This is a genomic window from Enterococcus sp. DIV1368d (assembly GCF_050542975.1).
Lineage (GTDB): Bacteria > Bacillota > Bacilli > Lactobacillales > Enterococcaceae > Enterococcus_D > Enterococcus_D casseliflavus.
Genome location: NZ_CP172939.1, coordinates 2,590,344 through 2,648,014 on the forward strand (window position 1 = coordinate 2,590,344; position 57,671 = coordinate 2,648,014).

Annotated in this window: 58 protein-coding genes, 2 tRNA genes and 2 pseudogenes (1 of these 62 only partly in view); 3 read left to right on the forward strand and 59 right to left on the reverse strand. The window is 42.9% G+C overall.

What is annotated here, in order from left to right:
• From ileS to IGJ44_RS12230, 17 genes are all read right to left on the reverse strand, one after another.
• Positions 1-1,326 carry the 5' end (the start) of an isoleucine--tRNA ligase gene (gene ileS / locus IGJ44_RS12150; protein WP_167826966.1) on the reverse strand. It extends 1,470 nt beyond the left edge of the window, so the window shows 1,326 of its 2,796 coding nt (coding positions 1-1,326); the start codon lies at positions 1,324-1,326; its stop codon lies beyond the left edge, outside the window.
• A gap of 583 nt (positions 1,327-1,909) precedes the next feature.
• The gene (locus tag IGJ44_RS12155; protein WP_005228824.1) at positions 1,910-2,665 is read right to left on the reverse strand and encodes a DivIVA domain-containing protein; all 756 of its coding nucleotides are present in this window, start codon (positions 2,663-2,665) and stop codon (positions 1,910-1,912) included.
• 20 nt (positions 2,666-2,685) lie between these two features.
• A complete protein-coding gene (locus IGJ44_RS12160; RefSeq protein ID WP_010749763.1) occupies positions 2,686-3,468 on the reverse strand; it encodes an RNA-binding protein in 783 nt (260 codons plus the stop codon).
• An 18-nt stretch (positions 3,469-3,486) separates the two neighbouring features.
• Positions 3,487-3,750 carry a YggT family protein gene (locus IGJ44_RS12165; RefSeq protein ID WP_005228822.1) on the reverse strand — a complete coding sequence of 88 codons (264 nt, stop codon included), beginning with the start codon at positions 3,748-3,750 and terminating at the stop codon, positions 3,487-3,489.
• 26 nt (positions 3,751-3,776) lie between these two features.
• Positions 3,777-4,430: a cell division protein SepF gene (locus tag IGJ44_RS12170; protein WP_430605733.1), complete on the reverse strand. Its 654-nt coding sequence runs from the start codon at positions 4,428-4,430 to the stop codon at positions 3,777-3,779.
• Positions 4,431-4,446: 16 nt separating this feature from the next.
• Entirely contained in the window at positions 4,447-5,118 is a 672-nt protein-coding gene (locus IGJ44_RS12175) for a YggS family pyridoxal phosphate-dependent enzyme (protein WP_074536072.1), read from the reverse strand.
• 12 nt (positions 5,119-5,130) lie between these two features.
• Positions 5,131-6,375 (reverse strand): cell division protein FtsZ, encoded by a 1,245-nt coding sequence (ftsZ, locus tag IGJ44_RS12180; protein ID WP_005228816.1) that lies wholly within the window; start codon positions 6,373-6,375, stop codon positions 5,131-5,133.
• 31 nt (positions 6,376-6,406) lie between these two features.
• Complete coding sequence (ftsA, locus tag IGJ44_RS12185; protein ID WP_167826965.1) at positions 6,407-7,729, reverse strand: cell division protein FtsA; 1,323 nt, start codon at positions 7,727-7,729, stop codon at positions 6,407-6,409.
• 153 nt (positions 7,730-7,882) lie between these two features.
• Positions 7,883-8,866 carry a cell division protein FtsQ/DivIB gene (locus IGJ44_RS12190; protein WP_167826964.1) on the reverse strand — a complete coding sequence of 328 codons (984 nt, stop codon included), beginning with the start codon at positions 8,864-8,866 and terminating at the stop codon, positions 7,883-7,885.
• Positions 8,867-8,952: 86 nt separating this feature from the next.
• The gene (gene murG, locus IGJ44_RS12195) at positions 8,953-10,047 is read right to left on the reverse strand and encodes an undecaprenyldiphospho-muramoylpentapeptide beta-N-acetylglucosaminyltransferase (protein ID WP_010749767.1); all 1,095 of its coding nucleotides are present in this window, start codon (positions 10,045-10,047) and stop codon (positions 8,953-8,955) included.
• Positions 10,048-10,062: 15 nt separating this feature from the next.
• Positions 10,063-11,421, reverse strand: coding sequence for a UDP-N-acetylmuramoyl-L-alanine--D-glutamate ligase (gene murD, locus IGJ44_RS12200; RefSeq protein WP_087627817.1), 1,359 nt, complete (start codon positions 11,419-11,421; stop codon positions 10,063-10,065).
• Between the two features lie 12 nt (positions 11,422-11,433).
• Positions 11,434-12,396, reverse strand: a complete 963-nt coding sequence (gene mraY / locus IGJ44_RS12205) for a phospho-N-acetylmuramoyl-pentapeptide-transferase (RefSeq protein ID WP_167826963.1) — start codon at positions 12,394-12,396, stop codon at positions 11,434-11,436.
• A gap of 19 nt (positions 12,397-12,415) precedes the next feature.
• Positions 12,416-14,611 (reverse strand): penicillin-binding transpeptidase domain-containing protein, encoded by a 2,196-nt coding sequence (locus IGJ44_RS12210; RefSeq protein ID WP_167826962.1) that lies wholly within the window; start codon positions 14,609-14,611, stop codon positions 12,416-12,418.
• Positions 14,612-15,031, reverse strand: a complete 420-nt coding sequence (gene ftsL / locus IGJ44_RS12215) for a cell division protein FtsL (protein ID WP_005228796.1) — start codon at positions 15,029-15,031, stop codon at positions 14,612-14,614.
• A 5-nt stretch (positions 15,032-15,036) separates the two neighbouring features.
• Complete coding sequence (gene rsmH, locus IGJ44_RS12220) at positions 15,037-15,996, reverse strand: 16S rRNA (cytosine(1402)-N(4))-methyltransferase RsmH (RefSeq protein WP_074536081.1); 960 nt, start codon at positions 15,994-15,996, stop codon at positions 15,037-15,039.
• Positions 15,997-16,021: 25 nt separating this feature from the next.
• Entirely contained in the window at positions 16,022-16,453 is a 432-nt protein-coding gene (mraZ, locus tag IGJ44_RS12225; protein WP_005228792.1) for a division/cell wall cluster transcriptional repressor MraZ, read from the reverse strand.
• Between the two features lie 198 nt (positions 16,454-16,651).
• Positions 16,652-17,020, reverse strand: a complete 369-nt coding sequence (locus IGJ44_RS12230) for a DUF3397 domain-containing protein (RefSeq protein ID WP_005228786.1) — start codon at positions 17,018-17,020, stop codon at positions 16,652-16,654.
• 332 nt (positions 17,021-17,352) lie between these two features.
• Between IGJ44_RS12230 and IGJ44_RS12235 the strand changes: the two genes are divergently transcribed.
• A complete protein-coding gene (locus tag IGJ44_RS12235; RefSeq protein WP_005237290.1) occupies positions 17,353-17,472 on the forward strand; it encodes a DUF4044 domain-containing protein in 120 nt (39 codons plus the stop codon).
• A 64-nt stretch (positions 17,473-17,536) separates the two neighbouring features.
• Here IGJ44_RS12235 and cls read toward each other — a convergent pair whose 3' ends face one another.
• From cls to IGJ44_RS12315, 16 genes and pseudogenes are all read right to left on the reverse strand, one after another.
• Complete coding sequence (cls, locus tag IGJ44_RS12240) at positions 17,537-18,982, reverse strand: cardiolipin synthase (RefSeq protein WP_005228785.1); 1,446 nt, start codon at positions 18,980-18,982, stop codon at positions 17,537-17,539.
• Positions 18,983-19,106: 124 nt separating this feature from the next.
• Entirely contained in the window at positions 19,107-19,991 is an 885-nt protein-coding gene (gene ftsX, locus IGJ44_RS12245) for a permease-like cell division protein FtsX (protein ID WP_010749773.1), read from the reverse strand.
• Positions 19,984-20,670: a cell division ATP-binding protein FtsE gene (gene ftsE / locus IGJ44_RS12250; RefSeq protein WP_005228783.1), complete on the reverse strand. Its 687-nt coding sequence runs from the start codon at positions 20,668-20,670 to the stop codon at positions 19,984-19,986. The genes ftsX and ftsE overlap by 8 nt, the downstream gene beginning before the upstream one ends.
• 112 nt (positions 20,671-20,782) lie before the next feature.
• Positions 20,783-21,890, reverse strand: a protein-coding gene (gene prfB, locus IGJ44_RS12255) for a peptide chain release factor 2 (RefSeq protein WP_167826960.1) whose coding sequence is annotated in 2 segments (ribosomal slippage) — positions 20,783-21,817 and positions 21,819-21,890 — 1,107 coding nt in all. Because the reading frame shifts where the segments join, the coding sequence is not laid out codon by codon here.
• Between the two features lie 88 nt (positions 21,891-21,978).
• Positions 21,979-22,053, reverse strand: a pseudogene (locus IGJ44_RS12260) (SEC-C metal-binding domain-containing protein); the annotation flags it as partial.
• A gap of 45 nt (positions 22,054-22,098) precedes the next feature.
• Positions 22,099-24,483, reverse strand: a pseudogene (secA, locus tag IGJ44_RS12265) (preprotein translocase subunit SecA); the annotation flags it as partial.
• Positions 24,484-24,731: 248 nt separating this feature from the next.
• The gene (locus IGJ44_RS12270) at positions 24,732-25,547 is read right to left on the reverse strand and encodes a DUF1189 family protein (protein WP_074536084.1); all 816 of its coding nucleotides are present in this window, start codon (positions 25,545-25,547) and stop codon (positions 24,732-24,734) included.
• A gap of 10 nt (positions 25,548-25,557) precedes the next feature.
• The gene (locus tag IGJ44_RS12275; RefSeq protein WP_016608756.1) at positions 25,558-26,391 is read right to left on the reverse strand and encodes a sugar ABC transporter permease; all 834 of its coding nucleotides are present in this window, start codon (positions 26,389-26,391) and stop codon (positions 25,558-25,560) included.
• A 2-nt stretch (positions 26,392-26,393) separates the two neighbouring features.
• Positions 26,394-27,683 carry a carbohydrate ABC transporter permease gene (locus IGJ44_RS12280; RefSeq protein WP_010749778.1) on the reverse strand — a complete coding sequence of 430 codons (1,290 nt, stop codon included), beginning with the start codon at positions 27,681-27,683 and terminating at the stop codon, positions 26,394-26,396.
• 160 nt (positions 27,684-27,843) lie between these two features.
• Positions 27,844-29,109 (reverse strand): extracellular solute-binding protein, encoded by a 1,266-nt coding sequence (locus IGJ44_RS12285; protein WP_015510171.1) that lies wholly within the window; start codon positions 29,107-29,109, stop codon positions 27,844-27,846.
• Between the two features lie 156 nt (positions 29,110-29,265).
• The gene (locus IGJ44_RS12290; protein WP_074536086.1) at positions 29,266-30,213 is read right to left on the reverse strand and encodes a LacI family DNA-binding transcriptional regulator; all 948 of its coding nucleotides are present in this window, start codon (positions 30,211-30,213) and stop codon (positions 29,266-29,268) included.
• A 184-nt stretch (positions 30,214-30,397) separates the two neighbouring features.
• On the reverse strand, positions 30,398-30,955 hold the full coding sequence (gene hpf, locus IGJ44_RS12295; protein WP_005231866.1) for a ribosome hibernation-promoting factor, HPF/YfiA family: 558 nt from the start codon (positions 30,953-30,955) through the stop codon (positions 30,398-30,400).
• 137 nt (positions 30,956-31,092) lie between these two features.
• Positions 31,093-31,569, reverse strand: coding sequence for a ComF family protein (locus IGJ44_RS12300; RefSeq protein ID WP_016608760.1), 477 nt, complete (start codon positions 31,567-31,569; stop codon positions 31,093-31,095).
• 196 nt (positions 31,570-31,765) lie between these two features.
• Positions 31,766-33,076 carry a DEAD/DEAH box helicase gene (locus IGJ44_RS12305; RefSeq protein WP_074536088.1) on the reverse strand — a complete coding sequence of 437 codons (1,311 nt, stop codon included), beginning with the start codon at positions 33,074-33,076 and terminating at the stop codon, positions 31,766-31,768.
• A 106-nt stretch (positions 33,077-33,182) separates the two neighbouring features.
• Positions 33,183-33,503, reverse strand: a complete 321-nt coding sequence (locus IGJ44_RS12310; protein ID WP_005228768.1) for a PTS sugar transporter subunit IIB — start codon at positions 33,501-33,503, stop codon at positions 33,183-33,185.
• A 72-nt stretch (positions 33,504-33,575) separates the two neighbouring features.
• On the reverse strand, positions 33,576-33,869 hold the full coding sequence (locus tag IGJ44_RS12315) for a DUF7662 domain-containing protein (RefSeq protein WP_005228767.1): 294 nt from the start codon (positions 33,867-33,869) through the stop codon (positions 33,576-33,578).
• Positions 33,870-33,979: 110 nt separating this feature from the next.
• Between IGJ44_RS12315 and IGJ44_RS12320 the strand changes: the two genes are divergently transcribed.
• On the forward strand, positions 33,980-34,621 hold the full coding sequence (locus IGJ44_RS12320) for a YigZ family protein (protein ID WP_074536090.1): 642 nt from the start codon (positions 33,980-33,982) through the stop codon (positions 34,619-34,621).
• 193 nt (positions 34,622-34,814) lie between these two features.
• On the opposite strand, the gene IGJ44_RS12325 is transcribed toward IGJ44_RS12320, so the two are convergent.
• Both IGJ44_RS12325 and IGJ44_RS12330 read right to left on the reverse strand, forming a co-directional pair.
• Positions 34,815-35,522 carry a GntR family transcriptional regulator gene (locus IGJ44_RS12325; RefSeq protein WP_005228765.1) on the reverse strand — a complete coding sequence of 236 codons (708 nt, stop codon included), beginning with the start codon at positions 35,520-35,522 and terminating at the stop codon, positions 34,815-34,817.
• Between the two features lie 198 nt (positions 35,523-35,720).
• Positions 35,721-39,947: a 2-hydroxyacyl-CoA dehydratase gene (locus tag IGJ44_RS12330; RefSeq protein WP_074536092.1), complete on the reverse strand. Its 4,227-nt coding sequence runs from the start codon at positions 39,945-39,947 to the stop codon at positions 35,721-35,723.
• A gap of 174 nt (positions 39,948-40,121) precedes the next feature.
• On the opposite strand from IGJ44_RS12330, the gene IGJ44_RS12335 reads away from it, so the two are divergent.
• On the forward strand, positions 40,122-40,727 hold the full coding sequence (locus tag IGJ44_RS12335; RefSeq protein WP_005228762.1) for a TetR/AcrR family transcriptional regulator: 606 nt from the start codon (positions 40,122-40,124) through the stop codon (positions 40,725-40,727).
• 49 nt (positions 40,728-40,776) lie between these two features.
• Here the strand turns inward: IGJ44_RS12335 and IGJ44_RS12340 are convergent, their stop codons facing one another.
• The 24 genes from IGJ44_RS12340 to atpB all read right to left on the reverse strand — a co-directional run bounded on the left by IGJ44_RS12340 (position 40,777) and on the right by atpB (position 57,595).
• Complete coding sequence (locus tag IGJ44_RS12340) at positions 40,777-40,944, reverse strand: hypothetical protein (protein WP_005228760.1); 168 nt, start codon at positions 40,942-40,944, stop codon at positions 40,777-40,779.
• A 153-nt stretch (positions 40,945-41,097) separates the two neighbouring features.
• Positions 41,098-41,169: transfer RNA gene (locus IGJ44_RS12345), tRNA-Gln, on the reverse strand.
• A 4-nt stretch (positions 41,170-41,173) separates the two neighbouring features.
• Positions 41,174-41,257: transfer RNA gene (locus IGJ44_RS12350), tRNA-Tyr, on the reverse strand.
• A gap of 85 nt (positions 41,258-41,342) precedes the next feature.
• On the reverse strand, positions 41,343-41,576 hold the full coding sequence (locus IGJ44_RS12355; RefSeq protein ID WP_005228752.1) for a DUF2969 domain-containing protein: 234 nt from the start codon (positions 41,574-41,576) through the stop codon (positions 41,343-41,345).
• A gap of 126 nt (positions 41,577-41,702) precedes the next feature.
• The gene (locus IGJ44_RS12360; RefSeq protein ID WP_010749788.1) at positions 41,703-42,350 is read right to left on the reverse strand and encodes a CBS and ACT domain-containing protein; all 648 of its coding nucleotides are present in this window, start codon (positions 42,348-42,350) and stop codon (positions 41,703-41,705) included.
• A 3-nt stretch (positions 42,351-42,353) separates the two neighbouring features.
• Positions 42,354-43,055 carry an ABC transporter ATP-binding protein gene (locus tag IGJ44_RS12365; protein ID WP_015510178.1) on the reverse strand — a complete coding sequence of 234 codons (702 nt, stop codon included), beginning with the start codon at positions 43,053-43,055 and terminating at the stop codon, positions 42,354-42,356.
• The gene (locus tag IGJ44_RS12370) at positions 43,055-43,831 is read right to left on the reverse strand and encodes an ABC transporter ATP-binding protein (protein WP_430605744.1); all 777 of its coding nucleotides are present in this window, start codon (positions 43,829-43,831) and stop codon (positions 43,055-43,057) included. The genes IGJ44_RS12365 and IGJ44_RS12370 overlap by 1 nt, the downstream gene beginning before the upstream one ends.
• A complete protein-coding gene (locus IGJ44_RS12375) occupies positions 43,812-44,789 on the reverse strand; it encodes a branched-chain amino acid ABC transporter permease (protein ID WP_005228744.1) in 978 nt (325 codons plus the stop codon). Before IGJ44_RS12375 ends, IGJ44_RS12370 begins: the two co-directional genes overlap by 20 nt.
• Positions 44,790-44,798: 9 nt before the next feature.
• The gene (locus IGJ44_RS12380) at positions 44,799-45,677 is read right to left on the reverse strand and encodes a branched-chain amino acid ABC transporter permease (RefSeq protein ID WP_005228742.1); all 879 of its coding nucleotides are present in this window, start codon (positions 45,675-45,677) and stop codon (positions 44,799-44,801) included.
• A 108-nt stretch (positions 45,678-45,785) separates the two neighbouring features.
• Positions 45,786-46,973 carry an ABC transporter substrate-binding protein gene (locus IGJ44_RS12385; protein WP_010749790.1) on the reverse strand — a complete coding sequence of 396 codons (1,188 nt, stop codon included), beginning with the start codon at positions 46,971-46,973 and terminating at the stop codon, positions 45,786-45,788.
• A gap of 284 nt (positions 46,974-47,257) precedes the next feature.
• On the reverse strand, positions 47,258-48,139 hold the full coding sequence (locus IGJ44_RS12390) for an ROK family protein (protein ID WP_074536095.1): 882 nt from the start codon (positions 48,137-48,139) through the stop codon (positions 47,258-47,260).
• A gap of 124 nt (positions 48,140-48,263) precedes the next feature.
• Positions 48,264-48,722, reverse strand: a complete 459-nt coding sequence (locus IGJ44_RS12395) for a GNAT family N-acetyltransferase (protein ID WP_061053131.1) — start codon at positions 48,720-48,722, stop codon at positions 48,264-48,266.
• A 39-nt stretch (positions 48,723-48,761) separates the two neighbouring features.
• A complete protein-coding gene (gene yidD / locus IGJ44_RS12400; RefSeq protein ID WP_008380886.1) occupies positions 48,762-49,037 on the reverse strand; it encodes a membrane protein insertion efficiency factor YidD in 276 nt (91 codons plus the stop codon).
• 91 nt (positions 49,038-49,128) lie between these two features.
• Positions 49,129-49,305, reverse strand: a complete 177-nt coding sequence (locus IGJ44_RS12405) for a DNA-directed RNA polymerase subunit beta (protein ID WP_005228723.1) — start codon at positions 49,303-49,305, stop codon at positions 49,129-49,131.
• Between the two features lie 21 nt (positions 49,306-49,326).
• The gene (murA, locus tag IGJ44_RS12410; protein ID WP_016608772.1) at positions 49,327-50,619 is read right to left on the reverse strand and encodes a UDP-N-acetylglucosamine 1-carboxyvinyltransferase; all 1,293 of its coding nucleotides are present in this window, start codon (positions 50,617-50,619) and stop codon (positions 49,327-49,329) included.
• 90 nt (positions 50,620-50,709) lie between these two features.
• Positions 50,710-50,943 (reverse strand): DUF1146 family protein, encoded by a 234-nt coding sequence (locus tag IGJ44_RS12415; protein WP_061054458.1) that lies wholly within the window; start codon positions 50,941-50,943, stop codon positions 50,710-50,712.
• A gap of 159 nt (positions 50,944-51,102) precedes the next feature.
• Positions 51,103-51,525 carry a F0F1 ATP synthase subunit epsilon gene (locus tag IGJ44_RS12420; RefSeq protein WP_005228716.1) on the reverse strand — a complete coding sequence of 141 codons (423 nt, stop codon included), beginning with the start codon at positions 51,523-51,525 and terminating at the stop codon, positions 51,103-51,105.
• A gap of 31 nt (positions 51,526-51,556) precedes the next feature.
• A complete protein-coding gene (gene atpD / locus IGJ44_RS12425) occupies positions 51,557-52,963 on the reverse strand; it encodes a F0F1 ATP synthase subunit beta (protein WP_005231864.1) in 1,407 nt (468 codons plus the stop codon).
• 26 nt (positions 52,964-52,989) lie between these two features.
• The gene (locus IGJ44_RS12430) at positions 52,990-53,892 is read right to left on the reverse strand and encodes a F0F1 ATP synthase subunit gamma (RefSeq protein WP_005228710.1); all 903 of its coding nucleotides are present in this window, start codon (positions 53,890-53,892) and stop codon (positions 52,990-52,992) included.
• 16 nt (positions 53,893-53,908) lie between these two features.
• Positions 53,909-55,465, reverse strand: coding sequence for a F0F1 ATP synthase subunit alpha (atpA, locus tag IGJ44_RS12435; RefSeq protein ID WP_008380876.1), 1,557 nt, complete (start codon positions 55,463-55,465; stop codon positions 53,909-53,911).
• 23 nt (positions 55,466-55,488) lie between these two features.
• Positions 55,489-56,031, reverse strand: coding sequence for a F0F1 ATP synthase subunit delta (locus IGJ44_RS12440; protein WP_061053133.1), 543 nt, complete (start codon positions 56,029-56,031; stop codon positions 55,489-55,491).
• Positions 56,018-56,542, reverse strand: coding sequence for a F0F1 ATP synthase subunit B (gene atpF / locus IGJ44_RS12445; RefSeq protein ID WP_005228706.1), 525 nt, complete (start codon positions 56,540-56,542; stop codon positions 56,018-56,020). The genes IGJ44_RS12440 and atpF overlap by 14 nt, the downstream gene beginning before the upstream one ends.
• A gap of 88 nt (positions 56,543-56,630) precedes the next feature.
• Complete coding sequence (atpE, locus tag IGJ44_RS12450; protein ID WP_005228705.1) at positions 56,631-56,843, reverse strand: ATP synthase F0 subunit C; 213 nt, start codon at positions 56,841-56,843, stop codon at positions 56,631-56,633.
• 32 nt (positions 56,844-56,875) lie between these two features.
• On the reverse strand, positions 56,876-57,595 hold the full coding sequence (gene atpB / locus IGJ44_RS12455) for a F0F1 ATP synthase subunit A (protein WP_008380872.1): 720 nt from the start codon (positions 57,593-57,595) through the stop codon (positions 56,876-56,878).
• Positions 57,596-57,671 lie beyond the last annotated feature (76 nt).

A 57,671-nucleotide genomic window follows, 5' to 3' on the forward strand; every position in this document is an offset into this window, starting at 1 on the left:
CATATTGTATAAACGGGTTTTGCCCCATGGAATGATCCAATCTACTTTTTCGATCTCATCCAAAATGTTTTGACGGAACTTATCAATTGAAGCAAACCATTGTGGCGTTGCCCGATAGATGACTGGTTTTTTCGTCCGCCAATCATGTGGATAGCTGTGAGTAAAGAAGTTTAGTTTTAATAGCGCCCCTTTTTCTTCTAAAAGCTCAGTGATCATTGGATTGGCTTTGTCATAAAAAACCCCTTCAAATCCTGGTGCTTCTTCTGTGAAGACCCCACGGCTATCGACTGGTGATAAGACATCCAGCCCATATTTTTTGCTGACGATGTAGTCATCTTCCCCGTGTCCTGGTGCAGTGTGGACCAAACCAGTACCGGCATCCAATGTCACATGATCCCCTAACATCAACAGAGACGTACGGTCATAGAAAGGATGTTGCGCCGTCATTTTTTCTAATTGATCGCCTGCAAATTCTTGCAATACTTCGACAGATTCCCAACCAATCTCATTCGTCACGGTTTCTAATAAATCTTTTGCCACGACAAATTTACGACCATCAGCCAAGATTTGAACATAGGCAAAGGTTGGATTCACAGAGATTCCTAGATTCGCTGGCAAGGTCCATGGCGTCGTCGTCCAGATAACAAAAGATGTATCTGAATCAAGCAAATCTTTGCCATCTGCGACTGGGAAAGCAACATAGATCGATGGTGAATTCACATCTTTGTATTCGATCTCGGCTTCTGCTAGTGATGATTCACTAGATGGTGACCAGTAGATTGGTTTTAATCCTTTGTAGATATAGCCTTTTTCTGCCATTTTTCCGAAAACGCGAATTTCCGCAGCTTCATAATCGGGCGTCAGTGTGATGTATGGGTGCTCCCAGTCACCAGAAACCCCTAAACGTTTGAAGTCAGCTCTTTGTGTATCCACTTGTGTCAAAGCATATTCTTCACATTTTTTGCGGTATTCTGCCAAGCTCATTTCTTTGCGCTTGATTCCTTTATTTGTCAACACTTGCTCGATCGGCAAACCATGGGTATCCCAACCAGGTACATAAGGGGAACGGAAACCTGACATTGATTTGGAACGTACGATAATGTCTTTACTGATTTTGTTCAATGAGTGTCCGATATGGATGTTCCCATTTGCATAAGGAGGACCATCGTGTAAGACAAAGGTTGGCTTGCCTTCATTTAATTCTTGACGGCGTTGATACAATCGATTTTCTTCCCATTCTTTTTGCCAATCCACTTCGCGGTTCGGCAAGTTGCCTCTCATTGGAAAAGCGGTTTTTCCAAGATGCAGTGTTTCTTTCATTTTCATTCTTGTTTCGCTCCTTTTCGTCTCACTACGTTTCCGTATAATTTCTAAATCCATTGACTCGACCAATCAATTGCTTCAATTGAACGTATCAAAATGGATTGGTTGCCATGACTTCCTTGTGTTTAGGTCTCACTGATTTAAAAAATCAATCCTAGTGATTCCTCGTTTGGTTACTACGCTCCTTATGGTCGCCTAGTACTGTTCATCATCTATTCTGTCTTGCTTCGCAAGCCAATCATAGTGATTCCTAGTAGGGTTACTACGCTCCCTATGGTCGCCTAGTACTGTTCATCATCTATTCTGTCTTGCTTCGCAAGCCAATCATAGTGATTCACAGCAAAAAACACGTCCGTCCCTGGCAAGGGACGAACGTGTTCGTGGTACCACCCAAATTTTTATTGTCGTTAGACAATTCTTTGATGATCGGTAACGGGATCAGGCGTCGTTCTCTACTTGAGTCTTTGGATAATCGGCTCTTTAAAGAACGCAACTCACAGATGATCTGATTTCTTACAGGGTTTTATTTGGCTTCCACTCTCCCAAACTCGCTTGAAAAATATAAGAAATTTTTCTGTTCTGTGTCTTAGTTGTTATCTGTTTTGTTCAATTCGTCTAATAAGTTTCTCGCATCATCTAATGTTTTCACTTCAGGGCTTTCGCTTACATCAACGATTTTTTCATCTGATTCAACAACGTCCACATCAAATGTGTCCACTGCTTCTGAGTTTACTCCAGAACCATTTTCACTGTCAAGTTCTTTTGATAAAACTTCTCTGATTACTTGATGGGAATCTTGCACGTAGCTTGAAAATGGCGCCAAAATCTCTTCCCACTCTGGGCTCTTCACTTGTTCTAATTGGGTTTGTAACATAACCAATAAGTTGTTGTGGAAGACTCTGGTTTTCTTCTTCAAGTCATTTGTTTCTGTTGCCAATTGACGGGCATTGTCTGTTGCATCCGTCAAAATCTCTTTGGCTTTTTCTTCCGCTGAGGTCATCAAGGCATGGGCATGTTTTTCTGCAGTAGCAACCATTTCATCCGCACGGTTTTGGGCAGACGTAACGATCACTTCTGATTCTTTGCTTGCGCTTGTTTTTACTTTATCCGCGGTATCTTGAGCCACGATGATGGATTGGTTCAAGGCGTCTTTCAGTTCATTGAAATACTCTAGTTTTTCTTCGGCGTGTTTCAATGATTTCTCTAACTCGCGATTGCGTTGAACCGCTTCTTCATAATCGCGGACGATCATATCCAAAAAGTCATCGACTTCGTCTTGGTTGTATCCTCTCATTTTTACTGAAAAGTTTTTATTTTGAATGTCTAATGGAGTTAATGCCATATTCTATACACCTCTTTGATTTATTTACGTAATACACCTAATAACAATCTAACTTTTTCTTTTTTCGTGGTTCCTTCTAACCCCTGTATTTGAATCCGACCAAATCCTCTTACTGAAACGATATCCAGTAAATCCAGAACAAAATCTGGTCGTAGTGCTTCTGTCCAGTTTACTTTTACTTTTCCTGATTCGATCAACTGTTTCGAACGCTGACGTGAGATGTTGTATACGGCAGAGATCACTGTATCAAGACGCAATGAACTAACCGTTTCTCTTTCCTCGGTCCAGCCATCTTTAGGAACGATCAACTCGGTGTATTTTGTTTCTTCCAAGCGCACCGATACGTTTCCGATTTTATCCACTTGGAGTTGGATAAAATGACTGACTTCAGCGGCAACGAATACTTGCCATATTTCACCATCGGAAAGAATGTCTCCAAAGTATTCCCTCTTGACTCCAGTCCCCATTAACGTGCCTAAAACTTTTCCATGACTCAACACCGTAAATTTTTTCGGGTATTGAATCGTAAACAAAGTCATGTCAAACTCATCGGTGGTGGGCTCATAATAATCGGGATAAATCAAACAACGTCGTCTTTCAGCAGCTTCGTAACCACCAAAAAAGCGGAAGCTTAAATCCGTTGATTGACGAATCAAGCTTTCTAAAATATACGCTTGTCTCGGATCTAAAAAATCAGTTAAGTAAGGCGCATACTGCATTTGCACTTGTTCGATCCATCCTTGAGCGGAATCAATAAAAGGGCGTTCATCGTTTCGAAAATGTTGATAGACATTTGCGTTCACCGATAACCACCCCTTACGTTAAAATAAAATTGATTGTAAGATCAATATCAATGCTTGTGATGCTAGCTGTAAGACGATAATTGCAAACGCAATCGTAAAATCAATACCAGCAAAACTTAATTTCAATCGATCAAATAAACTCAAATACGGTTCACACACTTTTGCTAAGAAACGGCCAAAAGCGGATTGATACCCTCCTGGAAACCAAGACAAAAGTGCATAGATCACTAATAAAATGGTATACAGATAAACAGCATCACTTAGTAATTTAACGAATCTCAAAAATAAAATTGGCGTTCCTCCTCACTTTAGATATCAAAAAAATTGGTATCTGCTAATGTTTGGGCAGTGCCTTCAATTTCCATACCCTTAGGCGTGCAAAGAAAAATTTCATCGCCAACACGCTTGATATCACCATCTTCAGCGTACACTGTTCCTGTTAAAAAATCAACTATTCGACGAGCTTGGTACTCTTCAATTAAATGAAAATTAACAAGTACAGCATCCCCATTGATGACCTGCTTGGCAATCCCCATCGCTTCGGAATAGACGTGTGGCTCTACGATCGTTATTTTACCAGCTGCTTGTGCGGGTGTTTCTTTTGCTTTTGTTTCTTTGACTCTCGTATTGCTTCTTTGTTGTGCCATCGGAACGACTTTTTCTTCCGTCTTCGTCACCGGTCTTACCCGTTCAGCCGCAGCTGAGGCTTGTTGATAGACAGCTGCTTGTGGTTGCTGTCTGTATTGATAGGCTTGATTTTGTGGTTGACTTGTTGTACGTGTTGCCGCTTGGCCAGATGCATACGTATTCGTGGTTGCTCTGGGGGCTGTAAAAGCTCCTCCTTGGTTCACAGCTTGTTTAGACGCTGTGCGTGCCGGTTCTTCCGTGGCAAATGTTTCTTCGTAGTAATCTTCTTCGTCAGTCAATCCAAAAAAATTGGTCAGTTTCTCTTTGAGCGACATCGGTCAACCTCCTTTTTTATTGAAATAATGCTGTTCCTACACGAATAAATGTTGCACCTTCTTGAATCGCAATGGGAAAATCATTACTCATTCCCATACTCGTTTCTAAGCAAGGGGCATGTGTAAGATGCAGGTCAGCGATCTGTTGTTGAATCCTTTTTAATTCTTTAAAAATCTGATGCTGCTCGTCTTTGGAAGCAGTGAGCGGGGCCATCGTCATCAATCCAACAACACGAATTTTGTCGAACGAAGCAAGTGCTTCAATAAAAGCCATTACCTCTTCAACAAAAATCCCTTGTTTCGTTGCTTCCTGCGAAACATTCACTTCCACAAAGCAGTTGATCGGATGCTCTGCTCGTTTTTGAATTTCTTGTGCCAGTTTGATTGAATCTAACGCATGGAAAAAATCAATCTCATTTATAATTGATTTTACCTTTCTGCGTTGCAAATTGCCAATAAAATGCCAACGGACATCTGGATAATCCTTTAGTGCTGCCTTCTTTTCAAGTAGTTTTTCTACTCGATTTTCTGCACAATCCCGCACACCATTTTCTAAAAGGACTCTTGTTGTTTCTGTATCGACGGATTTTGTCACAGCTGTCAAACAGACATCATTGGCATTTCTAGAAACAAGAGCACAGGAATCCTGTATCTCTTGCTGAATCTTGTGCAAGTTCTCAGAAATCATGTGCTCTGCCCCCTAGCGTTTACGACGGAAAAATGGTGGTGTGCTTAATTCGTCGTCATCATTCGAACGTACTTCATCACGGCTGAAGGTATCGAATTCTTTCTTTTCTACATTTTCAAATGTGTTTTCTTCTACTTTAGGTCGTACATTTTGTTCTTTGCGGATATCCCAATCACCAAAGCCATTGCTTTCTTCTGCTTGCGCTGGGCGTGCTTGATCCATATCTAATGTTGGTTTTTGAGGGATAGAATGAATTTGACCTTGGCTTTGTCTGCTAGAGCGAGAACCCCGTTCTTTTTTTGAAGGGTCAATGCCGGTTGCAATGACTGTCACACGGATCTCATCGCCTAAGTCTTCATTGATTGATGTACCTAAGATAATGTTTACGTCGCCTGTTGCCGCATGAGCGACGATATCAGAAGCATCTTGTGCTTCAAATAAAGTCATATCCAATCCGCCAGTGATGTTCAATAGCACTTGTTCTGCGCCATCGATCGACGTTTCTAGTAATGGTGAAGAGATTGCTTTTTTCGTTGCTTCGATTACACGTTCTTCCCCGCTAGCAACACCGATTCCCATCAAGGCTGTGCCTTGATTTTCCATTACTGTTTTCACATCAGCGAAGTCTAAGTTGACATAGCCAGGTGCAGTGATCAAGTCTGAGATCCCTTGAACCCCTTGACGCAAGACATTGTCTGCTTCACGGAATGCTTCAAGCATTGGCGTTTTCTTGTCAACAACTTCTAACAAACGGTTGTTTGAGATGATCAATAAGGTATCGACATTCTCTTTTAATTTAGCGATGCCTTCAGCCGCAAAACGGCCACGTTTTGGTCCTTCAAAAGTAAACGGACGAGTAACGACACCGACTGTCAATGCGCCGATTTCTTTAGCGATTTTCGCTACGATCGGTGCAGCACCTGTTCCGGTTCCGCCACCCATACCAGCGGTAATGAAAATCATATCCGCGCCTTCTAATGATTCGCGAATAGAATCTTCACTTTCTTCCGCTGCTTTTTGACCAACTTCTGGTTGAGAGCCAGCACCAAGTCCGCGGGTATATTTAGGGCCTAATTGAATGACTGTTTCTGCTTTTGAGTTTTTTAATGCTTGAACGTCAGTGTTGGCTGCAATAAATTCTACGCCTTTGACATTTTCTTCGATCATACGATTGACTGCGTTGCCGCCACCGCCACCGACTCCGATGACTTTGATCACAGCGCCGTCATTGATGTTATTATCAATTGAAAATTCCATAATTTATCTTCCTCCTGAGAATCGTTTTAGATTATTCAAAGATATTTGAGAAGAAATCTTTTACTCGGTTTGTGATCGACTCACCTTTTTTCTCTTCTTCTGCTTCTTCATAAGTTTCTTCTGGCGCTTCATATTGTTCGTAATGCACTTCTTGTTGTTGAATAGCAACGGGCTGTTGCGCCACTGTTTTTTCACCAGTGATCGCACTTTTGGCAAGCTGGTACACTTCGCTTAAGTTTGCCGAATAGTCAACGATACTGATTACATTCGTGAAAACAGGATTTCTAAGTCCCATATGATTAGGAACGTAAAGCTTGACGTTTGTTTCGAATACTTCTTGAGCAAGATCTACGACACCAGGAAGACTTGCAGCGCCACCAGTCAAGATCACGCCACCCGGTAAATCAAGCCCATCGATTTCGTCTAGGACTTCTTTTGATTTGGTGAAGATTTGTTCCATACGGGCTTCAATGATTTCGGATAAATAGCGTTCATCGATTTTCACTGGTTCTGATTTCCCGATCACATCAACCGGAAATTCTTCGCTGGCTGAAGTGCGTTCAGGATACGCATCCCCATAATTAATCTTCAATGCTTCTGCATTGTTGAAAGAGGTATTTAAAACCGTCGAAATGTCTTTTGTGACAAATTCGCCGCCCTCTTGGTTCACATGGGTGAATTTCAATTGCTTGTCGTGCATCGCCGATGTGGTTGTTTGGCCGCCACCAATGTCGATGACGATCGTGCCAAAATCTTTTTCACCGTCTGATAAAATCGATTCTGTTAGTGCTAATGGCGTAATGACTACTTCATTAACGATCAGACCAGATTTTTCAACACATTTGCGAATGTTGTGAATGATGGTTTTTGGTCCTGTATAAACAACACCAAACATTTCTAGGCGAACCCCGATCATGCCACGAGGATCTTTGATTCCTTCAAAACCATCAACGGTAAATTCCTGCGGTAAAATAGCAATGATCTGTCTTTCAGGAGGGGTAGAACGAACGAGTGCTGCGGAGGCAACATTACGCACGTCTTCGTCGGTGATCTCTTTTGATTCACTATTGACAGCGATCATTCCTTGACAATTTTCCACTTCAAGAAGATTGGCTGGTACACCAACACTTACACTGCGAATTTGAATTCCTGCTTTTTCTTCTGCTTGTCTTACTGCTCTTTGAATGGCTTGCACCGTTTTATCGATATCTACAATGATCCCACGGTTGATTCCTTCTGATTTTGCATTACCTACACCAATGATATTCATTTGGCTGTCAACGTATTCGGCTACTACAACTTTTACAGATGTCGTACCGATATCAAGGCCAACATACATTCCCGTTTTTGCCATGGATGGGGTTCCCTCCTACTTAAATTGGATATATAGCGAACCATCACAGTCCGTTTTTAGAGTTCATTCGAATAATTTGTTCACTGTTACCAATTCTACCATATAATGGCGCTTTTTAGAAACAAGTTAATGAAAAAAACTCTTGAATTTTTCCTAAGAATCACTATCAGCTGTTTGATTTTCGTCTGCATCGTCTTCTTGTGTATTTGAAATTGGGTAAGTAAAGATTCCAACTTCCATATCCACAATACTGTCCTCGGTCAAATCTTTGGCAATTTGCGGATAATACTGCATTTGACTCACCATATTCGAAATGTTGACGATCACTTGATTGCCATCATTCATAAAGAGAGTCAGCAGCTCATCATTGCTGTCACGGGGGGTATATTTGATTTGAGAAACGCCATCGCGAATTTCTGAACTTAATTCTTGATAGGCACTAAGTGTTGCTTTGATTTTATCTTCAGCCGAAAAATTTTCTAAAACCGGTAATCCTTCCACTGGCTGCTCACTGATTTCATCTAACACAACGCCATTTTCTAAAACCGGCGCATAGCCACCATCTTGGGCTAGTAAAGCAACTTCTTGAAATTCAGTGACAGTGATATCGAAGCGATTGATACCAGATAGAGAAATTGAGGCATTTTTTATACGTGGCAATTCTTTTTTGATGGCAGACACGCTTTGATTACGTTCGAAAAATTGCGGCCACATCTCTTCATTGACGGTTAGATCCGAATTTTCGAGAATTGCTTCTGCGGATACTTCATGATTGCCTTTGACGACCACATTCGCCAAACGACTAAGGGGCGAAACGAAATACAAAACAATCAATAAAGGAATCATCAACAATCCAATAATCAAGGCTAAACGGCGAATCAACACTTGGTTGCGATACGCCTTTAGGTTAGGTAGCCGATCAGCAAAGGAGCGGACCTTTTTTTCTGGCTCTGGCAATGCTTCCTTCTCATCAACGGACTCTTCCATCGCTTGATCTGCTTCAAAAAACGCTTCTTCTTGCTCGTCTTCATGGTCTTCTGACGTATCTTCTGTTTCTTCAGGAGCAGGAGAAGACCAAGCTGGCTGATTGCCTTTTTCTTGCAAATACTTTAGATTTTCTTTTTGCCAAGGGGTCAACTCTTCCGTTGACGAGGGGGTTTGATCATCATGAGGTGTTTTGTCTTTACTAATGATAATCGCTCCTTTCTATCCCACACATTGTACTATTTGATTACCTCTTGCACAAGTCGAAATAATCGTTCCGAGGCATCGCTGATCCCTTGTTCTTTTGAGGCTTTTGCCATCTTACTACGAAGGGCTTCATCTTGCATGATACTGTCTACTGCTTCCACGAGGTTTTGACTGTTTAGTTCATGATCGGCAATCATTTTGACTGCTCCTGCATTGGCTAAACTTTGGGCGTTCTTCGTTTGGTGGTCATTGGTCACATAAGGACTAGGAATCAAAATCGCTGGAATCCCTAATGCAGTGAATTCTGCGATCGATGTGGCTCCTGCTCGTCCAATCAACAAATCACTATTTGCCATCACTTCTGCCATCTGATCAATGTAAGGGCGAATACTGATATTAGGAAAGGCATCTTTTGACATGCCGATTTTTTCTTCGATCTCTTTGTAATACCGTTCACCTGACGCATAGAGAAGCTGATACTCTTTTTGAGCAAACAGCGGCAGCGCATCAATGATCGCTTGATTGATTTTCAGCGCTCCTTGACTCCCACCAAAAACCAAGACCGTCTTTTTCGCCGGATTTAAATCGTAGGAAGACAAGATCGCTGACTTTTGACTGTTGCGTACTTCTTGACCTCTGGGATTCCCCACCAGCACCGTTTTCTTCGCTGGAAAGTACTGGGACGCATCGTGAAAGGCAATGGCGATTTTGTCCACATATTTGGTTAGAAATTTATTCGTGATCCCGGGAACACTATTTTGTTCATGAATAATTGTAGGAATTTTCAACTTCGCTGCAGCAAAGACCACCGCGCCAGAAACGTAGCCACCGGTGCCGATCACCACATCCGGTTGAAACTCCTTGATGATTTTTTTGGCTGCGTAATAACTTTTCATGAAAAGTTGGATCGTTTTTACATTATCGAAGGACAACTTACGCTTAAAGCCTTGGATTTCTAATGTTTTAAAAGGAATACCTGTTGGAGGGACGATTTTATTTTCCAAGCCCCTTGTTGCACCAATGTATAAAAATTCGGCTGTCGGGTCAATCTCTTTTACATAATCGACAAAAGACAACGCTGGATAAATATGTCCGCCAGTACCGCCGCCAGTCACAAGTATTTTCATATCCGTCACTCATTTCTATTTAAGTTCTGCTACTGCCGCCATAAATTTGTCGCCGCGAACTTCAAAATTAGGGTATTGATCCCAACTTGCATTCGCAGGTGACAATAAAATCGTATCTCCAGCAGCACTTAAAGAAAAGGCTAATGGGACGGCTGTTTCAACATTGTCTGTCATTTCAATTGTTTTTACCCCTGCTGCTTGAGCAGCAGCGGCTAATTTTTCCTTTGTTTCACCAAACAACACGATGGCTTTTAGCCCTTTTAGTGCGGGAACTAAGTCATCAAAGCTGTTCCCCCGATCCAGACCACCTGCCAATAAAATCAGTTTCTCATTGTCAAAGCCGCCTAATGCCATTTCTGTGGCTAGAATGTTTGTTGCTTTGGAGTCATTGAAAAATTTCACCTGATTGATGGTGGTGACATACTGAGTCCGATGGGGCACGCCTGTAAAGGTTTGTAACGCTTGCTTAATGGCTTCGTTTGGCATATCGCAAAGTTTACCGACAGCAATCGCTGCTAATGCATTTTCAATATTATGATCTCCTGGCACGCCAAGTTCATCAGCTGCCATAATCACTTCTTCTTTATAATAGAGGATACCGTCAAGCATGTACGCGCCTGCTACTTTTTCCTTGGTGGAAAAAGGAATGATTTGCGCTTTTGATTTTGTCGACAGTGCTTCTAGTTCTGGCTGGTTCCAGTTGATCACCAAATAATCATCTGCAGTCATTCGCTGTTGCAACCGCCACTTTGCTAGGACATACTCTGGACGACTGCCATGGTAATCGATATGGGCTTCATAAATATTGGTGATCACGGCGATTTTTGGTCGCAAAGTATCGATCCCCATCAATTGGAAGCTAGACAATTCCATGACTAATCGGTCTTCCGCTTTGGCCGTTTGAGCAACGGAACTTGCAGGAAACCCAATGTTCCCAGAAAGCAGTGCCTGCCCTTTTTGCATCCCTGCGTTTAAGACATTGGCGATCATGGTCGTTGTGGTGGTTTTTCCGTTCGTACCAGTAATGCCGATAATCGGAGCCTCAGAGATTTGATACGCTAGCTCCACTTCCGTGATTACAGGAATTTTTTTCTCTAAAGCTTTTTGAACAAGGGGCTGTGAATAAGGGATTCCTGGATTTTTCACAACTAACGAAAAGCCTTCATCCAATAATTCGATTGGGTGGCTGCCAGTGATCACTTTGACCCCTAACGCCAAAAGATCTTGTGCTTCGGGATTTTCAGCAAATGGCTTGCCGTCATTAACGGTCACAAGTGCGCCCAAATCATGTAACAATTTGGCCGCACTGAATCCACTACGCGCTAATCCTAGCACAAGAACTTTTTTATTTTGATATGTTTTAATTTTTTTCATTTTCTTCATCTCCTACCATACAAGGGCTATTGTGAGCAACGAGCAACCTAACGCAATACACCAAAAAACAGTGTCGATCTTCCACTCAGACCATCCGCTCATTTCAAAATGATGGTGGATGGGTGACATCTTGAAGATTCGTTTGCCCGTTAATTTGAATGAGGCAACTTGCAGCATCACGCTTGCTGTTTCACAAACATAGACCAGTCCGACAAGCAAGAGGGTCCATTCTTGGTGTAAAAGAATCGAAATTGCTGCTAGCAGACCGCCTAAAGCCAGTGAGCCGACATCCCCCATAAAAATTTTAGCCGGTTTGCGATTGTACGGAAAGAAGCCGATCAATCCGCCAATGATTGCTAGACAAACGATCAATACATCGATTTGATCTTGCCGCCAAGCAATCAGTGCGTAAGTTGAAAAAGAAATCGTGCCCAGTCCTGCGACCAGACCATCGATACCGTCGGTCAAGTTGACTGCATTTGAAAAACCGACCAGCCAAAAGATGACGAACACTCCGTAAAAGATCGACAGTGGCACATCGATCCCAAAAAAATTTAACACGTCTGCATTGCCTTCCGCTCGAAAAACAAAGTAAAAGACGAGTCCGCCTAAAATTTGTCCAAACAATTTTTGCAGCGAGTTTAAGCCCATATTTCTTTTGCGGAAAATCTTGATGAAATCGTCAAGAAATCCTAATGCACCATAAACCAAGGTAATGAACAAAAGAATGAACAATGAAGCAGTCAGTTGATTTTGCCATGCCCCTACCCAAATTGCAGTGATCATTGCAGAAATCAAAAATACAAACCCACCCATCGTTGGTGTACCAGCCTTTACGTTATGCCATTTAGGGCCGTCACCACGTATTTCCTGTCCGTATTTCTTCATTTGAAAATAGCCGATAAACAAAGGCATTGCGGCTGTTACGATCGCAAAGCCACTTGCCAAAGGTAATATCATCTCTGTCCATTCCATATCGTTCTCTCCTATTATTCTATTCGTTTTCGCTTAGTGTAAACTTGATCGATTGTCCCGATAACTCAGTATAAGGCTCCACGCTCTGTTTGGTACAATAGCCGTCCCCTTCAAAACTGACGTCCACATTCAACAGACTGCCAAATTTGATCAAATCTGCTTTGGACCAGGAAGTCGTATCAGGCATGTAATACTTGTCGCTATCCGTAATCAGCAGTACTCGTCCGCCAGGCATGATCGAAGTGCCACTGTCAACGGACTGTGCGATGACCTTCTCGCCATCACCGATGACAACAGGGGTCAACCCAGCTTTTTGAACGTCAGTTGCCGCTGATTCTGTATCAAGATTACGATAATCCCCTACAGTCGTTTCACTACCTGAGGTTGTACTATCTTCTAATGCAGAGTTTTTCAGATCCATGACCCGTTTCATCAATGGATTGGCAATTTCACCCAACACGGTGCTTTCGTGCTTCTCTGGCAATTTGATCGTCAAATACAAAATATATTCAGGTTCTTCTGAAGGAAACATCAAAACAACAGAATACAGATAATTGGTACCCCCAGACAAATACTTACCGGTCGTTGGATCGGCTACTTGGGCTGTCCCCGTTTTCGCGGAAATATTGTAGCCCGGTAGTTCATAGACACCATAAGCACTTCCGTAATTTTCACTTTCGACAACATCACGCATATATTCCCGTACTTTTGTTGCCGCTTCTGCTGTGATGGGATGGCCAACTTCTTCTGGTTGTGTGACCGTTTCTTCTCCTGTATTGCCATCAACGATTTTACTAATAAATTGTGGTTTCAACATCGTTCCGTTATTTGCCACCGACGTAAAGGCCTGCATCATTTGGAAATTCGTCACACCAATCGCTTGACCAAATGACGTCATCGCTTGGCTGACAGGGTTATCCTCTGGTGTGATCCCAGTATTTTCGTTAGGCAATCCTGAATAGGTACTGCGACCAAAACCAAATTCTTTTAAGTATTGCTGCCAACGATCTGCCATTCGTTGTTCCAAGGTCACCATTCCAATATTACTCGACCATGAAAGTGCTTGGCGCATCGTCAGTGTTCCTTTTTGACCGAAGTCCCAGTCGTTGATGGTTGCATCATAAAGTTTCATTCCATCAGGGCTTGGGGTAAAAGTTTCGTTTTCATTAAAGATCCCTTGATCGATCGCTGCAGCCGTCGTCAAGATCTTCATGGTTGATCCTGGCTCGTAGTTGTCCTCAACTAATAGGTTTTGCCAATCATTGATGGAATCCAAATTTTCTGGATTATAGGTTGGTCGTTGCGCCATCGCCACGATTTCACCCGTTTTTGCATCCATTAAGTTCGCTGTTAAGTTTTCTGGTTTATTTTCTTTAAAGACACTGTCCATCAGCGTTTCCAAGTAGCTTTGGATCCGACTATCGATGGTTGTATAGACGTCTTTCCCGTCCACAGCTGCAACAGTTTCGGCTACGGTTCCTGGCAACGGATTTTGATTGTTGTCTTTTTGATAAACGATCTCGCCATCGGTCCCTGAAAGCACGTCATTGTACGCAGCTTCTAGTCCGGTTTTCCCAACTAGACCAGTATCGTCATCATTGGCAACAGCATACCCGATAAAGTGAGAAGAAAAGACACCATTCGGATAAAGTCGAGCTGGATGGCTGTCAAAATGAAAGCCAGCAATCTCTTCTTTTTCCATTGCATCTTCAATCGCATTCTTTTGTTCTAATGTAATATTGTTTCCTTTACTTCCAAAAGAAACACGCCATAATTGTTGCTCAAGCCCTTCTTCTAACGTGTTGACTGCTGTTTCTTGATCGATGGACAATACATCCGACAAGATTTTGCCCAATTTATTGAAGTTTGCTTTTTCTGCAAAAAGATTCTTTTTGCCATCTTTGTAATTTTGGTTTAAAACAGCGTAAATTGAATAGGAGGTCACATCTTCAGCAATTGGAATCCCATTGCGATCATAGATCGTTCCACGTTTCGCTTTGATGACTTCACTGCCTTCATAAAGATTTTTCGTTTTTTCAGCTAAGGAAGTCCCTGCGACATCTCCGACAATGACGATGTAGCTCAAACGCGTGACAAACAAAAAGAACAATCCAATACTCGTAGCAAAGAGAATAATACCTACTTTTTTGCGATTGTTCGTTGTAGTTTGATTGTTCTTTTTTAAGTATTGCTTGAATTTATCTGTTAACTTCATTTAGTCCACTTTCCTTAAATTGCCGTCATCGATCGACAATCCATTATCCTCAGCAATCTTTTGGATGCGCTCGGTTTTAGAAAGTTCATTTTTCTCTTGTTCCAACTGTTCTGCTTGTGTTGTTTTTTCATTAATATCCGATTGGATCAAAGAAATATCGTGTTCGACTTGACTGATATTGGTTCGAATATTGATGGTCAAGATCGCCAACGTCAATACAGAGATGATCACAAAGGCAGCGATCAGTTTTTCCAGAGTAGAAATGCTTTTTAACCGACGAGCCGGAGATGCTGGTACGCGGATGACCTCAGGACGCTGGGGATCAGTAGGCAGTTTTTCAGTTGTCGGTTCAGAGTGTTCCATAGGTTGTGATTCAAGTGGTTCTCTGAATTCATAGTCATGAACTTTTAGTTCTGCCATAGTTGTTACCCTTCGCTTTCCTTGATTTTTTCCGCGATTCGCAGTTTCGCACTACGAGAACGATTATTTTCAGCTACTTCTTCCTCAGTAGGAAGAAGTGGTTTTCTTGTTATAAGTTTAAGTGTTGGTTGGAATTCTTCTGGTATCATCGGCAAACCTGGCGGCATATCCTTCGGTGTGCTGTATTCCTTGAACATCGATTTCACGATGCGATCTTCTAAAGAGTGAAACGTGATGACACTCACACGTCCGTTGACTGCTAAAAGATGAATCGCTTGTTCAAGTGATTCTTCAATCACACCTAGCTCATCATTGACTGCAATGCGAATGGCTTGGAAAACCCGTTTTGCAGGGTGTCCGCCTTTTCTTCTTGCTGGCGCAGGAATGGCTATTTTGATGATATCGACCAACTCACCCGTTGTTTCGATTGGATGATCTTGTCGCACCCGCTCGATTTCACGAGCGATTTGTTTCGAGAATTTTTCTTCTCCATAACGGAAGAAGATTTTGACTAATTGGTGGTAGTCGAATTGATTGACTACTTCATAGGCAGTCAATGCTGCAGTTTGATCCATCCGCATATCCAGCGGTGCATCTTGGTGGTAGCTAAAGCCGCGTTCGGCTTCATCTAATTGGGGTGAGGAAACACCTAAATCGTACAAAATCCCATCGACTCGGCTCACACCGTGTTGATGCAATGCTTCCTTTAAATAGCGGAAATTACTTTTAATGAACGTAACCATTCCTTTAGCAACATATGGTGCTAAACGTTTTTTCGCATGATCGATAGCAGTTTGGTCTTGATCAAAAGCAAAGAGATGTCCCTCTTCAGACAGTTGCGACAATAAATATTCACTATGACCGGCTCCACCTAATGTACAATCGACATAGACGCCTTCTGGACGAATCTTTAACCCATCAACGGTCTCCTGTAGCATAACGGTGTAGTGTTGAAAATCTGCCATGTGTTTTTTCCTCTTCCTATCAAGCCTATAAGCCAAAATCAATCATTGTTTCAGCAATTTCATCAAAGTTTTCTTCTGCTTCTTCAGAGAATGCTTGCCAACGCGTTTCATCCCAAATCTCGATTCGGTTTGAAACGCCGATGATCACACAGCTTTTGGTAAGGTCTGCATGATTTCTCAATGTAACAGGGATATTGATTCGTCCTTGTTTATCGATTTCGCACTCTGTTGCAGCAGAATAAAAGAAGCGGACAAATGTCCGAGCGTCCTTTTTCGCTAAAGGCATTTCGTTTAGTTTTTCTTCAAGTTTTTCCCATTCAGATAAGGGGTAGCCAAATAAACAGCCATCTAATCCACGTGTCACAACAAATTTTTCTCCGAGTTTTTCTCGTAGTTTTGAAGGGACGATTAGTCGGCCTTTTGCATCTATCGAATGTTGAAATTCACCCATAAACATCGATAAATAACCCCCGATCTCCACCTGATATTCACAGTCTACCACAATCCCCCACTTTCTACCACAAATTATATGAAATTTGAAAGGGAAGTTGTTTGACTTTTCTTTACCAAATGAGGAAAAAGAGGAAAACCGACTACTTAAAGTTTTTAAAAAAACTTTAAGTGAAAAAATGGGCGTTTATCAAGAGTCAAAACACTATAAGTAACTAACAATATTTAGAATGATCAAAACGACATGAAAAATGATCGTAAATAGAAAAATACTACGCCAATACATCTTTAAATAGCGACCATATTGGATCTCCTCATAGTAATACGCCTGAAAGACTGCCAGCAGAATCCCCAATAAAAAAATGGAGATCAAATAGTACAATGTGATTGCTTGATCAAAAGTATACTTTGATAATTGATGAATCCCGACCATCAAAAATGGTACCGCTAAATCCGGTGCCTTCACGTGGTAACGATCATTCAAGGACAACGCGGAAACAATAAACCGACAGGCGAAATAGACGAGCACAGGAAAGATATACCAAAACAAAACGATTGGATTAAATCCAGACATACAGCAAAATCCTTTCTAACAACTAGTGTCACTATACTTTATTTTCTTTACATCCGTGTTTCAGTTCTTTTAAAAATCTGAGCTGGAATAAGACAGCCATGAAATTTTTTAAGGAGCCTCTTTGTTCATCAGCTGACTTTTGAAAGTCTTGAAGAATGCATTTCTTTACCTATTAAAACAGAAGGGCGTAGCTTCAACAAGTCTATCTTGCCATTCTAGTGATTTTTTTTATCCTGAAATTGAAATTTTCTTAATTTCTCCTTGGTTCAACTTGAGTTCTTGTGTATTTGAGGGTAAACTGTCACTAGAATAACTCTAAAAGGTGGATTAGAATGAACGAGAAAAAACCAAAAAGTACCTTTGCAAAAATCACGCAAGTCGTGATCTGGACCATGCTTATTCTCACTGTTGGCTCGATTTTCTTAGCAGCATACACAAGTATTATGGGTTAATCCTATTAAAAAAGTGCCCTTTTCCAAAATGATGGCTTCCATCTTTTGGAAAAGGGCACTTTTTTTACAGCAAGGGTGACACAAGGCGTGCCAAGCCTTCTTTGATTTTGATCGTCAGCTTTCTTTGCTGATACGCTTCGATCGTTAAGTGCTTGGAATCGATCGAATCCGCCAGAAATGCTTCTTTCGTTTGCGTCGCGAGTTGTGCATCGTAGATGATCGTATTGACCTCAAAGTCTAAACGAAACGAACGGACATCGATATTTGCTGAACCAATCGAAACGAGCCCACTGTCAATGATCATCGTTTTTGCATGCATAAACCCTTTCTCATAGGTTTCGATGACTGCCCCAAAATGCAGCAGCTCAGCCGCAAAGGAATAGGTCGCCCAATATACCAAGGGATGATCCGGTTTGTTAGGGATTTGTATATGGACTTTCACCCCAGAAAGCAGTGCCAACTTCAAGGCATTGTGAATGGCTTCATCCGGAATATAATAAGGTGTTTGGATCAAGATTTCCTTTTTGGCTAAGTTGATCATTTTCAGATAGGTCATTTTGATTTCTTCATGTTCCGTATCAGGACCACTCGTGATGACTTGGGCTGCAACTGTCCCGACTTGTTTGATTTCAGGAAACAAGGAAGGATCATATTTGATCTCCAACGCATGTTGTGAATTCCAATCCATCAAAAACCGATTTTGCAGCGAATAGACAGCTGAACCGGCAATTCGCAAGTGATTGTCTCGCCAATAACCGAATTTTTCCACTTGCCCTAGATATTCATCTCCCACATTAAAACCGCCTGTATAGCCAATTTCTCCATCGATCACCACGATTTTCCGATGATTTCGATAATTGATTCGCGGATTGACATAAGGAACGAATAAAGGAAAGAAGAAGGCAATTTGACCGCCATGCAGACGCAACTCATCAAAAAACTTTAATGATACTTGGGTGCTGCCCCAAGCATCTAATAAGACTCTTACTTTTACGCCCCGCTTCGCCGCGCGCACCAGTGCCTCTTTGACTTCATTTCCCAATGTATCACTGCGATAAATGTAATATTCCATATGAATGTGATTTTTTGCCTGTTCGATATCCGCGATCAAGGCATCAAATTTCTGCCGTCCGTCAGTATAAAGCGTCATACTATTCGCTGTCGTATACAGGGATTGCCCAAAGACTGTCAACAGGTAGACCAGCTGCTGCACTTCTACCTGCGCGGTCGGCGGATGCGGAAACAGCTGACGAGCGAGCGCTTGTTTTTGTTCTTCTAATTCAACATTCAGCCCCACCTTTGCCTGTGAGCGCATATCAAAGATCTTTTCTTTAGAGATCCCTCTACCAAAGAAAAAGTAAAGCACAAAGCCAACGATTGGAATGAACATCAAGACCAAAAGCCAGGCCCACGTTTGAGCAGTCTGCCGCCTTTCTCTGAAAATGATAATGATTGATAACAAAATATTGACTATAAATAAAATGGTTACCAAATTATCCATTACAACCATTTCTCCACCTCTTCCCCGATTTCCCGCTACTAAAGCATATCAAAAAATAGTACCTAAAGTAAAGAAACACTGTGATGAAACAAAAAAAGCCGATCTTGACGATCGACTTTAAGAAAATATCGGTTTAGAATTTTAAGAAACGGCGCATTGATAACACGGAACCAAGCGAACCGATCACGATCCCAATCAGTGCCATCACACCGCAAACTTGTAATAGAAACATATTTGGTGCAATTAAACTGTAATTTGAACGCAGTAAGGATGGATTGACCATTGCATAAACTTGGTGGTAGCCGAAGTACATTAAAGCAATCGGAACGATCGAACCTAAGAGTCCGATCCAGCCGCCTTCAAGGAAGAATGGCCAACGAATGTAGCCGTTTTTCGCCCCCACCAGACGCATGATCTGAATTTCTCTTTGACGAGACAAAATCGTGATCCGAATCGTATTAGAGATCAGGAACATTGCCACAAAAATCAATAAGACAGCAGCAGCTAAGCCCCAAGTCCGCACAGCAGCAGACAATTCAAAGATTCGGTCAGAAGAATCTCCGCCGTAATCGGCTTTGAAAACATTTGGCAATTCGCCAGCTTGCTCAGCGATCTCTGTCGTATACTCTGGATCTGTTGCACTGACGACAAACACGTTATACAGCGGATTGCTGTCGCCTTCGAACAAGTTCCATGAATCCCCCATTGCATCTTGGATCTTCTGCAATTCTTCGTCTCGGCTAGAAAATTTCACTTCTGAAACGTTCGGCAGATCATTTAAGGACTGTTCCAAAGCATCCATGTCTTCTTGTTCCGTACCAATATCAACGAAAACCGAAACGTCCACATTCTCGCGAATGTCTTCGGCTAGTTTTGTTGCATTTAAGATTACACCTAGAAAAATACCGACTAATGTCAGTGTGATCGTTACCGCACTCAATGACGCAATAGTCATCCAGCCGTTACGCTTTAAACTTTTGATACTCTCCAGGAGATGACGGAAAAATGTTCTAATCATCGTAACCATATTCTCCTTCCGCTTGGTCGCGAATAATGCGGCCATTTTCAATCGCGATCACGCGATGACGAATCGTGTTTACGATCGTACTATTATGGGTCGCCATAACGACCGTTGTTCCTTGGGCATTGATCCGATCAAGCAGCTTCATGATTTCCCATGAGTTTTCAGGATCTAGATTCCCCGTTGGTTCATCCGCAATCAATACTTTCGGCGTATTTACGATGGCACGAGCGATCGACACCCGCTGTTGTTCCCCACCGGAAAGCTCACTTGGAAATACCCGCACCTTATGTTTCAGGCCGACCAAGTCTAACACTTCCATCACCCGTTTTTTGATATCACGAGGTTTGCGGCCGATAACTTGCATTGCATAAGCAACATTTTCAAAGACCGTTTTCCGTGGTAAAAGTTTATAATCCTGAAAGACCACGCCGATTTCTCGACGCATCAATGGGATCTCGCGGTTTTTCATGCCGACCAAATCATATCCTGCGACATTCAAAACGCCTTTTGTTGCTTTTTCTTCCCGATACATCAATTTGATAAAGGTTGATTTGCCGGCACCCGATGGGCCCACGACATAAACAAACTCTCCTTGATCAATTGAAATCGAAAGGTTACGGATAGCAGTCGTACCATTAGAGTACTTTTTCATTATATCTTTCATTTCTATCATACAGCTATCTCTCCATCTCAAATTTTCATTCTGGCTTATTATAGCATGAATATATTTCACCTTGCTTGCAACAGATTACAATTATGTTTCAATCTGTTTAAGTCACACAAGGTTATTTTTGATTCAGTTTCAGCTTCAAATACGCGTCGATAAAGCCATCCAAATCGCCATCCATGACTGACTGTACATTCCCAGTTTCGAAATTCGTTCGGTGATCTTTGACCATCGAATAGGGATGGAAGACGTAAGAACGAATTTGCGAGCCCCAACCAATTTCTAACTGCTCGCCTCGCAAAGCTGCTGCTTCTTGTTCTTTCTTTTCGACTTCTAGTTGATACAGCTTGGCTTTCAACATTCCCATCGCTTGCTCACGGTTTTTCAATTGTGAGCGCTGGGCTTGGCTAGCAACGACCGTTCCTGTCGGAATATGGGTGATCCGCACAGCAGATTCGGTTTTGTTGATGTGCTGTCCACCCGCACCACTTGCGCGGTACGTATCGATTTTCAAATCATCTGAGTTGATTTCCACATCGATCGCCCCATCTAATTCTGGCATCACATCCACCGAGCAAAATGACGTGTGCCGTCTCTTGGCTGAATCAAAAGGTGAGATCCGAACTAAACGATGAACGCCTTTTTCCGATTTCAAATACCCATAGGCGTTGTGGCCTTTTACAAGTAAAGTGACACTTTTGATCCCCGCTTCATCACCAGCTTGATAGTCGAGGGTCTCTACTTGATACCCGTGTTGTTCGCAAAAACGAGTATACATCCGTACCAGCATGCTGCCCCAGTCTTGTGATTCGGTACCGCCTGCACCAGGATGAAGCTCGATGATGGCGTTATTTCGATCATAGGGTTCATCTAACAGCATCGACAATTCATAAGACGCCATTTTCTCGTTTAGCTTCGTGATCCGTGCTTCAAGTTCTGCTTCCATTTCTGGGTCTGCTTCTTCTTGAATCATTTCCAACATCACTTCCAGCTCTTCCAATTCTTCTGCTAACTGATTGAACTGATCGTAGGTCTCTTTGTTGGCATTGTTTGCGTTAATGACTTGTTGAGCTTTTTCTGAGTCATCCCAAAAGGTGGGATCTGCCATTTGGTGTTCCGCTTCCGCAATGTCCTCTTCTAACTGATCTAAGTCAAAGAGACCCCCTAAAACTGATTATTTTTTCATTCATCTGGGTCAATTGATTCCGAATATCTGCGATTTCCATTAAAATTCCTTCTTTCTTTTTTTCTTACAAACGAAAGTAGACTGGACAAAAACGTCTGCCAGCCTACTCTCAACTTTTTCAAAACGTGTTACATATTTTTCCCGTGGCAATTCTTGAATTTTTTCCCGCTGCCGCATGGACAAGGATCGTTACGACCAACGTTTTTGAAACTTGGTGCTTGGGCAGCAGGTGCTTCTTCTACCCCTTGTGCTTCCCCTTGAGCAACTTGTTCCCGTTGAACGTTTTGACGAATCTCTGCCTTCATAAAGAGACGAGTTACTTCATATTCGATCGCTCCAACCATGTTCTCAAACATATTGAATCCTTCTGTTTGGTACTCAACTAATGGATTGTTTTGTCCATAAGCCCGTAACCCAACCGATTGACGCAGCTGATCCATAGCATCGATGTGGTCGGTCCACTTCGTATCGACAACTCGTAAGATGACGACTTTTTCAAATTCCAGTAATTGTTCTGGACTATTAAGTTGTGCTTTCTTTTGTTCAAAGACTTCTTCTGCCCGTTGGTTTAGGTAGTCTTTGATCTCTTGAGCTGATTTGCCCTTGATGTCCTCGATACTGATAGTATCTTCATGAACAAGTGCATTCGCCGCAAAATCAACGATTCCTTCGTAGTTCCAATTGCTTTCTTCTAATTGCGTATGACTGTCGACGACTCGGCTGATGGAACGTTTCACCATATTCATTAATTGTGGTGAAAGATCCGTTTCTTCCATGATCACTTCTTGACGTTGTCCGTAAATAACTTCCCGCTGTTCTCGCATCACGTCATCGTATTGCAAGACGTTTTTCCGAGTATCGTAGTTATTTCCTTCCACTCGTCGTTGGGCAGATTCTACTTGTTTTGAAAGCATCTTGCTTTGGATCACGGCGTCGCCTTCATCAATCTTCATCCGATCCAAGAACACTTTGATTCGTTCAGAACCAAAACGCTTCATTAAATCATCTTCTAGCGATAAGTAAAATTGCGACATCCCTGGATCTCCTTGACGTCCCGCACGTCCCCGTAACTGATTATCGATCCGTCGTGATTCATGACGCTCAGTACCGATAACTGCCAAGCCGCCTAGTTCTGCAACACCAAGACCTAACTTGATATCCGTTCCCCGACCAGCCATATTGGTCGCGATCGTTACAGCGCCTTTTTGTCCAGCATTCAAAATGATTTCTGCTTCTTTAAAGTGATTCTTGGCATTCAATACTTCATGAGGAACTTTCTCACGATCAAGCATTGATGACAGTAATTCAGAAGTCTCAACAGCGACCGTCCCTACAAGCACGGGTTGTCCTTTGCGGTGACGCTCTTTGATGTCTTGAACGACTGCTTGGAATTTGCTCGTAAGCGTTGGATAAAGCAAGTCCGCACGATCATCCCGTAAGATTGGTTTGTTCGTAGGAATCTGAATGACTTGCATGTTATAGATTTCTCGGAACTCTTCTTCTTCCGTTTTCGCTGTACCGGTCATCCCAGACAGTTTTTTGTACATCCGGAAGTAGTTCTGGAATGTGATCGTCGCCATCGTTTTGGTTTCATCTTCGATTTCGACACTTTCTTTCGCTTCGATCGCTTGATGGAGCCCATCAGAATATCGGCGACCATCCATGATCCGACCTGTAAATTGGTCAACGATCATTACTTTCCCATCTTGCACGACATAATCGATATCGCGAATCATAATGTAATTCGCTCGTAGTGCTTGATCCAAGTGATGGGTCAATGCCGTGTTTTCAATATCATACAAGTTTTCTAAGCCGAAGGTCTCTTCCGCTTTTTCGATCCCACGTTCTGTCAAACCGATCGTTTTTGATTGGATATCGATTTTGTAGTCTTCTTCTTCCGTCAAGCGTTTGACAAAATTGTCGACCCGATTGTATAGCGCAGTTGATTTTTCTGCTTGTCCTGAAATGATCAACGGTGTTCTCGCTTCATCGATCAAGATCGAATCGACCTCATCGACGATGGCATAGTTTAATGGACGCTGTACCATTTGATGACGGTAAACCACCATGTTGTCCCGCAAATAGTCAAACCCTAATTCATTGTTTGTACTATAAGTGATGTCACAAGCATACGCCGCACGTTTTTCTTCTGCTGATTTTGAGTTGATGTTCAAGCCGACCGTCAACCCTAAAAAGTTGTACAGCTCCCCCATCTCAGTCGAGTCACGAGTTGCCAAGTATTCATTGACAGTTACGACGTGGACACCTTGACCGCTCAAAGCATTCAAATAAACAGGTAATGTCGCCGTCAAGGTTTTCCCTTCACCAGTACGCATCTCTGGGATATTCCCATCATGCAAGACGATCCCACCCATTAATTGGACGTGGTAAGGATAAAGGCCCAAAACGCGTTTTGCAGCTTCACGTACTACTGCAAAGGCTTCAGGTAATAATTTATCCAAAGTCTCTCCCTCTTGGAAACGACGACGAAATTCATCGGTTTTCCCGCGTAATTGTTCATCAGATAAAGCGGCCATTTCATCCGCATGTGATTCAACTTGATTCGCAATATGGTCAAGACGTTTTAATTCTTTTTTGTCGTTTTCGATTAATTTTCTAAAAAAATTGGCCATACCTTAATAATTCTCCTTTTACTTCTGCATTATCCTAGCTGGAAACTCTCCTAACTATTTTAGCACTAGTTCACCATAAATGAAATATTTTTCGATAGAACTATCGCATCAATCTTGCGTGATAAACGGATTCTTAACCTTTTTTCACAGATTTTAAAGAAACGCAGGAAAAAAAACACGCAACAAGCCATTGATCGGCACTGAAAGTCCAGCACACGCCCAAACGTCTTGTTGCGAAGGTTTGCAAATTATGCCGTTTTAAAACGGGTTTTTAAGAAAGCTAAGAAGAGCATCAGTAGCATGCCTAAAGACTGAATCCCGATCATCAAGACGATATCAGCGCCAATAAATCCTGCCAACATCGCAACGAGAGAGCCTGCCCCCAGTGCATTTAAAATCACGTTCGTGCTTTCTTTGAAGCTGCCGATTGTCGATAGTCGTGATTTTTTCGTCAACCAGAGGAAAAACGCTGCCCCTATGACTAGAATACTATTCATTGCCACCAATAAAAATGCCACTGTGATCGTCTGACTGAAGAAAATCGCTGTCTCGTTGTTGCGATAGAAGCCGTCTTCGATCGCTTTTTGAAACGAAGCCGCATCATCTACTTGATCAGGTGCCATTTCCGCCGTGTACCGCATTTCATAGTGATAGGTTTGTCCATCGATTTCTTCTTTGATGGTCCAGTCTGTTTCCCGAAAATTGATGGCGTATTTCGCTTTTTCAAGAGCCGCTTCTGAAAGCGCAACGCCTATGATCCCCGCTTCTGTTTGGGAAAAGACTTGTGACTCATCCGCTAAAAGTTTGCCATCTTCCAGCTGCAACTCATTGTATTTTGCTGCCGTTTCTGCCGTCACGAGTGTTTTTACATGGGGAAAAAATGCCGCAAAGGCTTGATCCGTTTGCTTGCTGATCATTAAGGTCAACGGGATCATCAGCAAGGACATCAAGAAAACATAGACGAACACTTGCTGCCAGCGATTTAATTTTTTACGCCATGCATAGACTTTTGTTGGAGAAAAAATGGCCCCAAAGTACGTTAAGGGAAATCGTTGTTCAGACATCCTATCATTCCTATCCTTTTGTTCCGCCAGAGGTCAAACCTGAAACAAAGTATTTTTGTAAGAAGAAAAACAGTGCAGCGATCGGTACGGCGATCAAAATCGCCCCTGCCGCAAAGAGTGCGACCCGTTGGTTACGGGCATCATTGATAAAGGTTTGTAGCCCGACTGCGACGGTCAAACGCTCTTGTGAGCGAAGCAAGAATCGCGCCAGCAAGAATTCGCCGAATGGTCCCATAAAGGCCCACAATGCTTGGACGGCAACCATTGGTTTTACGAGGGGCAAAACGATTTGCCAAAAGATACGAAAATGCCCTGCACCATCAAGTTTTGCTGATTCATCCAAGTCGATGGGTACCGTATCAAAGTACCCCTTCATCAGCCAAGTATTCATCGGAATCCCACCACCGATATAAATCAGTGTCAAGAACCAGAAGCTATCTAGACCGTTTGCTAATAAGCCCATGACATAAAAAGCGGTCAACGCCGACATTGTCGGTACCATTTGAACGATCAAGAACACCATCAGACTACTTTTACGACCAGCAAAACGGTAACGACTGTAAGTATACCCTGCTAACGTTACGATCATTACTTGAATGATCATCGTCGAAACGGCCACGATCAAGGTGTTTTTATACCATGTCAAATACGGGGTTTCATTGAATAAACGTCGAAAGTTGTTCAATGTCCAATCCGCATCAAAATCTAAGCGAAAAGCGATCATGTTCCCTGCCTTGAAGGCTGAGGTTGCGGTAATCAACAAGGGATAGATGATAATGATCGATAACGCGATCATAAACAAGTAGGTAAATAATTTGCTGAAAGAAAACTTCTTCTTTTTCATCCTCAATCCTCCATATTAAATGCATTCGTCTTTTTAAACACCAGTAATGAAATGGAGATCACCACAAAGGAAATGATCAAGGTCAATGCAGAAGCAATCGAATATTGTGGTGAGCCGCCGGTCGTCAGTTTGTAGATCCATGAAATCAAAATATCTGTCGATCCAGCATTTCCGCCTAAACTTCCTGGTCCACCTTCGTTAAATAGATAGATCATCGAGAAGTTATTAAAGTTCCCAGTATATTGCGTAACGAAGGTTGGGGCTGCTACCAAAAAGATTGCCGGCAGCGTAATGTTCCGAAAACGCTGCAACGCATTGGCTCCATCCATTTTTGCTGCTTCATACAAATCTTCGGAAATGGATTGTAAAATCCCCGAAACCATTACATAGATGTAAGGAAACCCTAACCAACCCTGAATCAAAATAATCGCCGTTTTCGTCCAAAACGGATCAGTCTTCCAAGCAATGTTCCCAATATCCACAAAAGGCAGATTGTTCAATAGCGGGATCACCTGCGTATTGATCGCTCCTGCGGTATCATTAAACATATTTGAAAAACTCATGATTGTGATAAACGCTGGCACCGCCCAAGGAAGCAAGAAAATCACCCCAAAGACGCGACGAAACTTCACAAATTTTTGGTTGGCAACAACTGCTGTCAGTATGCCGAGTGTAATTTGCAAGGTGGTTGCTAAAACGGTCCAAATCACCGTCCAACTGAATACTTTTACAAAGGTGTCGCGGTAAGAACTTAAGGTGAAGATATTCGTGAAATTCGAAAAACCGATCCAGTCGATTAAGTTTGCTGGCGGAATGTGTCGAAAATCATAGTTGGTAAATGCCATAAAGAGCGTCACCATTACTGGAAAAATAATTGCTACGATCATTACCAAGTAGGCAGGGATCGTCAGTAAGTACGCGAACCCATCTTCGTATAATTTTTTGAAAAATTCTTTTCTCGTAACAGCTACCGGGAAGCCTTTTTCAATGCTTTGCCGAACCTGATAAGCATCTTTGATATTTAAAACCCAAAAGATAATGAAAATAACGGTAACGATGACCTGCAGTGTTCCTTCAATCAACAAGAACAAAGAGTTGTCTTCCATCGGTACTGATCCGAGTGTGACAAAGTTATAAAGTGCTTGTCCACCAAACAAAAGCATTTCGACCAGAAAAATCAGAAAGGCTGCAAAAAAGAGACCCGCTTTGAATTTCTGACCATTTTTGAATTGTCCCCCACCAGGGATGATTGAAAGAAGCGCTGTCTGCATGGCTTGTGAATTCGTCCTCATATGTATCCTCCTTAAAATCGAAAGTCTGCCAAGCGGCCGACGATCGATAGAAAACAATCTCGTCAAGCAATTTCTTGCGTGCTACGTTGCAAGGAATCCTTTTGACAAACATCCTCTATAGAATCGTCGACATGAATGACAGACCGTAATCGGCTAATTATTAGTATTTCTGCTCAATCGCTTCTTCGATTGTTTTGGCAGCATTATCCGCTGCTTCTTGAGGAGTCATATTGCCTGAACCTGCATCAAACAGCATGTTTTCAGCCCCTACCCAAACCTCAGACATTTCAGGGATATTTGGCATTGGTTGTGAAACACTGTATTGCTCAATCACTGCTTTTGCTACTGGATCATCAGAAGCAGCGACTGTTTCTTGAGCCATAATGTTCGCTGGAATATCATGACGCATGTCATACAATTTCTCTTGATTGGCTTCGTTGGTCAAATACTCGACAAATTGTTGAGAAACGTCTTTGTTTTGTGAGTAGTTAGATACCACCCACGCTTTTCCGCCGCCAAATGTTTCATAGTCGTTGCCGTTGTTTAGCGTTGGGATTTTCGCTACTCCATAGTTGATGCCTGCTTCTTCAAAGCCGTTCACGCCCCATGGTCCATAAATGATAGCTGCTGTTTTGCCTTGATTGAAGTAATCCAACATCAAGTTTTCGTTGGCTGATACATCAAGCATTCCTTGCGGCCAGACATTTTGGAACCAATCAGTTGCATACGTGATTGCTTCAACAGAACCTTCATTGTTCAGCCCTAGATCAGATGGATCTGTTCCTTCATCACCAAAGACATACCCGCCATGCCCCGCTAATAGACCATACGTATAATAAAAGTCCGTCCAACGAGCTAAGAAACCAACATTGTCATCGCCTTCTGCAAAACGATCATCTTTTGCTAGTTCTTCTAAATCAGAAAAAGTTGCTGGTGCTTCATCGATCAAGTCTTTGTTGTAGAACATGACAACCGCTTCGATCATTGCTGGTGCGCCATAGATCTTATCATCGATGGTCACTTGTTGCTTGTCTGTATCGCTGTACCGTCCATCATCTGGCAAAGTCATTTCTGCCAAATGCCCTTGGGAGCCTACTTGACCCACACGGTCATAAGGAGACATCGTAACATCTGGGCCTTTCCCAGCAGGACCGTCTAGTTGAAGCGCATCCATTTGATCGAACATGTCCATTTCCACAACGTTGATGGTGACATCATTTTCAGATTCAAAGTCAGATTTCACTTCATTGATATAATCAATATAGTCTGCGCCTACAGAGACCGTGATCGTTTTTTCATCGCTACCTGAACCTGCATCTGCATTACTACCATCGGTACTACCGCCGTTGCCGCCACATGCTGCAAGCGCTAACAACGCACTTCCTGAAACTAATCCTAGAGCTGCCTTTTTCCAATTCACTTTCATCCTGTTTACCTCCTGCAATTTGTAACTCTATTATGCAACCGGTTTCTTAAAATGGCAAACATTTTCTAAATGTTAGCGATAACAAAAATTGAAAAAGCCTTTAAATTAAGATATTGAGTAATTGAAAAGAAATTGCGCAACCATTTGCTTAATTTTTCACCTTGTGGATTCTCGAACCACGAGTTGCGGTAAAAAACGCTGTTGTCGCTGGCTTGTATCGTTCTGTTCAATTTTTTGGATCAGTAATTCACCACAAGCTTCGCCCATCTCAACGATGGCTTGCTTCATAGTCGTCAACTTGGGCGAGCTGACCTGATCCAGGAATACCCCATCGTAGCCGACAATCCCAAAATCCTTTGGTATCTGCGCGCCAATCGACTGCAAGCCTTGATTGATGCCTAGGGCCAAACGATCCGTCGCACAAATAAAACAAGTATTTTCCGCAAATTGCTCCTTCTGTGCTGTGATAAAGGTGCGGGCTGCGGAAGAACGGTTCTCAAAACGATGGATTTTTGGTGCTTGTCCTGTTTTTGTGACTGTATCTATGTACCCTTTTTCTCGGCTTTTCGTAAATGCTTCTTCCAACTCTAAACCAATATAGACCAAGTGTTGATAGCCAGTATCGAGGGCGTGTTTACAAGCAGAAACGATCCCTTGGTAGTTGTCACTATCAACAAAGCTGAATCCAGCTTCATTTTCACCAAATAGAACGACGGGTTTCTTTAAATTTTTTATCCAGTCCATATCCTTTTGGCGAAATCCCGTAATGATACAACCATCTGCTGGGCCACGATCCACCCCATCCGTCGTAACCAGCTGCAACGAATAATGCGCTTTGCCGATGGAACGAGCGATCCCCACTAATAAATTCATATAGTATGGCTCCGTCGTGTCCATCTCCTCTAAGATATACACTTTGATGATATGGGAACGCTTGGAAACTAATGATTTGGCAGCAATATTCGGTTGATAATCCAGTTCTAGCATTGCTTGATGAACGAGCTGCTTTAGCTCTTCGGTCACTTTATCTGGATGGTTGATCACTCGAGAAACGGTCATTGCGGAAACATTTGCTTTTTTGGCGACATCTGCTAACGTAGTCATGATTCACTCTCCCTGTATTATTTCATCTATAGTATAACACAATAAAACAAAAGAGAAACAAAGCCAACTTTTATATAGAAAGATTTCTTGCTTCATTCCAAAAGATAAAAAAACAGAGTAGCTTCTCAGCTACTCTGTCAAAAAAGACTTTTTTTGGGGTGTCGCCAAAAGGATCCCACACGTGTTAATCCGTTTCGATCAACCCGTATTTACCATCTTTCCGACGATACACAATGCTCGTTCCATTCGTTTCCGCATCTTCAAAGATAAAGAAGTTGTGTCCAAGCATGTTCATTTGTAAAACAGCTTCTTCACTATCCATTGGTTTTAAAGACAAACGTTTTGTACGTACGATGTCTAAATCAGAACCATTGGTTTCTTCATCGTTTGCTTCAGTTGTGAACAAATCACCATCTGTTGGCGGAACCAACGCTGTCTCACGAGATTTGCGATTGATTTTTGTTTTGAATTTGCGGATTTGGCGTTCCAATTTGTCAACAACCAAATCGATACTAGCATATAGATCAGGTGAAGTTTCTTCCGCACGTAGAACTAGGAATGGTAAAGGAATCGTTACTTCTACTTTTGCAGTTTTTTCTGTATAAACTTTCAAATTAACGTGTGCTGTTGCTTCTGGCACATCATTAAAATAACGTTCTAATTTACCTACTTTTTTCTCGACGTAATCACGGATCGCTTCTGTTACCTCGATATTTTCGCCACGCACATTATATCTAAACATAAAAATTACCCCTTTCGTCTACCAGTAAAGAAGGAAAAGGACCACTCTTTTCTTCTTCTTAACTCTATTATATCGAACTCTTGGTCATTTGCCTAGTAAATCGAACAATTTTCTTTAAGCGTTTTCAAAATAACGTTTCAACGAGCAATAGAAAAAGAACGAATCGACTGGGGGCCAAAGGACTGCAGTGCTTCAGCTGCATGATATAACGTTCTACCGGTAGTATACACATCATCGATCAACAATAATTTTTTCCCTTTGATTTCACACGCTACATCTGGCTTCACTGCAAAGGGTTGCGCCTCTACTAATCGTTGCCTGCGAGAACGTTGTGCCTGTGGTGCGGTATCAACAACTTTCTCCAGTAACTCTTGAAATCTGACTCCGGCGGCTTCCAGCACAGCGGTGACTTGATTAAACCCTCGCTGTTGGTAACGCTCTGCCGATAGTGGGATGGGAATCAAACACTCATAGTCAAACCTGTTGAGTTTTTGTTTGATCACAGGCGCAAACGTCCCCCGCAACTGATAGTTTCCCATCAGTTTGTATTCGTGAAGCCAATCCTTCATTCCTTGATCGTAAGCAAATAGCGCTCGGTGCTGCAATTGTATCATGGGACACGTTTCTTCCCAATAGAGACAATCGCTGCAAAACTCAGTTTCTTTTTTTCCACACGAAGGGCAGCAGGTTCGCCAATCGATCACTGAAAACTGTTGGGCACATTGCGGGCACAATTCATTTTCTGGGATACGCCAAGGAGCCAACACCTCAATGATCGTTCGTTCTCTAGGAAAAGTCCTTTTACACCAACTACACACCATCGGTCAGCCAGCTTTTTGCCAATTGGTTCATTTCCTTGATTTCGTTGAGTGCTTTTCGGATCGCTTCCGTCATTTGGTCGTAGAAAAAAATGACCTCCCCTTCCGTATAGGCCCCTTTACGATCGACACGACCAGCAATTTGCACGAGCGCCGATTTTGTAAAGACTGGATGATTAGCACCCAATACGATGACTGAGACGTTTTCAAACGTCACCCCACGCTCTAAAATCATCGTTGTAAACAACACCTTGTAAATCTGTCGACGAGCAGACGCTACTTTTTCGCTCCGTTTTTGATCTTGCGACGAAACGCTAGTCAAAGACCATGACGTGCCTTGTCGGCGGACAGCCGCTTCTACTTCCTTCATCAGCGCAATGCTTGGACAAAACACCAAGACAAAGTTTTTTTGAAGCAGCCGCTGCAACTGCTGCAGCAATGGTCGCAGCCAACGTTTTCTGCGATAAGCCTGCGCCCAGTGACTATAATGAACAGGTTTTGGAACGATCAATGGACGCTGATGAAACCGCAGCGGCATTCTCAAGACAGCGAATTTTCCACGAATTTCTTGCAGCAGTCGTTCTGAAGGCGTCGCACTTAAATAGATCAGACACCCGTTTTTGGCTAAGGCATTGTATAATCCGTAACGCAGCTGCGCATCGCCCTCGTAGGGAAATGCATCTACCTCATCCACCACGATCAGTTGAAAGCTCCGATAAAAATGCAGTAGCTGATGGGTGGTGGCAATAAGGATGTTTGTGTAGCGATAAGGCTCTTCTGATTTTCCATAAAGGAGCAAGCTTTCCTCTTGTGGAAATGCTTGCTGAATTCGCGGAAACAATTCACGACAAACATCGATCCGAGGTGAGACGATCGCCACTCGACCACCTTCTTGCCGAACGTAGCGGATCGTTTCAAAGATCATTTCGGTCTTCCCTGAACCCGTGACCGACCAAACAAGTGAGGATCGTTTTTGTCGACAATTAGACACCAATTGCTGGGAAATTTTTTGCTGAAACGGCGTCAATGCTCCTGGCCAGACGATGTGGTGATCAATGGCTGGACTTTCCGTAGGTTGAATCACCAGTCGCCCATTTGATGTGATCCGACCATAGCGAATACAGGTTGGACAGTAATAGCTGCCTATCGGTAATTGCACCGACGGCTTGCGGTGGGAAGAACCGCATCGCTGACAAACGATTCTCTGCCCCTGCTCAAGCATTGCCGGTCGAGAATCAAAGGGTTTTCCTAGATTCATTGTTTCATCTAAAACAAAAAATTGTCTTCCTTTTTGATTGGTCATAACATACACCTCAGTTTTAAGTACGCAAAAAAATCGGTTCAAGTACTTTTTGAAAAGTACTTGAACCGATTACAGGTTTCTTGTTTGCTTCAACAGCAGGTCTTGCTTATTCGCCGATCAATGTCAAAGCTTGATCTAAGACTTTTTCGCCGTTCATCATGCCGTAATCTGCCATGTTGATTACTTCTAAAGGAATTCCTTTTGGCGCTAGACGTTTCTCAAAATCGCCTTTCATGAAACGAACTTGTGGTCCTAATAATAAAACATTTACGTCTTTGCTTTCTAAATGTTGATCTGCTTCTGAAGCGGAAACTGCAAAAATATCTGCTTCTAATCCTTTTGCTTCAGCTGCTTTTTGCATTTTTGTTACTAATAAGCTTGTACTCATTCCTGCAGAACAAACTAACATAATTGTTTTTTTCGCCATATCGAACACTCCTTGAATTTTAAGAATAAGATAACATTTCCTATCTCTAGTATAGAACAAGTTTGAAATTTGTCAACGCTTTCTATCCAGCAGCCAGTTTGATTTTACTAAACGGTTAAAAACGACATACTCTTTTTTTAAATTGACGAGGACTACCTCATAGCCGGCATTCAGCCACGCATAGGCCCCGTTTTCAGGATGTCGGTAATCATTTGCCCACCAATCCGTACTCGTGCGGGCACTTTTGGGCAAACCGGATGCTGGGAAAAGAAATTCATCAAACTGGGTAAAGGTTAACGTAATTTGTGAACCGCCGTTGTTTTTTAAATAGTGCGTGATCGTATCGTACTTTTTGCGTCTACCCAAAGCAACTGCCTCCTCTTTTTCAGGTCTGTGTTGGTGCCTTTTTCTTTCTTCTATTTGTAACTTTCCTTCCGATTGCCTATACTAGAAACATAAAGGAGGCGATCGTACGCGTGACTTATCGAACGATCCGACAAGATGGAGAAACGGAAATAGAAATCAAAAAATCGCGTTTCATCTGTTCGTTAAAACGAATCCAATCAGAAGATGAAGCCAAAGCGTTTATACAAGCCCTCAAAAAAGAACATTGGAAGGCGAATCATCATTGCAGCGCCTATGTATTGGGTGAAAACCATGAGATCCAACGCAGCAGTGATGATGGTGAACCTAGCGGCACCGCTGGAGTACCGATTTTAGAAGTATTGAAGAAAAATGACTTGATCAATATGGTCGCTGTCGTTACCCGCTACTTCGGTGGAACGAAACTTGGCGCTGGCGGATTGATCCGCGCTTATTCCAGTTCTGCTTCCGCTGGCATCAAGGCGGTGGGAATCGTCGAAGGCGTTTTGCATCAAGAGCTTGCATTGACCATTGATTATCCCCTTTTAGGTAAGCTGCAAAACTATTTAGAACTGCAGAACATCTACGTAAAAGACATTGCTTATACCGAGAAAATCGTTGTTACCTTAATGATTCCCGAAGCAACGCTTGCCGACCAAGAAGCCGCTTTGATTGATTTGCTGCAAGGGCAAGTGAAGCTAAACAAAGGCAAGACCGAATATGTAGAGCGCCTCATCGAGGAGCCAACCGAGTAACTATGCAGGACAAGCACCTGTCAAGTTTGCTCTTTTCCTCAAAGCACGGACTCTAATGCCGCTTGCTGCAGCGAATGCAGGAACGCCCAATCGTTGAAAAACCGAATTGACCGATGCGGAGCAACAGCACGTATGCTCGCAGTGTCCTTTCGGCTTTTTCGCGTCTTTTTTGTTCCCAGCCGTCTCAGGCAGCTTATTTTTCCATATAAAATTCGAAACGATTGCCGACATATTGGGTGCGCACATATTCAAATGGTTGCCCATCTTCAAATGAAGTGATTTGCCGCATACGTAAAATCGCATCGCCGCGTTTGATTTGTAAGTAATCAGCAATTTGCTCGGAAGCGACCATAGCTGAGATCGTCTGCGAAGCGCCGCCGATTTTCCGCTGTCCTTTTTCTTCCAACACTTTATAGAGGGAAGAGATGATCTCCTCCTTGCTAAAGTCATGAATAAACTTTTCAGGGATACTCGCTACTTCAAAACAGATCGGCACATCATCCGCATACCGAATCCGCTCCATCCGTAAAATCGTTTCGTGTCCTTCTAATTGCAGCTTTTCCATCTCACTGGAGCTAGGTGCAGTCAAGAAATAAGCGACCGCTTTGCTGGAAGGCTTACGACCAAGAGAATTCATAATTTCGGTAAAACTCGTCGTGCCCGTCATTTTCTCCTGTACTTTTTGGCGAGCCACATAAGTGCCAGAACCGATTTTGCGCTCAAGAATCCCCTCATCCGCTAAGGTTTGGATCGCTTGCCGCAACGTCATGCGACTCACGCCGAATTGTTTTGACAACTCCCGTTCTGAAGGCAGACGATCCCCGATTTTGTATGTATTGTTTTCGATATTGGCTTTGATTTGATCATGAATCTGGATATAAACAGGTAATTTTTCCACCACTACACATTCCTCCGTTCCCCTCCTATTATAACTGGTATATACCTAAATAGCTAATAAAAAAAGCAAAAACTGCTCAGTTTTTCTTAATTTGTGCGAACTCTTTCCCCATTTTATAGGCAGAAAAAGAAGTTATCACAAATTGTCCAAACAAGAGCAGTCTCTTTGCTTTTAAATTGGTTCGGTCGCTGGCTTGAGAATTTATTCAGCCAACGCTTTATTGGCAGTTGCCATGAGCAAGCGAATGCGATTCAATTGATTGACGATCGAAACACCTGGATCGTAATCAATCGCTGCAATGTTCGCCTGTGGGTATTGGCGACGCAGCTCTTTCATGACGCCTTTTCCTACTACATGGTTAGGCAGACAACCAAATGGTTGCAGACAAATGATATTGTTGACATTATTTTCCAACAGATCGATCATCTCACCGGTCAAGAACCAGCCTTCTCCCGTATGATTGCCGATGGAAACAATCTCGCTCGCTTGCTCGGCAAGCTGATGGATCGAATGAATGCCCTCAAAGCGCGTTGACGCCCGCAACGCTTTATCCATTGGTTTTTGGAGCCGTTCAATCGCCATGATCGCAAAATCAGCGATCATTTTGCTTTTCTTCGCCATCCCCAAATGCTCGTAGCGCCAAATCTGATTGTAGAGGGAATAATTCATGAAGCCGACAATATCTGGTACGACCGCTTCCGCTCCTTCTGCTTCTAACAGGCGAACGACATCATTATTGGCAGTCGGTGAATACTTCACTAAAATCTCTCCCACGACACCGACACGTGGCTTCTTGATAGCTCTTATCGGCACTTGATCAAAGTCTTGAATGATTTTCTTCATATTGCGATTAAACAGACTGAAGGAGCCATTGCGGACATTTTTGGCAATTTTTTCCAGCCATTCTTGGTGGAGCCGATCGACAGCCCCTGCTTCTTGCTCATATGGACGGGTGCGATAAACGACTCGTTCAAAGAGATCCCCGTATAAAAATGCCACCGCCAAGCGTTTCATCATCGGCAAGGTAAAGCGAAAGCCCGGATTTGATTCAACCCCGGTGTTGCCCATCGAAATAGATACCACCGGCACTTGTGGAAATCCTGCATCGTTCAGTGCTTTACGCAACAAAGGAATATAGTTCGTTGCACGACATCCGCCGCCCGTCTGAGTCATCAAAACACTGGTATTTTCAACATCATATTTCCCGCTTTGCAATGCTTCTACCAGCTGTCCAATGGAAATGATGGCCGGGTAGCAGGCATCGTTATTGACAAAGCGCAAACCGACATTGACTGCTTCTCGATCTTCACTGGGCAGACAGACCACTTGATACCCAGAAGCCTGCAAAGCGACATCTACTAATCCGCTTTGGTGGATGGGACTCAACATCGGCAATAAGAGCGTGTGCTGCTTGCGCATTTCTTTGGTAAAAATAATCTTTGCTGGTTCCTCGTATTGCTTTTTAGGAACAAAGTGCTGTTTATCCCGTTCGTTGACTGCTGCTTTCAAGGAACGCAACCGAATCCGAATCGCCCCAAGGTTTGCACCCTCATCGATTTTCAACACCGTATACAGCTTCCCATATTGCGCCATGATCTCTTCGACTTGATCGGTGGTCACTGCATCGATCCCACAGCCGAAGGAGTTTAATTGAACCAATTCCAACTGCTTGTTTTTCGCCACCACTCGTGCTGCCGCATACAACCGTGAATGATAGACCCATTGATCCACGACCCGCAGATCGCCGACATTTGCTAAATGAGCAATACTGTCCTCGGTCAGTACATGAAAGCCTTCTTGGGTAATGACTTCCGCTATCCCATGGTTGATTTCAGGGTCCAAATGATACGGTCTTCCAGATAAAACGATCCCTTTTTGGTTGGTCGTCATCAGCATTCGCAGCGTTTCTTCTCCCCGTTGCGCAATATCTGCTTTGAACTGATCTAGTTCCTCGAAGCCGCTACGCAGCGCTTGGGCAATTTCGTCTTCAGAAAAACCAAAATCTTGAAACGTCCCCATTAAGGTTTTGACCATTGAGGCTTCATCTGCCAGATTTAAAAATGGACAGCGGTAGTCAACCGCCCCTTCACGAATCGCATCGACGTTGTTACGAATCACTTCTGGATAGCTTTGTACGATTGGACAGTTAAAATGATTTTCAGCGGCAGTGTTCTCTACTCGCTCAAAAATGACTCCTGGATAAAAGATCAACGGTATGTTTTGATCGATCAGTGCTTGGATGTGTCCATGGGCTAGTTTGGCTGGGTAACAAACGGTATCGCTAGGAATCGTTTCGATCCCTTGCTCATATAGTTCTTTATTAGAACGCGGCGACAAGGTTACTCGAAACCCTAACTGGGTGAAAAAGGTATGCCATAGCGGATAATTTTCATAAAGATTCAACACTCTTGGTAAGCCGATTTCCCCATGGAGGGCATCTTTTTTACGCAAAGAACGGTACTTGAACAAGCGGCGGTATTTTTCATCCACGAGATTGACTTTGCGGTCTTCTTTTTTGATTTTGATCCGCGCACCACGTTCGCAGCGATTCCCCGTAATGAATTTTCGACCATCCGAAAAGAGGGTCACGGTTAATAAACAATTGTTTTCGCAAAGACCGCAATTTGTAAATTCTTTTTCTGCTTGAAAATCGGCCATTTCTGCAGGAGACAACAACGTACTGACATCGTCGATCGCCGCTTCTTCTAACGCGATCAACGCCGCCCCATAAGCGCCCATCAAGCCAGCGATCGATGGTCGTACGACTTCACGGCCGCTGATCAATTCAAAGGCGCGCAGAACCGCTTCATTATAGAAAGTCCCTCCTTGGCAGACGATTTTCTCGCCAAGATCTTCGGGGCGCCGAACCTTGATCACTTTATAGATAGCATTCTTTATGACCGAGTAAGACAAGCCAGCCGAAATGTCGCCAACAGAGGCTCCTTCTTTTTGGACCTGTTTGACTTTTGAGTTCATAAAGACGGTACAACGCGAACCCAGGTCAACCGGCGCTTGGGCTTTTGTCGCTGCCAGGGCAAATTCTTTGACATCCTGATTCATAGATTTGGCAAAGGTCTCAATGAACGAGCCGCATCCTGACGAACAGGCTTCATTTAGCTGAATCGAAGAAAGTGCACCGTCTTTGACTGTCATCGCCTTCATGTCTTGCCCACCAATGTCCAAGATAAAATCAACCCCTGGCTGGAAATGTTCAGCAGCTTTGTAATGGGCCATTGTTTCGACTTCACCGATATCGACCTTCAGTGCATGTTTGATCAGATGCTCACCGTACCCTGTGATCGTTGACTTTGCGATGTAAACGTCAGAAGGCATCTGACGATAAAGCTCTTGTAAAACCGCCATCGTTGTCGCTAACGGCTCGCCTTCATTGTTGCCATAAAAAGAAAACAACAAATCCCCTGCATCATTGATCAAGACGACTTTCGTTGTCGTTGATCCTGCATCGATGCCTAGATAAGCAGCGCCTTTATGCTCGGACAAAGGTTTTTCTGCAGCAATCGCTTGGGCATGGCGGGCACGAAAAGCAGCCAGTTCTGCTTCGTCTTTGAATAAAGGATCTAGCGTATCTGTTGGCGCAAGTGTGCCGTCTTCTTCATTGGCTAAGCGGTCGCATAGTACAGAAAGCTGCTGCGCTTCTTCTGCATACAGTGCAGCCCCCATCGCCACAAACAGTTCTGGATTCTCGGGAAAAATGATATCTGCTTCTTGCAGGTTCAACGTATCGATAAATCGTTGACGCAATTCCGACATAAACGTCAGTGGACCGCCTAAGAAGGCTACCTTGCCTTTGATTTTACGACCAGCAGCTAAGCCAGCAATCGTTTGATTGACCACCGCTTGAAAAATACTCGCAGCAATGTCCGCTTTTGCCGCTCCTTCATTGATCAGCGGCTGCACATCAGTTTTGGCAAAGACCCCGCAGCGTGAGGCAATCGGATAAAGGGTTTGGTATCCCTTGGCTAGCTCATTGACCCCATTGGCATCCGTTTTCAATAAAACCGCCATCTGATCAATAAACGCACCGGTCCCACCGGCACAACTGCCATTCATCCGCTGCTCCAACGCACCTTCAAAAAAGGTGATCTTCGCATCTTCACCGCCTAATTCGATCGCCACATCCGTTTCTGGGATCACTGTCTCGACTGTTTTGGTACAAGCGATGACCTCTTGGACAAAAGGGATCCGCAAAACTTCTGCCAGCCCCATTCCGCCTGATCCGGTAATCGCTAGCGCAACTGGCTGATCTTGGATTACTGCTTGCGCTTCTTTAATAATTTTTTCCGCTGCCTTTTGGATGTCTGCATAGTGTCGTTCATACCTTGAAAAACACGTTTGATTGCGTTCATCTAACAGAACCATCTTGACCGTTGTTGAACCGACATCGATGCCCGCCTTATATTTTTTCATTTGTTGCCTCCATCTAAACAACACTTTGTTGATTATCTAACAAGCCGTTTGTTATAATACTTATGTTCATTGTAATTCTTTTAATTGATAATTCAACAAACAATTCCAACGAAGGTGTGGGATAAACAACAATTAGACGTTTTTTGTCGTTTATTTTGAAAGGAAATTCACAATATGAAAAAATTGGATTTACGTGTCAAACGAACCAATAAGTACATTATTGAAGCCTTTATTCGCTTAGTTGAAGAAAAAGGCTTCGAGCAAGTGACTGTCCAAAATATCGCAGACGAAGCCATGATCAACCGCGCGACCTTCTACGCCCATTACAAAGACAAGCAAGACTTGTATGAAAAAATATTTGACTTGGCCGTCGAATCTTTTACCTCGATCCTTGACTTTGAAGATTTCGTCCAAGGCAATCGAATCAAGATCCGTAAAATCGAAGCTGCCATGACCGAACTTTTTTTACACATTCAAAAGAATCGCTCTTTTTATTTGACGATCATGGATGCCTCTGCCATTGAGATCATTCGTAAAAAACTGGGGCTGATTTTAACGGAACGGTATCAAGAGATCTTCTCAACCTTGAAGATCACAGAAGGCGATCTTGAAGTGCCCTTAGATTTCATCATTGATTATATGACCTCAATATTTGTTGGCACGCTGCATTGGTGGCTAACGGCAGAAACAACGATGCACGCCGACCATTTAGCAAAACTCGTCATCAAACTAGTGGCAAACGGTCACCTAACTGTCTTGGGGATTGAAATTGAGGAATAAAAAAAGAAACTGCCTATATGCAGTTTCTCTCATGCTGATTGCCCTTTAATCAATGATTTTTTGCGCGCCATTTGATCGTGTCTTTTGTCTTACGCTGTTTTGTTACTTTGATTCCTTTTGGAGCCACACGAATCGCATAGTCTTCCTTTTTGACAACGTCATAGACATGCTCTGCAACTTCCGTTACTTTTTCTTTTAGATTCAGTTTAAATTTCATGTGTTTTCATCTCCCGAATGCTTTACTACTAGCGTATCGCAAATAAAAAAAATCTTCAACTTATAGCCCTTCCTCAAACCAAAAAAAATAATGGTTAAATAACGAAAAAAAACAGCAAAACTACTTGCTGTTTTTTTCTGCGTATTCATCTGACTGGGGTAGCTGGATTCGAACCAACGCATGACGGAGTCAAAGTCCGTTGCCTTACCGCTTGGCTATACCCCAATAATGGTGGAGGAGAGTGGATTCGAACCACTGAACCCTAAGGAACGGATTTACAGTCCGTCGCGTTTAGCCACTTCGCTACTCCTCCAAAAGGTTTTTCTCAAACCTGACAATAGTTATAATACCGAAAAAGATAACAAATTGCAAGAGCAAAAAGCAAATTTTTCTAGAAATTATTCATGTAAATTCCATTGGCGAATAATCATCTCGATCGCAGCTTCTAAACTTCTGCTTGAACCTAGATCTTCATCCCCTAAAAAGCTTTGAAATTCTTTCGGTCCAGTCGTTAAAATCTCACCGATACGTTTTTTACCAATAAATAATTCATTGACGGTATAGTCTTTGCCATGAATGGCTTTCGTTGTTTCTTCAATACGGACTTCGATATCTTTATTTTTCTTAGACATGATTGCACCTCTTTCTTTACAGCACCTTCCTATTTTAACAGAAAACCAGCAAAAGAAAAAGAAAATCTCATCTGGAACGAAAAAAAGTAGTCAATCGTTACGATCGACTACTTTTGCTGCTTTGTCTCATTTCTGGTTCGTCAAGACAGCACTGGTTACGGTATACCCCGCATCGCTTAAGATTTTCTCAATCGCTGCGACTTGGCGCGACTCTACTTGGATCTCAACAATCGTTTTTAGCGCCATCCGATTGACTACGATGGTCAAAATACTCATCTGATGATCGGCAAGCAGCTTGGTCACGTCTGCTAACACGCCTACATGGTCATCCGTGATCTCGATGGACACTCGGGTTCCACCATCATGGTAGCCAGTGATTTTCAAAAAGGCATCGAAAATATCATTGTTGGTAATGATTCCCACTAGGGTATCATCATCCATGACTGGTAAAACCCCCACGTTTTCACTACGCATGACGGAAATGGCGTCCTCTAATAGTGCATCTGGTTCAATCGTGGTCACTTTTTTCAACATGATATCAGCGACAGTCGTTTTATTTAAGAGATAGTTCATTTCATAAACGCTTAAGCTTGTCGCTTTTGAGGGAGTTGCTTCAGCGATCGTTCCTTCTGTGATCAACCCTACTAATTTACCATCGTCAACGACGGGCAGACGGTGGATATCGTGCTGCTTCATTAAATCTACTGCATCAAAGATCGGTGTCTGCGAATCGACGGTGACGACCGTCTTCGTCATAAAATCACTTACACTCATTGTTTAGCCTCCTAGATACGCTTTTCTTACTTCATCACTTGCTAGTAATTCTTCTCCAGTACCTTCTAAAACGATTTTCCCCGTTTCTAATACATAGCCGCGATCGGCAATCGATAAAGCCATTTTTGCATTTTGTTCAATCAGCAGCACAGTCGTTCCTTGCTGCTTGATTTCTTGAATGATTGAAAAAATTTCTTTGATAAAAATCGGTGCCAAGCCCATCGAGGGCTCATCCAGCAAAAGCAAGCGCGGTTTTGACATCAATGCCCGCCCCATTGCCAACATCTGCTGCTCACCGCCAGATAATGTCGACGCATCTTGCGAGAGGCGTTCTTTCAATACAGGAAACTTGCGGTAAACTTGTTCATAGTCTTCTTTGACACCACTGTCTTTACGCAAGAAGGCGCCCATCTCTAAGTTTTCTTGAACCGTCAATCCTGAAAAGACGTGCCGCCCTTCTGGCACTTGCGACAAGCCGTTTGCGACGATTTTTTGCGGTGCTTCTTTCTCAATTCGTTTTCCTTCAAAAGTGACTGAGCCATTTGAGGGGCGGATCAATCCAGAAATCGTCCGTAAAATCGTGGTTTTCCCTGCACCATTGGCACCAATCAGTGAAACGATCTCCCCTTGATTGACGTGGAAGGAAACATCATGGACCGCTTGGATCATGCCGTAGTGTACACTTAAATTTTGAATTTCCAGCATCAGATTTCCCCTCCTAGATAAGCTTCGATCACCCGCGGATTGTTTTTGATCTCTTCTGGTTCACCGTGGGCGATGACTTGGCCGTATTCCAGCACATAAATCCGTTCGCACACTTCCATGACCAAACTCATATCATGCTCAATCAAGAGGATCGTCAATTGAAAATCTTTTTGGATCTTATAGATCAGCTTTGTCAGTTCTGTTGTTTCTTGAGGATTCATCCCCGCAGCCGGCTCGTCAAGAAACAGAATTTTTGGTTCTGTAGCCAATGCGCGTACGATCTCTAACCGACGCTGCTCGCCATAAGGCAAATTTTTCGCTAACGTTTGACTTTTGCCATCCATATCAAAGATCCGTAACAGCTCTAAGGCTTTTTTCTTCATGGACGCTTCGTTTTTGTAGTACTTTGGCAAACGCAGGATGCCAGTCAGCAGTCCTTCTTTATGCTTACTGTTCATAGCGATCAAGACGTTGTCCATCACAGTCAAATTTTTAAACAAGCGAATGTTTTGGAAGGTTCTTGAAAGACCTAAATCCGCAATTTTATAGGGCTTCACGCCATTTAAACGTTTTGGCTTACCTTGGGTCTCAAAAAGCACTTCCCCTTCACTAGGTTCATACACACCTGTCAGGAGATTAAAGAGCGTTGTCTTGCCAGCACCGTTTGGTCCAATCAATCCGACCAGCTCATTGGTATCTAAATGGAGGTCTACATGAGAAACAGCAGCTAAACCGCCAAAGTTTTTCGTTAAGCTTTTAACTTCTAATAGAGGCATCGTTGTCATCCCCCTTTTTTCTAAATTTATCCAGCAGTCCTTTTACGGAGAATTCCCATGTTCCTAAAAGTCCGCTTGGTTTAAAGATCATGATGATGATCAAAGCCAATGCATAAATGATCATGCGCAAATCAGAGAAGCCTTGCAAGTACATATTTAAGATTCCTAGCACTACTGCCGAGACAACTGCTCCTGTGGTACTCCCAAGCCCTCCAAAAACGACGATGATCAATACATCGATCGATTTCATAAAACCGTAATCTCGTGGGAAAACCGACTGCTGATAGCTGGCATAAAGGGTACCAGCAATGCTTGCCATCACTGCCCCCATTACAAACGCAATTACCTTGTATTTCGTTGTGTTGACCCCCATTGATTCTGCAGCGATCTCATCTTCCCGAATCGCTAAAGTCGCCCGACCTGGTCCGCTATGGATAAAGTTTGACACGACAAGAATCGATAAAACGGCAAAGAGAAAGACGATCTGCCAATTACTGAATTGGGGCAATCCGAAAATTCCTGCAGGACCATTGGTCAAGCCTCGTAGGTTCACCAACAAGATCCGAATGATCTCTGCCACACCTAAGGTAGCGATCGCTAGATAGTCGCCTTTTAAACGGAGGGTCGGAATCCCAACCACTAATGCGACTGCACCAGAAACCAGCATCCCCACCAGTAAACCAGTTAAAAAGCCACCAAAGGTTGGATTGCTTGCCGACAGGATCGCGCCAGCATAAGCACCGATTGCCATAAATCCAGCATGTCCTAAGGAGAATTGCCCTGAAAAGCCGATGATCAGATTCAAACTGACTGCCAAGATGATATTGATTCCGATATTGACGATGATGGCATCAGAGAACAAATTGATCATTCCGCCATTGTAGGCTGCAAATAATCCAAAATAAAGAATAGCTGCCAGAGCGAGCCAGATTAAGTTGTAACGTAAATTCTTTTTCATTTCTGCCACCTACACTTTCTCTTTGATATTTTTGCCGAGGATCCCAGCTGGACGAACCAACAATATAATTATTAAAATGACATACACTAAAGCATCCTTATAATCAGAAAAACCAAGCGCTGTCGCTGCTGTTTCCACCAAACCGATCACAAAGCCACCTAAGGCTGCTCCAGGAATGATCCCGATCCCGCCAAGAACCGCTGCAACAAAAGATTTCAGACCAGGAACGACGCCCATTGATGGATCAATGGAATTATAATACAAACCGATCAGCATCCCGCCAGCTGCAGCCAAAGCCGAGCCTAAGGCAAAGGTAAAGGAAATCGTTCGATTGACATTGATCCCCATCAAACGCGCTGCATCTGCATCAACACTTACTGCCCGCATCGCTTTTCCCATACGGGTCTTTTTCACGATCAATTGCAAGAGAATCATTAAGGTAACCGAAACAGCCAAGATCAATAACTGGACATTACTTACTTGAACAAACCCGATGGAATAAGTTTGTCGTTCAATCGCTTGCGGAAAGGGGCGCACATTGGCTGAAAAGAAAAAGATCATGACATTTTGCAAAAAATAAGAAACCCCGATTGCCGTGATCAGTGCCGAAATTCGCGTGGAATTGCGTAAGGGACGATACGCTAAAAATTCGATCGTTACCCCAAGAGCTGCACTGGCGATCATTGAAATGAACAACGCGGGGAAAAACCCTAATTGCCATTGATTGATCAAAAAGTAACCGATAAAACTACCGATCATGTAAACTTCTCCGTGGGCGAAGTTGATCAACTTGATGATGCCATACACCATCGTATAACCCAACGCTAACAAGGCATAGATACTGCCTAGAAACAAGCCGTTGATCAATTGTTGGATCATCATTTCCATATACTCACTTCCAATATCATTTATTATGGTCATTCTTTTAGAGAAAAGAAACTGAGACAAACACATCAGGTCTGTCCCAGTTTTCACTGCCAAACAACTGCGGTTTTTTTAAGGTTCCACAGTGTCTGCTGAGGTTTCTTTCCCGTCAGTCAATCCTAAAACAACTGCTGATTTTTCAGGGTTATGATTTTCATCCATCGTGATTTCACCGGTCACACCGACAAAGTCTTTCAGTTCAGACAAACCAGCTGCGATCGCCAATGAATCTGCTGAGTTTTGATCTTCGATCGCTTGTTTGATCATATAAACGGCATCATAGGCTAATGCATTAAAAGCAGAAGGCTCTTTGCCATATTTTTCATTGAAAGCTGCCACAAACGGCTCAACTTTGTCGTTTGCTGGTGCTTTGGTAGAGAAGTGACCTGTATAGTAAACATTGCTGACATTTTCTGCACCAGCTGTTTGAACCATTTTTTCATCACCGAATCCATCCGCACCAATGATTGCTTGATCAATTCCTAATTCTCGCGCTTGCTTGATGATCAAACCAGCTTCTGTGTAGTAGCCTGGAATGAACAAGACATCGAAGTCAACATCTTTGATTCTTGTAAGAACTGCTTGGAAATCTTTGTCGCCTTCGGTAAAGTTATCCTCTAAGACGATTTCGCCTGGGTAGCTTTCTTTAAATGCTTCCGTCAAACCAATTGCGTAGTCACTTGAGTTATCACCCAAGATTACGGCTTTTGAAGCATCCAAATTTTCTGCTGCATATTTTGCCAAGATTGTTCCTTGGAAGCTATCTTGGAAACAAGAACGGAATGCAAATTCTTGGACTTTTCCACTGGTGTAAGTAATCGCATCATCGGTACCTGAAGGAGTGACCATCGGTACTTGGGCTCTCGTCACATTCGGTAAAGCCGCCTTTGTGGCACCTGAAGTTGCTGGTCCAATAATGGCAACGACTTTATCATTGGTTGCTAAGTTGGCTGCTACTGTCGCAGCTTCATTGTTATCTGATTTGTTATCTTTCGAAATGATTTCAATTTGTTTTCCAAGAACGCCGCCGGCAGCATTGATTTCTTCGACTGCCAAGTCGATCCCCTCTTTTTCAGCCGTCCCATAAGCAGCAACTGCTCCAGACAACTCTAAGTTGGCACCAATCTTAATGGTATCTCCCTCTTGTTTATTGCCACCTTCAGCAGCACCACTGCTATCCGTTGGTCCACCTGTTGGTCCTGCACTACAAGCTGTCAATAAAAACAAACTCGCAAACAAAAATGCAAATTTCTTTTTCATAATTTTCCTCTCCTTTACTTCCCCTGAATATGTTATCCAATATACTGAAAAATCTAGGAAATGTCAACGAATTATCAGAATATTTCACCTATTCAGAATTTATTTTTTTCGCTGATAAAAAATGGTGCTTTTAAAACATTGATCCAGCAACAATGGAATCGCTTTTCTAATTTTCGGATAAAAAGAAAAGCAAGCAAAGGTTTTTCCCCTTTGCTTGCTGCCGATACGCTTTGATTTGATACTTTTTTCTTCAAACGGACGTTTGAAAACATTACATCCTCATGTTAGCGGCTATTTCGTGGATACAATGCTTGAAAATTTGCCGCCGCCCCAACTAAATTGGCATCATTGCGATAGTCACATAACTTGATCAGTGGGACGAAATCATTTAATGCTTGATCCGCCAACATTTTTTTCAAGCGCTGGTCAACTTCTTCTAACAAGCCTTTTTTGGCACTGACACCACCGCCGATAATGATCACTTCAGGATCAAAAGCAAACTGAATACTGAACAGTCCTTGTGCTAAATAGTTGTAAAATTTATTGACTTCCTCGATCGCAATGGCATCGCCATCTTCTGCACGTTGAAAGACCTCTTCACCGGTAATCGTCGTTCGATCCACTCCGATCCGATCACAATACCGCCAGGCCATCTGAACCGCTGTCCCTAGTTGCGAAAATGTTTTGCCTTGATCTAGGATCATCAACCCAAATTCGCCACCGTATAAATGTGCCCCACGGACTAGCTCACCATTTTGAAACAGGGTACCGCCAACGCCTGTTCCGATCACAACGAAGGCTGCTTGCTGATACTCTTTGCCCGCTCCTTGATAAAATTCAGCCATCCCAGCGCAATTGGCATCATTTTCGATGGTTACGGGTACCCCAAACGCTGCTTCGAGTTCTGAGTAAATATCAAACCCATGGATATAAGGGATCGCACTAATGCCGTCGATCCGCCGTTCTTGGGCATTGACCGCACCTGGCGCACTGATTCCAACGCCTTCAATCTCTTCATCTACGCTTGCCCTCACTTGCTGCAGCTGTGCTTTCATTTCCTCCCAAGTATTTGGAGTAGTGAATTTCCCTTTACTCACCAAAGAACCTTGTGCCCAGACGCCATATTTTACTGCTGAACCACCCATATCAAAGACTAAAATCGCCATTTTTTTCCCTCAATCCTTTATTATTCTGATACTGTCTATTTTACCGCAAGTCGGCGCTTGAAGAAAGCGATTTCCGAGGACAAGAAAAAAACAGTCTCATTCACTTAGACTGTCTCTTCATCCATTAGAGTTGTTTTTCCAAAATCACTTGATCGAACAGCTGCTGCCCATTCTCAAAAATCGGTTCGACATAGTGGGTGGTGAAATAATTCTTCACCCGCTCTTTTTCAACATAGCCTTGCTTTTGGTACAAAGTCAAGGCTGCAGAGGGCAGACTACCAGTTTTGATCACTACGATCGGCCGTTTTGCCCCGAGGTGCTGACTGAGGATCGCTTCTTCGGCAGCTTGTAGCAATTGACGACCGATGCCCATTCCTTGCTTTTCTGGAGAAACAGCCACATTCATAATCTCCCAGTTCTTGCCTTGATTTTGATAAACTAACACACCAATCATTTCTCCAGCTTCTTCATAAACAAGTGTTTGGCTATTATATAGATAGCTTTCTACGACTGCTTTTTCAGGATCTGCATCCAGCAGCAACGCCCAAGGATACGCTTCATTAGGGGTGATTGGACGAATCATGGCTTTTTGGCTCCTTTTTTATATTTCTGTTGATTCCTTTTAACTTTTCCGATAACGGTACGTTGGTTTGACTTTGTCTTGCGTATTTCGTTTTAAAGTAAACGTCTGGGGTACGTAATCTATTCCGCCTTTTACAAAGGGATGGCAGCGTAAGATACGAGCTACCCCCATCAAGCCTCCTTTGGCTGCTCCATGGACTTGGATGGCTTGGATCATGTATCCTGAGCAAGTCGGATAATAACGACAGCTAGGAGGAAATAATGGGGAAATAAAACGTTGATAGAAACGAACAAAGCCGATCAAAAGTTTACTCATTCCTTGCCAGCCTTTCTTTTTAGCGTACGATTCAGTAAAGATAGATAGAAAAAACTAGGACTCAGCACGTGGCGTAAGTCCTAGTTATCGTTTATTTCATAAACTCAAAGATATGATTCCAAAGACTTGGAGAGAATACTTTAAAAGGACTGCCGTCACCGATCACTCCATAGCCGATCATCGTTCCTGCTAGGAACAATAAAATAGCTAATAAAATGACGATTAGAATTTTTATCAAGCTAGTTAAAATATAACGGTTCAACTTCACTTTTTTTCTCTCCTACTCCTATTAGGCGTTAACTGGTACGACTTCTTCTACTGCGTCAGAAACTCGTTCAACAGATGCCCCTAATTGTTGCAATTTTTCGTGGAATTTGTAGTAGCCGCGATCCAAATATTTTAGATTGCGGACACGCGTCCGTCCCGTTGAACGCAGACCTAATAAAATCAACGCTGCTGCGGCACGTAAATCTGTCGCATAGACCAGCGCACCTTGTAATTCATGACCGCCTTCGATCACTGCAACGTTGCCGTCAATTTTTACATGGGCATTCATGCGACGCATTTCTTCTAAATGTTGGAAACGATTCTCAAATACCGTTTCATTCACAACACTCGTTCCTTGCGCTAATAATTGAATAGCAGACATTTGCGCTTGCATGTCCGTAGGAAAACCTGGATGTGGCATCGTTTTTACATCAGTCGCTTTCAAGCGTTCTGGTCCGACCACACGAATCCCTTCAGCGACTTCAGTCACTTCTGCACCCATTTCGATCAATTTTGAAATCAATGGACGATTGTGCTCTGAGATCGCATCTTTAATAATAACGTCTCCTTGAGTCATCGCTGCTGCAACCATAAAGGTTCCTGCTTCGATACGGTCTTGCACGATCGAATGATCTACTGCATGCAGGTGTTCGACACCTTCAATACGCATCGTTTCGGTTCCTGCACCAAAGACCTTGGCACCCATTTTATTCAAAATGTTTGCTAAATCAACGATTTCTGGCTCACGAGCGACGTTTTCGATGATGGTGATGCCTTTAGCTTTTACGGCAGCCATCATGATATTTTGCGTTGCGCCGACACTTGGGAAATCCAAGTAAATGCTATTGCCTTTTAACTCATCGGCGATCGCTTCTATGTATCCATCTTTTTGGATGATTTGCGCGCCTAGTGCTTGAAATCCCTTCAAATGTAAATCAATTGGTCGTTTGCCGATTGCACAGCCGCCAGGCATTGCCACTTTGGCATGTCCATTACGGGCTAACAAAGGCCCCATGACTACGATTGACGCGCGCATTTGGCTCACATACTCATACGGTGCTTCGATTGCTAATTCTTGTGACGCATCGATCGTCATTGTGTTGTTTTCTTCTTCAAAATCGATTGCGACATTTAAATGCCGAATCACTTCTTTCATTGTTAATACATCGGAAAGGATCGGTACATTTGTTAATGTCGTTGTTCCTTCTTCCGCTAATAAGCTTGCCGCTAAGATAGGTAGAACAGCATTTTTTGCCCCTTCGATCTTCACTGTTCCAGTTAATCGATTACCACCTTGAACGATCATCTCTTCCATTTATGTTCCCTCCAAATAATGCAGTGACTCACACAAATCTTGCCAATTATAGCATAATATTCGGTGTTTTTGCATATATTAATGAAATTCTTAAAAACCTGTTAAAACTAAATTACGACATAGCGCAATCAACTCAAGGAAAAAAGTACTGGCGGTGTAGCCTAATGCAATCGCAAGAAACACCATGACCATTCGTATCTGAGTCGTTCGTAAAGCTTTAAAAAAAGCATCGATCCGCACAGATTGCAATGCCCAAAATGCTAAATAGATGAACGCTAAATGACTCACGATTCGAATGATTGCATCAATTCCATACACTTGCATACTTCCTGCTCCTTTTTTCATAATTGAACATTCCTATCATACCACAAAGATGTCAAGATAAAAAATAATCTTTCTTGAAACCTTCATGAAAAGACTTTAAAAAGTTTTTAAAACGTTTTCTCGAATAAAAAAAAACAAAGGCAAGATGCCCTTGTTTTTTTAGGAATGTTTTGACACGTTGATTCGATTGATGGCGCGGTGCAAAGCAACCGTTGCGCGCCGAAGCTGGTCGATATCCTCGACTTGTTTGGCTTCTTCGATTTGGCGTTCTGCACGCTGTTTTGCTCTTTCTGCACGTGAAACGTCGATGTCACGATCACGTTCCGCACTATCGGCTACGATCGAGACAACATTGTCTCGCACTTCTAATATACCGCCGTTGACAGCGACCCAGTCGACATGGGTATCTGAATCGATCCGTTTGACCCGGACTTCATCAATCGTCAATGGAACGATGATTGGGGCATGGTGCGGCAAAATACCGATCTCACCATCTGTCGTACGTGCAACCACGATTTTCGCGTGATGATCGTAAACCAAACCAGCAGGTGTCACCACATTGACTGTTAAAAATTGATCCATGAGGTTCCCCTCTTTCTTCAAGGCTGGTTAATTAATAGCCAATTTTTTTCGCTTTTTCAATGACATCTTCAATTCGTCCAACACTGCGGAAGGCTTCTTCTGGAAGATCATCATATTTTCCTTCAAGAATCTCTGCAAATCCTTTGATGGTTTCTTCAACTGGCACATAAGAACCAGGTTGTCCCGTAAACTGTTCCGCTACGTGGAAGTTTTGTGACAAGAAGAATTGAATGCGGCGTGCGCGGGCAACTAAGGTTTTTTCATCATCAGACAGTTCATCCATCCCTAAGATGGCGATGATGTCTTGTAATTCCCGATAACGTTGCAACGCATGCTGTACTTCAGTCGCTACTTCATAATGTTTTTCACCAACGATTTCAGGTGCTAACGCACTAGAAGAAGACGCCAGTGGATCAACGGCAGGATAGATCCCTTGTTCGGTCAATTTACGTTCCAAGTTGGTTGTTGCATCCAAATGGGCAAAAGCAGTCGCAGGTGCTGGGTCTGTATAGTCATCGGCAGGGACATAGATGGCTTGAATAGACGTAACGGAACCTTTTTTCGTCGATGTGATCCGTTCTTGTAATTGCCCCATCTCAGTTGCTAATGTTGGCTGATACCCAACGGCCGACGGCATCCGACCTAGTAAGGCAGATACTTCAGAACCTGCTTGAGTGAAGCGGAAGATATTATCGATAAACAAAAGCACGTCTTGTCCTTCTACATCGCGGAAGTACTCCGCTAAGGTCAACCCAGTCAAGGCAACCCGCATCCGGGCACCTGGTGGTTCGTTCATTTGTCCAAACACCATGGCTGTTTTTTCGATAACGCCAGATTCTTTCATTTCATTATAAAGGTCGTTTCCTTCACGTGTCCGTTCACCAACACCTGTGAAGACAGAGATCCCCCCATGCTCTTGGGCAATGTTGTGGATCAGTTCTTGGATCAAGACAGTTTTACCAACACCGGCACCACCGAAAAGACCAACTTTCCCCCCTTTTAAATAAGGGGCTAATAAGTCGATAACTTTGATCCCAGTCTCAAGGATCTCGGTACTTGTTGACAATTCATCAAAGTCAGGAGCTTTTTTGTGGATCCCACTGCGGGGTGCTTCTTCAGGAAACGGTGCTTCTAAATCGATGGTGTCCCCTAAGACATTAAACACCCGTCCTAAGGTTTCTGTCCCAACTGGAACAGAAATGGAGGCGCCTGTATCGATTACTTCCATTCCTCGTTGTAAGCCATCTGTTGATTCCATGGCAATCGTACGGATAACGCCGTCGCCAAGTTCTAAGGCAGCTTCTAACACAACTTTTGTTTTCTGCTCATCTTTTTTGTAAACAATCAACGCATTGTTGATATCTGGTAATGATTGGTCTAGAGAGAATTCCACGTCAACAACGGGACCAATGACTTGAACAATCTTGCCTGAACTCATTCGTATTCCTCCATTCGTTCTTGAAACTATTCTAACGCGGATGCCCCCGCCACAATTTCAGTAATTTCTTGGGTGATCGCTCCTTGGCGCGCTCGGTTATAAGAGATCGTCAAGTCCCCAATAATATTTTTGGCATTATCTGTTGCTGTTTTCATCGCTGTCATTCCGGCAGCATGCTCGGCTGTTTTTGCGTCAACAATCGCACCATAAATCAAGCTTTCAGCGTATTGAGGCAGTAATTGATTCAAAATTGCTTCTCTGGAAGGTTCAAACAAGTATTCTTGTTCATAACTTTCGGCTTCTTCAGGATCTAGATCGGAAATCGGCAACATTTTCTCCACACGAAATTGGCTAGTCAATGAGTTGATGTGATGGTTATAACACACATATAATTCATCGAAGACTTCGTTTTGGTACATCGTTGTCGCCAATGTTACGATTTTACGCACCTCGTCAAAGCTTGGTTGATCCGAAAGGTTTCTTAGCTCGTACGCCAAATTGATGCCCCGTGCTTTGAAAAAGTCAGCGCCAGTTGCACCAATGGCAATCATGACATACTCTTCTTCTTTTGCATGGTCTTCATCCAGCATGGTCATCATTTGCTTCAAGATGGAACTATTGTAGCCGCCCACTAGACCGCCATCAGAAGTGATGACGATGTAGCCTGTGCGTTTGACCGGACGACTAACCAACATACTGTTATAGTTCACACCATCTTTAGGACCAGAACCTGCAAGATCGGAAAGCTGCTGCGCAGTTAAATGCGTAACGATTTCACGTACTTTGTTGGCATACACTTGAAACTGTTTCGAATGAGCTTCAGATTTTGTTAATTTTGCAGCTGAAACCATTTGCATGGCCTTTGTGATTTGGCTGGTTTTTTTTGTTGAGGCAATTCGTTGCTTGATTTCATTTAATGAAGCAGCCATTTTCTCTCACCTCTTTTTATGCGTTTTGCATTGTCGATATTTTATCTTGGGGTGTCACCCGAGAACCGTTGGATGCCATGAAAATATCTTTGAATGCTTTAATGGTGTCATCTAACAAGCTTTCTTCTGGCAAGTCTTTCGTTGTCCGAATGGTTTCAAAAATCGTCGCTGCATTTGCTTCGATATATTCAAATAATTCTGCTTCAAAGTCCAATAGTTTATTGACTGGTACACTATCAATGAATCCATGCGTCAAGGCATAAAGAATCACGACTTGTTTTTCTACTGCCAGTGGTTCATGCAGTTTTTGCTTCAAGATTTCAACGGTTCGACGACCGCGGTTTAATTTGGCTTGTGTTGCAGCATCTAGATCAGACCCAAACTGCGTAAAGGCCTCTAGTTCGCGATAGCTAGCCAAGTCCAAACGCAAGGTACCGGCAACTTTTTTCATTGCTTTGATCTGCGCAGACCCCCCAACCCGTGAAACGGATAATCCAGCCGCTACGGCAGGACGAACACCAGAATAGAAAAGGTCGTTTTCTAAGAAAATTTGTCCATCTGTGATAGAAATCACGTTGGTTGGGATATAGGCTGAAATATCCCCTGCTTGTGTTTCAACAAACGGCAATGCCGTCATAGATCCACCACCTAGTTCATCACTTAATTTCGCTGCACGTTCCAATAAACGAGAATGCAAGTAGAAGACATCCCCTGGGTATGCTTCACGACCTGGCGGACGACGTAGAAGTAGAGAAAGTTCACGATAAGCGACCGCTTGTTTTGATAAGTCATCAAAGACGATCAAAACATGTTTGCCGTTATACATGAATTCTTCCCCCATCGCAGCCCCCGCATAAGGTGCGATATAAAGCAGTGGTGCTGGTTGTGAAGCACCTGCTGAGACTACGATCGTGTAATCAAGCGCACCGTAACGACGCAATGTTTCCACTTGTGCACGAACAGTTGAATCTTTTTGGCCAATTGCGACATAAATACAGATCATGTCTTGCCCTTTTTGGTTGATGATCGCATCAATAGCGATCGTTGTTTTTCCGGTTTTCCGGTCACCGATGACTAATTCCCGTTGGCCACGACCGATTGGTACTAAAGCATCAATAGCTTTCAACCCTGTTTGCATTGGTTCCGAAACGGATTTCCGTTGCATAACACCTGGTGCAGCTGCTTCGACTGGGCGTGATTTATCTGTTTCGATCGGACCTAAACCATCGATTGGTTGCCCTAATGGATTTACTACCCGGCCAATTAATGCATCGCCGACAGGAACTTCCATGATTTTACCAGTTCGTTTTACTTTGTCCCCTTCACGAATGGTTTCAAAATCACCTAGGATGATGATTCCGACATCGTTTGACTCTAAGTTTTGTGCCATCCCATAAGAACCGTTTGAAAACTCAAGCAGTTCTCCACTCATGGCATTTTCTAAACCGTGGGCGCGGGCGATCCCGTCCCCAACATATGTGACAGTACCGATTTCTTCTACAGAAAGTTCGTTCTGATAATTTTTAATTTGCTCTTTGATCAAGGCACTAATTTCTTCTGCTTTGATGGCCATCCGATTCACCTCTTATCTCTTGTTTATCTGCCGATTTTTTGTCGCAGATAATCCAGTTGGCTCTTAATACTACCGTCGATCACTTGATGATTTGCTTCAACGATGACACCGCCTAAAATCGTTGGATCGATCGTTTCTTTCAATTGTGCCTGCTTGTACCCAAGCTTATCGGCGATTTGCTTTTCGATTTTGCTTTTTTGTTCTGCTGACAAAGCAACAGCCGTTGTGATCGTTCCGAGAACAAGACCTTGATATTCATCGTAACGACGTTCGTATTCATCAATGATCAGCAATAAATCAGCCATGCGATCATATTCGTAAACGATCTCCAAGAAATTTCTGACTAAACCTTCAAAGCCCTTCAGCAATTGATCGACTAATTGTCTTTTCTCATGAAGATCCAAACGGTTATCGGTCACGATTTGGCCGAATGTTGGAATTTCCTGATAAATCTGACGCAAGGTCAATAATTCTTGGTAAACTTCTGTCAAGCGCTGTTCTTCCATCGCCAATTCGAACAACGCTTTTCCATAACGTTTTCCCACTGTGAATTTATCGAGTTTCATTAACTGAACCCAATCCTTCGATATATTGATTGATTAGGGATTCATGATTTTCGGGAGTCAATTCGCGGCCTAAGATTTTTTCTGCGATTTGAAGCGAAAGTTCTGCAACATCATCTTTCACTTCTTTTAACGCAGTTTCTTTTTCAAGGGTGATATCTGAGTTTGCTTTTTCTTTCAAACGAGCCACTTCTTCTTTGGTCTCGCTCAAAATATTTTGCCGACTCAATTCCCCGCTATCTTTGGCGCTCTTGATGATCTCCGCAGCTTCAGAATGAGAACGTGCCAATTTTTCTTGGCGTTCTTTTTCTAATTTTGCTGCATTCAAGCGTGATTGTTCCGCTGAATCCAAATCATTGGCGATTTTATCTTCCCGTTTTTGCATCATGCTGCTGATGGCATCCCATGCAAAATGTTTCAATAAGAATAGCAAAAGAAGAATTGATCCGCTGACAACGATAATATTGCCAAGCATTGGATTTTGAACTTCCGCTATAACCAACTGATTTAGCATAACGATTCTTCCTTTCTGAAAGTCATTGTTTCATTAGAAAAAAGCAAAAACGAGTGCAATTGTTCGTTTCTGCCTTTTCGTGCTTGTCTTATCGGAAGACTAATAACAGCGCGATAACTACCCCTAGAATCGGTACAGCTTCGACTAACGCTACCCCGATAAACATTGTTGAACGTAGTTGACCTGACATTTCAGGTTGGCGTGCCATTGATTCGATCGTTTTTGCGATTACTTGTCCGTTACCATACCCTGCACCAATTGCTGCTCCGATAATTGCTAATCCTGCTCCAATAAAGTTCATTCTTTTTTCCTCCTAATTGTATGTCGATTCGATTAATGTTCTGCCACGATTTTGTGGCTCATAAATACCATGGTCAATGTAACAAATACATAAGCTTGGATCGCTCCAATAAAGAGCGAGAAGCCAATCCAGATCATTTCTAGCGGCATCACGATCGGCAATGACCACCAACCAAGACTAATAAACATGTTGGCAATCAATCCTAATAACACTTCTCCCGCGAATATATTCCCATATAAACGTAAGCCTAACGTGATGACATTCGTAAATTCTTCGATGATTTTTAGCGGCAATAAGAACCCCACCGGTTTCAAGTACGAATTGATCAAGTAATTTTTGAAGCCCAACGACTTGATCCCAAAGAAATGTGTCAAGGAAATAACCATAAGTGCAAGTGTCAATGTAACAAACGGGTCTGCTGTCGGACTTTTCCACAAGGTAATGTCATCTGTCGTCACAATTTTTGTGACTAACCCGATCTCATTTGCCACAAACACAAAAAGAAACATTGTTACACCGAGCAAATGAAAGTTGTTCACTTGAGATCCTGGTAGATTGTCCGCTACGATACCGCGAACAAAGTCAATGACCCATTCAATGAAGTTCTGCTTCCCTTTCGGTTTCATTTGCAGATTACGTGTACAAATAAAGACCACCAAAAAAACAATAATACAAGAAATGATTGTCATCATAGCTACAGTTCCATCAAACCATATAGGACCGATATGAAACATAAGCGATTTATCTTCCAATCTTTCTCACCTCTTTTCCTGTCATCTCCAGAAAAAAATCTGGTGTTACAATGCGTTTCCTCTCATAACAATCGGT

Bases quoted from the DNA above. Each gene is read 5' to 3' on its own strand.
- murG (WP_010749767.1), bottom strand. From the start codon at position 10,047: ATGAAAATACTTGTGACTGGCGGCGGTACTGGCGGACATATTTATCCA.
- IGJ44_RS12155 (WP_005228824.1), bottom strand. From the start codon at position 2,665: ATGGCATTAACTCCATTAGACATTCAAAATAAAAACTTTTCAGTAAAA.
- IGJ44_RS12330 (WP_074536092.1), bottom strand. From the start codon at position 39,947: ATGAAAAAATATAAGGCGGGCATCGATGTCGGTTCAACAACGGTCAAG.
- IGJ44_RS12340 (WP_005228760.1), bottom strand. From the start codon at position 40,944: ATGAAATTTAAACTGAATCTAAAAGAAAAAGTAACGGAAGTTGCAGAG.
- rsmH (WP_074536081.1), bottom strand. From the start codon at position 15,996: ATGGCAGATTTTCAACACTACACCGTTATGCTACAGGAGACCGTTGAT.
- atpD (WP_005231864.1), bottom strand. From the start codon at position 52,963: ATGAGTTCAGGCAAGATTGTTCAAGTCATTGGTCCCGTTGTTGACGTG.
- IGJ44_RS12355 (WP_005228752.1), bottom strand. From the start codon at position 41,576: ATGTCTAAGAAAAATAAAGATATCGAAGTCCGTATTGAAGAAACAACG.
- ftsX (WP_010749773.1), bottom strand. From the start codon at position 19,991: ATGATTAGAACATTTTTCCGTCATCTCCTGGAGAGTATCAAAAGTTTA.
- IGJ44_RS12210 (WP_167826962.1), bottom strand. From the start codon at position 14,611: ATGAAGTTAACAGATAAATTCAAGCAATACTTAAAAAAGAACAATCAA.
- yidD (WP_008380886.1), bottom strand. From the start codon at position 49,037: ATGAGTAAACTTTTGATCGGCTTTGTTCGTTTCTATCAACGTTTTATT.
- murD (WP_087627817.1), bottom strand. From the start codon at position 11,421: ATGAAAAAAATTAAAACATATCAAAATAAAAAAGTTCTTGTGCTAGGA.
- mraY (WP_167826963.1), bottom strand. From the start codon at position 12,396: ATGGAATGGACAGAGATGATATTACCTTTGGCAAGTGGCTTTGCGATC.
- IGJ44_RS12285 (WP_015510171.1), bottom strand. From the start codon at position 29,109: ATGAAAGTGAATTGGAAAAAGGCAGCTCTAGGATTAGTTTCAGGAAGT.
- IGJ44_RS12380 (WP_005228742.1), bottom strand. From the start codon at position 45,677: ATGGAAATGATGATCCAACAATTGATCAACGGCTTGTTTCTAGGCAGT.
- IGJ44_RS12230 (WP_005228786.1), bottom strand. From the start codon at position 17,020: ATGTCTGGATTTAATCCAATCGTTTTGTTTTGGTATATCTTTCCTGTG.
- IGJ44_RS12270 (WP_074536084.1), bottom strand. From the start codon at position 25,547: ATGTCTGAACAACGATTTCCCTTAACGTACTTTGGGGCCATTTTTTCT.
- IGJ44_RS12175 (WP_074536072.1), bottom strand. From the start codon at position 5,118: ATGATTTCTGAGAACTTGCACAAGATTCAGCAAGAGATACAGGATTCC.
- IGJ44_RS12365 (WP_015510178.1), bottom strand. From the start codon at position 43,055: ATGCTGGAAATTCAAAATTTAAGTGTACACTACGGCATGATCCAAGCG.
- IGJ44_RS12385 (WP_010749790.1), bottom strand. From the start codon at position 46,973: ATGAAAAAGAAATTTGCATTTTTGTTTGCGAGTTTGTTTTTATTGACA.
- mraZ (WP_005228792.1), bottom strand. From the start codon at position 16,453: ATGTTTATGGGTGAATTTCAACATTCGATAGATGCAAAAGGCCGACTA.
- IGJ44_RS12370 (WP_430605744.1), bottom strand. From the start codon at position 43,831: ATGCCTCTATTAGAAGTTAAAAGCTTAACGAAAAACTTTGGCGGTTTA.
- IGJ44_RS12235 (WP_005237290.1), top strand. From the start codon at position 17,353: ATGAACGAGAAAAAACCAAAAAGTACCTTTGCAAAAATCACGCAAGTC.
- IGJ44_RS12305 (WP_074536088.1), bottom strand. From the start codon at position 33,076: ATGACCAATCAAAAAGGAAGACAATTTTTTGTTTTAGATGAAACAATG.
- IGJ44_RS12275 (WP_016608756.1), bottom strand. From the start codon at position 26,391: ATGAAAAAGAAGAAGTTTTCTTTCAGCAAATTATTTACCTACTTGTTT.
- IGJ44_RS12390 (WP_074536095.1), bottom strand. From the start codon at position 48,139: ATGGCGATTTTAGTCTTTGATATGGGTGGTTCAGCAGTAAAATATGGC.
- IGJ44_RS12360 (WP_010749788.1), bottom strand. From the start codon at position 42,350: ATGAGTGTAAGTGATTTTATGACGAAGACGGTCGTCACCGTCGATTCG.
- IGJ44_RS12440 (WP_061053133.1), bottom strand. From the start codon at position 56,031: ATGAAACTCGATAAATTCACAGTGGGAAAACGTTATGGAAAAGCGTTG.
- ftsA (WP_167826965.1), bottom strand. From the start codon at position 7,729: ATGGCAAAAACGGGAATGTATGTTGGCCTTGATATCGGTACGACATCT.
- IGJ44_RS12300 (WP_016608760.1), bottom strand. From the start codon at position 31,569: ATGATACAATTGCAGCACCGAGCGCTATTTGCTTACGATCAAGGAATG.
- hpf (WP_005231866.1), bottom strand. From the start codon at position 30,955: ATGTTTAGATATAATGTGCGTGGCGAAAATATCGAGGTAACAGAAGCG.
- atpE (WP_005228705.1), bottom strand. From the start codon at position 56,843: ATGAACTTTATTGGAGCAGGATTAGCAATTATCGGAGCAGCAATTGGT.
- IGJ44_RS12430 (WP_005228710.1), bottom strand. From the start codon at position 53,892: ATGGCTGCTTCATTAAATGAAATCAAGCAACGAATTGCCTCAACAAAA.
- IGJ44_RS12290 (WP_074536086.1), bottom strand. From the start codon at position 30,213: ATGACTACGTTAGCAGATGTCGCCAAAAAAGCAAATGTTTCCGCAATG.
- atpA (WP_008380876.1), bottom strand. From the start codon at position 55,465: ATGGCCATCAAAGCAGAAGAAATTAGTGCCTTGATCAAAGAGCAAATT.
- IGJ44_RS12415 (WP_061054458.1), bottom strand. From the start codon at position 50,943: ATGCAAGTGTATGGAATTGATGCAATCATTCGAATCGTGAGTCATTTA.
- IGJ44_RS12395 (WP_061053131.1), bottom strand. From the start codon at position 48,722: ATGATTCGTCCAATCACCCCTAATGAAGCGTATCCTTGGGCGTTGCTG.
- IGJ44_RS12375 (WP_005228744.1), bottom strand. From the start codon at position 44,789: ATGAAAAAGAATTTACGTTACAACTTAATCTGGCTCGCTCTGGCAGCT.
- ftsL (WP_005228796.1), bottom strand. From the start codon at position 15,031: ATGGCAGAACTAAAAGTTCATGACTATGAATTCAGAGAACCACTTGAA.
- ftsE (WP_005228783.1), bottom strand. From the start codon at position 20,670: ATGATAGAAATGAAAGATATAATGAAAAAGTACTCTAATGGTACGACT.
- atpF (WP_005228706.1), bottom strand. From the start codon at position 56,542: ATGCTAAATCAGTTGGTTATAGCGGAAGTTCAAAATCCAATGCTTGGC.
- IGJ44_RS12280 (WP_010749778.1), bottom strand. From the start codon at position 27,683: ATGAGGACGAATTCACAAGCCATGCAGACAGCGCTTCTTTCAATCATC.
- cls (WP_005228785.1), bottom strand. From the start codon at position 18,982: ATGGTTGTAATGGATAATTTGGTAACCATTTTATTTATAGTCAATATT.
- IGJ44_RS12170 (WP_430605733.1), bottom strand. From the start codon at position 4,430: ATGTCGCTCAAAGAGAAACTGACCAATTTTTTTGGATTGACTGACGAA.
- ftsZ (WP_005228816.1), bottom strand. From the start codon at position 6,375: ATGGAATTTTCAATTGATAATAACATCAATGACGGCGCTGTGATCAAA.
- murA (WP_016608772.1), bottom strand. From the start codon at position 50,619: ATGGAAGAGATGATCGTTCAAGGTGGTAATCGATTAACTGGAACAGTG.
- IGJ44_RS12335 (WP_005228762.1), top strand. From the start codon at position 40,122: ATGAAAAAATTGGATTTACGTGTCAAACGAACCAATAAGTACATTATT.
- IGJ44_RS12420 (WP_005228716.1), bottom strand. From the start codon at position 51,525: ATGGATCAATTTTTAACAGTCAATGTGGTGACACCTGCTGGTTTGGTT.
- IGJ44_RS12310 (WP_005228768.1), bottom strand. From the start codon at position 33,503: ATGGCGAAAAAAACAATTATGTTAGTTTGTTCTGCAGGAATGAGTACA.